The sequence below is a fragment of the Acidobacteriota bacterium genome, from assembly GCA_039028635.1.
Taxonomy (GTDB): domain Bacteria; phylum Acidobacteriota; class Thermoanaerobaculia; order Multivoradales; family JBCCEF01; genus JBCCEF01.
The window spans coordinates 1-56,870 of record JBCCHV010000032.1 but is presented as its reverse complement, the minus strand read 5'-3'; the positions used below and the strand labels follow the sequence as shown (position 1 = coordinate 56,870).

Sequence of the window (56,870 nt, the reverse complement as noted above, 5' to 3'; positions counted from 1 at the left end):
TGCTCGGCTTCGAGGCCCTTGCGGATCTCAGTCGGGCGGCCGTCTCGCGTGCCGTGGAGGTCGCCGTCGACGGCGACCTGGTCAAAGCCCGTTGGGCTCTCGAGGATGCCGAGCGCCTCGACCCGGGGGCGCCCGAGGTGGCCTTCGGGGAAGCTGCGGTCCATCGCCACGACGGTAGCTGGTGGCCCGCCCTGCAGGCTTCGTCGCGCGGTTACCTGCGGCTCCTCAGTCAGCGCCTGGAACGGCGGGTGATGCTGCACGGCGCGCTGTTCTTCGTTCTCTTCGCCCTGCTGTGTGCGGGTTTTCTCTTCCTCGCCCTCCAGATGGCGACCAAGGGAGGCTCTCTCTTCGCCGATGTCGTCAAGCCTCTCGGCCGGGTGCTGCCGGCGGCGCTGGCCTATCCCCTCGCCGCCCTCGCCTTGCTCTGGCCGCTGGCCTTGCCCCAGGGGCTGCTGTGGCTGGCGATCTTCTGGTCGGTGTTGTTGTGGGGCTACGGCTCCGGGAGCGAGCGGACGGTGCTGATCGGCCTCTGGCTTCTGCTCGGCGTGACGCCGCTGCTGCTGGCGGAGCAGCGGGCGCGCCTGGAGGTGGCGCTGGCGCCGCCGGCGCGGGCCCTCGACAGCCTGATCGAGGGCCGCCTCTACGGCGAGATCTTCAGCGATCTCGGCAGCCTGCCGGCGCTGTTCCCGGAGGAAGCCGCGGTGCAGCACTTGATGGCCGACGTGCACCGCAAGCTCGACTATTGGCCGGTGGCACGCAATCTCTACGAGCAGATGGCGGAAGAGGATGCCGGCGCCGTCGACGCCCAGATCAACCTCGGGGTCTACTACTTCCAGCAGAACAAGTTCCCGGATGCGGTGAACCACTTCAAGAAGGCGACGGAGTTGGCGCCGGACAATGTGCTGGCGCACTTCAACCTCAGCAAGGCCTACGCCGAGAGCTACTACTTCAGCGAGCAGAGTGCCGCCTTTCAGCGCGCCCAGGAGCTCGACCGCGGTCTGGTCGGGCAGTGGATTCGCGAGACCGAGAAGGAGCAGGTGCGAACCTCCGAGGCCGGTCTCGATCGCCTTCCCGAGATCCGCCGCCGGCTGCTCGCTTTGCAGCGTGGCGACGACAGCCTGACCGGCCGATTGTCGGCGGCGCGGCGCTGGTTCGGCCCGGCGGTCGCCGGGCTCCTGCTGCTGGCGGCCCTCGCCCTGCACTTGCTGCGGCGTCCCTTCGGCTACGCCAATCCGGCCCTTTCGGACGTCGGCGGCGGGCGCATCGATCGCGCCGTGCGCTTCCTGGTGCCGGGCTTCTTCTCGGCGGAGGTCGGCTATGGAGCTCGCGCCTACCTCACCCTGCTGATTCCCGTGGTCTTGGTGCTCTTGCCGCTGGCGCGCCACTTCAGCTTCGTGGTGCCGGTGGGCGTCGACCCGGGGCCGGAGCTGATGTGGGCCCTGTGCCTGGGCGGGCTCGCCCTGTTCTATGGTCTGCGCCTGGTCGTGGAACTGCGCAACCCTGCTTAGCGAGTGAACTGATGACCGTAGAAGGCACCCTCGACGTCTTCAATCTGCCGGAGATCCTGCAGCTCATCGGGCAGCAGCGCAAGACCGGCATCCTGACGGTCCAGGGGGAGAGCAACATCGTCGCGATCTCCTTCCTGCAGGGCGAGGTGGTGGCCGCCGACGCCCTCGATCGCACCGTCGAGGATGGTCTGCGCGACGTGCTGGTGCGAGAGGGCGTGGCGACCGCCGAGCAGCTCGCCGGGGAGGATGGGGACGGCCGGCCGATGGATCGCTGGGTCGAGGCCGGCCTGGTGAGCCGCGACCAGGTGTTGCGCGGCCTGCGGGGTCAGACCTTCGAAGTCCTCCAGGGCCTGCTCGGCTGGACCCAAGGCGAGTTCAAGTTCTACTCCGGGGACGAGGTGTCCTACGAGGAGGGGATTCGGCCGATCTCGATCGAGGAGCTGCTGGTGCGCTCGATCCAGGACGACGAGCCGGAGGCGGTGCCCGAGTACGGCGGTCGCTATCGGCGTCTCGATCCGCTGCCGGTGGAGATTCGTGACCGGGTTCCCGGGGTGGCGCCGCCGGACGAGGTGCCTGGAGTGCTCTTCCTGGTGCCCGATGAGCGCCTGGTCCTCGACAGCCTGGCCGAGGCACGCTCCGTCGAGCAGGTGGTCGGCGACACGGATCTCGACGAGTACAAGGTGCGGCTCGCCCTCTACCGATTGCTCGAACGCGAGGTGGTCGCGCCCTTCGACGCGCAGCGCGACGAGGAGGTCGAGCAGCTCTTTGACGTGCCGGTGCTGGCGGATATCGAGCCGCCGCCGGATCTCGGCGTCGACGACGAAGACGAATCTCTCCTCGGCGATCTGCCGCTGACCGAGGAGGCCCCGGCTCAGGCCCAGACGCCGGAGCCGGCAGCCGAGGAGCCGGTGGTGGAAGAGGCTCGCCCGGCGGAGCCCGAGAGCGACGACTCGCTGCCGGAGATCGACCTCGATCTCACCCTACAGGGCCAGGCTTCTGCCCCGGTCCCGGCGCCGGCTCTACGCCGCCGAGTGCGGTTTCGGGGTCTCGAAGGCTGGGTCGGGCGGGGGCTCGGCCTGCTGCTCGCGCTGCTCTTCGTCTCGCAGTTGGTTCCCGGCCCGCTGCGCCTGCTGTCGCCCTTCCCGTGGCAAGAGGCGGAGCGCGAGGCGTTGGTCAAGGGCCGGTTGGGGGCGTCCTTCCTCAAGATCGACCGTGCCCTCAAAACCCTCTTCCTGCTCGATGGCTCGTTCCCGCCGAACCTCAATCGGCCGATCGAGGCCAAGTTGCTGGAAGAGCCCGATCTCGACTCCGGCGACGGTCGGCGGGTGCTTTGGCAGACCACCGAGGGGGGCTACGACCTGACCCTCGACAGCGCCGGCGGGGGACCGACGGCGAGCGAAACGGTGATCGAGAACTTCTTTCTCGATCCCGCCTTCGTCGGCCTCGACGACGAGGGCGCGACGGCGCCGCTGGTGCTGCTGGATTAGTCCGCTAGTGCTGCTTGGTTAGCAGGGGTTCGAGGCGCCACCCTCGCCTACGGGGCGGCCCGCCTACGGAGCCCGGCCCGCATGCACGCGTCGTGCGTCTCGCGGCCGGCCAGGCACTCCCATCCTCAGCGGCTTCCGCTACCTCGCGCTTCCGCGTCGGCTGCCGAGTAGCGCCCAAGTTTGTGACGAATCTTCCCTTCGATCGCCCGTTCTCTTCAGGTCGGGAATAAATCTTAGCCAGTAATTGTCAAGTATGGCGAATGGCTTGCTTGACAGCGGATCACTAAGGTCTTAGTCTTGCCAAGCGACCGGCCGATTCGCCGTCACGGGGCTGTGCGAGAGCTTCTCGCGGGCTTCGCTGGGGAGGGCCGCTGAGATTTCTAAGCGAAGGAGTGAAGACGATATGAGCAAGATCATTGGAATCGATCTCGGCACCACCAACAGTGTGGTGGCGGTGATGGAAGGTACGGAAGCGAAGGTGATCCCCAATGCCGAGGGTAACCGGACCACCCCCTCGGTGGTCGCCTTCGCCAAGGACGGCGAGCGCCTGGTCGGCCAGGTGGCGAAGCGCCAGGCGGTGACCAATCCCACCAAGACCATCTTCTCGATCAAGCGCTTCATGGGGCGCCGCTTCGACGAGGTCGCGGAAGAGCTCGAGATGGTGCCCTACGATGTCGCCGGCTCGGACAGCGGCGGCGTGCGGGTGAAGATCGACGACAAGAAGTTCTCGCCGCCGGAGATTTCGGCGATGACCCTGCAGAAGCTCAAGCAGGCGGCCGAGGACTACCTCGGAGAGTCGGTGGAGAAGGCCGTCATCACCGTGCCCGCCTACTTCAACGACTCGCAGCGCCAGGCCACCAAGGACGCCGGCAAGATCGCCGGCCTGCAGGTCGAGCGCCTGGTCAACGAGCCCACCGCCGCCGCCCTGGCCTACGGTCTCGACAAGAAGAAGGATCAGGTGATCGCGGTTTACGACTTTGGCGGCGGTACCTTCGACATCTCGATTCTCGAGGTCGGCGAGGGCGTCGTCGAGGTGAAGTCGACCAACGGTGACACCCACCTCGGTGGTGACAACATCGATCAGCGCATCATCGAGTGGCTGCTCGACGAGTTCAAGAAGGATCAGGGAGTCGATCTGGCCCAGGACGCGATGGCCCTGCAGCGCCTCAAGGAGGCTGCCGAGAAGGCCAAGATCGAGCTCTCGAGCGCCCAGTCGACGGAGATCAATCTGCCCTTCATCACCGCCGACGCTTCGGGTCCGAAGCACCTCACCCTGACCCTCGGCCGCTCCAAGCTGGAGCAGCTCGTGGAGCCGATCATCGGTCGCTCCGAGGGACCCTGCCGCCAGGCCCTGAAGGACGCCGGCCTGAATGCCGATCAGATCGATGAGGTGGTGCTGGTGGGTGGTCAGACGCGCATGCCGGCGATCCAGGAGCTGGTCACCAAGATCTTCGGCAAGGAGCCCAACCGGGGCGTCAACCCGGACGAGGTGGTGGCCATTGGCGCCGCCATCCAGGGCGGCGTGTTGCGCGGCGACGTCACCGACGTGCTGCTCCTCGACGTCACCCCCCTGTCCCTCGGCATCGAGACCCTGGGAGGGGTGTTCACCAAGCTGATCGACCGCAACACGACGATTCCGGCGCGCAAGAGCGAGGTGTTCTCGACCGCCGCCGACAATCAGACTTCGGTCGAGGTGCACGTCCTGCAGGGCGAGCGCGAGATGGCGGCGGGCAACCGCACCCTCGGCCGCTTCCACCTGGTGGGCATTCCTTCGGCGCCGCGTGGCATGCCGCAGATCGAGGTCACCTTCGACATCGACGCCAACGGCATCGTCAACGTCTCGGCGAAGGATCTCGGCACCGGCAAGGAGCAGAAGATCACCATCACCGCCTCGAGTGGTCTCGATGAGGGTGAGATCGATCGCATGGTGCAGGAAGCCGAGTCGCACCATGACGAGGACAAGGAGCGGCGTCAGCAGATCGAGGCCCGCAACCGCCTGGACGGCCTGCATTACTCGACCTCGAAGACCTACGAGGAGAACAAGGAGAAGCTCAGCGCCGAGGACAAGGGCGTGCTCGAGAAAGCTCTCGAGGATGCCAAGAAGGCCCTCGACGGCGAGGACGCGGCGGCCATCGATGCGGCGGCGACGCAGCTCGAGCAGGCCAGTCACAAGCTCGCCGAGGCGATGTACAAGCAGGGCGAGGCGGCGGCCGGCGGCCCGGCTCCGGAGGCGGCGGCCGAGGGCGCCCCGGCGGACAGCGCCGACGACGTCATCGACGCCGAGTACGTCGACGTCGACGAGAAGGCCTGATCAGGATGCGGCCTCCGGTGGGGCGACTCGCCGGAGGCCTTGGCCCCCTCTTCCGGGCGGTCCGTCGGCTGCCTGCTCTCTCACAGCGGCGCGCCCGACGGTCCTCCCGGTGATCTCGAACCGGAGGTAGGTGATGGCTCGCAAGGGAAAAACGTCCTACGTGATGATCAGCGTGGTGGCGGAGCGGTTCGACATCCACCCCCAGACCCTGCGTCTCTACGAGCGCGAGGGTTTGATTTCACCGCACCGCAGCGCCGGCAATACCCGCCTCTACGATGAGCGGTCGCTGTCTCGCCTCGAGACCATTCTGACCCTCACCCGGGAGCTCGGCGTCAACCTCGCCGGCGTCGAAGTGATCCTCAACATGAAGGAACAGATGGAGAGCATGCAGGTCGAGGTCGACCGCCTGCTCGAGCAAGTCAAGCAGGAGACGATCGATCGGCGCGCCGGGATCGACCGGCGACACGCCCTGGTGCGCATCCAGAGCAGCGTGCCGGTGACCATCGAGCGCGACGACGACGACGGCGGTTAGGCCGCCCCCGATTGGGCCCCCCACACGGCGTGTCGGGGCCCTTTCCTCGTGCTACCATCCGCCCATGCCGGCGAGCCCAGGGACGCCCGAACCGTGTGCCTCGTGCGGCGGCCGGGGATGGATTCTCGGAGCCGATGGCGGAGCCGGCAGCGCTCGGCCCTGTGAGTGCCGTGATCGCGATCTGGTGGCGCGTCGCCTCGCCGCCGCGGGCATTCCCCAGCGCTACTCCGCCTGTACCCTCGAAAAATTCAACGTCAACCGCGGAGAGGCGAAGGCATCTCTGCTCAAGGCGCGTTCCCTGTGCCAGCAGTACTGCGATGCCTTCTTCACCGTCGATGGCGTCATGCGGGAGTCCGGCCTGCTGTTCGTCGGGCCCCCGGGGGCCGGCAAGACGCACCTTTCGGTGGCGGTCCTGCGTCACTTGATCCAGCGCTATCGCCTGCGCGGCCGCTTCGTCGACTTCACCTCGCTGATCCACCAGATCCAGTCGAGCTTCGATCCCGGCTCGCCGGACTCGAAGCGCCAGATCCTCGATCCGGTGATCGGCGCCGAGCTCCTGGTGCTCGATGAGCTCGGCGCCCAGAAGCCGACCCCGTGGGTGATGGACACCCTCTACCTGATCATCAACACGCGCTACACGGAGCGGCGGCCGACCCTCTTCACCACCAACTACCGGCTGCAGGAGGTCGCTGCGGCAGAGCCCCGCAAGAACCCCGGCGGGGAGTTCGGCTATCGATCCGCCGGTGCCTCCGACCGTCCCTCGGGACGCGAGCCTGCGGTGGCCTCCCTGTCCGCCCGCTTGACGCCGATGTTGGTCAGCCGTCTGTTCGAGATGGCGCAACCGGTCGAAATGCTCGCGGTGGAGGATTTCCGCCGCGAAGTGAAGCTGCATCAACACCGGTTGGCGCCGTGAGCGCGGCGGCCTTGGCTCGCGGCTGGTCGGTGACCCGGGCGAACCCCGCCCTGGTGGCTTGGACTCTGCTCACCATGGGAGCGGTGTTGATTCTCACCGTCGCCGGCGCCGTCGCGCCGCTGTTGACGGCCCTCGGCTGGGACTTCCAGAGCGATCTCGCGCCGCTGGCGGCGAGCCGCAGCGTCGAGGCGGTGGCCGATGCGGTGATCGTCCTCGAGGACGCCTTCGACCGCTCGGCGGTGGTGACCGGAACGTCGCTGGCGCTGGTCCTGTGGACGGCGGCGCTGGTGCTCTATTGCTTCGCTCAAGCGGGACTGTGGGGCAGCCTTGGCGAGCTCCGGCGGCGGGGCCTCGAGAGCCGTCTGGAGGCCGCCCGGCTGGTGCACTGGGGCAAGCGCCTGTTCGCGCCCTTCTTCTGGTTCGTCAACCTCTATGCGGTGGTCGCCTCGGCTCTGCTCCTGCTGGCGGTGGTGGCCCTGGCGCTGGGGGTTCGCGGCGCTCTGGCGGCCCAGCTCCTGGCGGCCTGCGGAATCTTCGCCGTCGCCATCGCGCTGCTGGTGGTGCACCTCTGGTACGGACCCGGGCGGGCGGCCCTGGCTTGGCCTTCGAACGGGTTGGGCAGCTCCCTGCGGCGGGGCCTCGGGCTCCTCCGCCAGCGCTTTGCGGCGGTGCTTCTGTTGGCGGCGCTGGTGGCCTTGGCGGGCCTGCTGTCGAGCGCCGTCGCCAGTCTGCTCTCGGCCACCCTCGGCAGGCTCGCCTTCGCCGTTCAGCTCGTCCTCGGGCTGCTCCAGGGGGTGGTCACCGCCTTTCTGGCCACCCTCCATGCGGCTGCCCTGGTGAACCTCCTGCGGCCGGCGATGGAGACCGCCCCGTGAAGCGCGTCTGGACCTGGCTAGCGGCGCTGGCGCTGCCCTGGCTGGTGGCCGGCTGCGCCCGCTCCGTGGCCCCCCCGCTGACGCCGGTCGAAACCACACCGAGCAGCGAGCGGCCGGCGGAGGCTCCGCCGGCCGTGGCCGCGCCGACGGCCCTGCCGTTGCCGGAGGCCGCCGCCGAAGCACCGCGGCAGCCGGTGCCGGAGGTGGTGACCCGGTCGCCGCAGGCGCCGATTCGCCTGCGGGTCGGGCTGGCGAGCGATCTCGCCGAGGTCGAGCTTCCATGCTGCGGTCAGGATCTGGTTTTGACCTTCGGGGAAGCTTCCCTGGGGCTCGACGAGAAGGTGGTGGTGCGTCCGGGGCCCGGGGCGGCGACGACCTTCCGACTGCAGGTCGCGGCGCTGCGGGACGAAGCTCAGGGAGCCCAGCTCGCCGCCCGCCTGGAGCGCCTCACCGGGGAGCCGGCCTCGAGTCACATCGATGCCGCGACCGGGCTCTACCAGGTGCGGCTGGGCCGTTTCGAGTCCCGCCAGCGGGCCCTCGCCGCTCGCCAGCGGTGGCGCTCCCTCGACCTCGCCGAAGCCTGGGTGGTGGCCGAGGCGGGGGATGCGGCGCTGGTCCTTGGCCGCGGCGACGAGCAGCGGCGGGTCGAGGGTCGCAGGTTGACCGTCGAGCGCCGGCGCGATGCGTCGACCCTCGCCGCCGCGGAGGACGAGCGCGGCTTGGTCTTCGGAGATCGCCGCTATCGCGGTCGGCTACAGGTATTCCTGAATGAGCGCGGGCGCCTCAACGTGATCAACGAGCTGCCCCTTGAGAGCTATCTGCGCGGGGTGGTGCCGGGGGAAATGGGGCCCAACCTCTATGACCGCATCGAGGCCCTCAAGGCCCAGGCGGTGGCCGCCCGAACCTACACTCTGCGCAACCTCGGCGAGTTCGAGCGCGAGGGCTATGACATCTGCGCCACGCCCCGGTGCCAGGTGTACGGTGGCATGTCCATCGAGCATCCGCTGTCGGACCAGGCCATCACCGATACCGCCCACCAGGTGCTGTTGTTCGACGGCGAGCTGGTGGATGCCCGCTACAGCTCGACCTGCGGTGGCCACACGGAGGACATCGAAGTGGTCTTCCCGCAGGAGAACTATCCCTACTTGCGCGGTGTGCCGTGCCTGGAGGCGGGCAGCATTGCCCTGAGCAATCATCTCCGTCCCGGGGCGCGCTATCCGGAAGCCATCACCCGTCAATTCTTGCCGGCGCCGCCGGGGAATTCCCTGGGAGCGTTCGAAGCCCGCTTGCTGACGGCGGCCCAGCAGGCCGGCCTGACGCCGCCAACGGGGCGCCTGGCGAGCCTGCGGCAGGGCGACCTGCGGCGTTTCCTGCTGGCGTTGCTCGACCTGGTGCTCGATCCGCGGGTCGCGACCTCTTTGCCGGAATGGGTGGAGCAGCCGCCGGCGAGCTGGTCGACGGAGGAGGTGCGGCGGGCTCGGGCGCTCTACGCCAGCGGCCTGTGGCGCGAGGACGACGAGCGCCAGCTCACGCCGTCACAGCTCGAAATGGTTCTCTACTCCTTCGCCCGCACCGTGGGCTTGCTGGTCGAGAAGAAGGCCACTCACCGCGCCCTCGACGACACCGGCTGGCGCATCCGCCTCGAGGGCCGGGAGCAGACCGTCGAGCTGCCACGCGGCCTGGCGGCCTTTCGACCGGTCGAGGATGGGTTGGCCTCCGACTCCCTCTTCCTGATGGCGGGAGACCCGGTGCGCATGGTGTGGTGGCGCGATCGGCTGGTGGCGGTGGTTCAGCCCTTCGTCAGCGAGCGGGACTTCCGTGCTCCCGCCAATCGCTGGCGATCCTGGAGCCGCTTCCGCAGCGACCAGCGCTTGGCCCGGCAGGTGGAGGAGCGCTATCCCGGTCTCGGTTTCACCGGCCTCGAGGTGCTCGAGCGGGGAGTCTCCGGACGGGTCGCCAAGCTGCGCATCCTCGGCCGGGACGATCGCTCGATCGAGGTCGAGGGACTGGCGATCCGCTGGACCCTGGCGCTGCCGGACACCCGCTTCGAGCTGCGTCGCACCCGCTCGCGCCAAGGGGCGCCGGGCTACTTCTTCTCCGGCAGTGGCCTCGGCCACGGGGTTGGCATGTGCCAGACAGGGGCTTTCGCGATGGCGTTGCGCAGCCACGACTACCGCCAGATCCTCGAGCATTACTACAGCGGGGTGACCCTGGCGAGGGCCCGCGGCCGGGCCGTCGCGCCGTTGCGGGTGGACCCGGCGGCGCGATAGCATCCAACGCTCTGAGCCGTTGTTGGATCGCTCCCACTTCTCTCCCCTTCGAGGTGTCATGACAGCCCTTCTCGAGGAATCTCCGTCGATCGATTTCGCCCTCACCGAAGAACAGCGCGCCGTCCGCGATGCGGCCCGCGACTTCGCCCGCAAGGAGCTCGATCCCATCGTCGAGGAGATCGACGAGAGCCAGACTTTTCCGGTCGGCCTGTTCAAGAAGGCCGGTGAGCTCGGTTTCCTCGGGGTGATCTTCCCGGAGGAGCTGGGTGGCGCCGGCATGGGCTACGTCGAGTACGTTCTCGTGATCAACGAGATCGGCCGCGTCGACCCGTCTCTCGGCCTCAGCGTGGCGGCCCACAACTCGCTGTGCACCAATCACATTTACAAGTACGGCAGCGACGACCAGCGTCAGCGCTGGGTCCGACCGCTCGCCGCCGGTGAGAAGATCGGTGCCTGGAGCCTGACCGAGCCCGACGCCGGCTCCGACGCCGCCGGCACCCGCACCCGCGCCGAGAAAGTCGATGGTGGCTGGGTGCTCAACGGCTCGAAGACCTTCACCACCCACGGCACCGTCGGCGACGTCTGTGTGGTCTTCGCGGTGACCGATCCGGCCGCCGGCCGCCATCGCAATGTCTCCGCCTTCGTGGTCGAGAAGGGCATGGATGGCTTCCGCTCCGGAAAGAAGGAAGACAAGCTCGGCTGTCGCGCCTCGGACACCGCCGAGGTGGTGATGGAGAACTGCTTCGTTCCCGAGGATTATCTTCTCGGCGAGGAAGGCTCCGGATTCCAGCAGGCCCTCGGCATCCTCGATGGCGGTCGAATTTCGATCGCGGCTCTCGGATTGGCGGTCTCCCTCGGGGCCTTCGACACGGCTCGCGACTATGCCAAGCAGCGGGAGCAATTCGGGCGGCCGATCAGCCAGTTCCAGGCGGTGCGTTTCCACTTCGCCGAGATGGCGACCCGCATCGCCGCCGCCGAGGCGCTGACCTTCCAGGCGGCCTTGGCGATGGATCGCGGTGAGCGCGTCACCCGGCTGTCTTCGCAGGCCAAGCTCTACACCAGCGAGACGGCGGTGTTCTGCTCCGAGCGTGGGGTCCAGATTCACGGCGGCTATGGCTTCATCAAGGATTACCGGGCCGAGAAGTACTACCGCGACGCCAAGATCTGCACCATCGGCGAGGGCACCAGCGAGATCCAGCGCATGGTGATCGCTCGTCAGCTCCTCAAAGGGGCCTGAGCGGTGGCCGAATCTCCGCGGCCGCGCCGGGTCGAAGAAGACCTGGACCGGCTGGTGGAGCGGATTCTGAAACGGCACACCCGGTCGGTGGCGCGCGCCATCAGCCTGGTGGAGGACGGCGGCGCCACCCAGCGGGAGCTGGTGCGTCGCCTCTACGGCCGCACCGGCCGGGCGCGGGTGGTCGGTTTCACCGGGCCGCCGGGGGCCGGCAAATCAACCCTGGTCAACCGCTTCGCGACCCTCTGTCGGGAACGCGACGAGACCGTCGCCGTGCTCGCCGTCGATCCGTCGAGCCCTTACACCGGCGGTGCCATCTTGGGGGACCGCATTCGCATGCAGTCCCTCTACCTCGATCGCGGCACCTACATCCGGTCGATGGCGACCCGAGGTGCGATGGGCGGGCTGGCCCGCGCCACCCATGACGCCATCGACGTGCTCGACGCGGCGGGCTTCGATTGGGTGCTGGTCGAAACCGTCGGGGTCGGTCAGGACGAGGTCGACATCGTGCGCAGCGTCGACACGGTGGTGGTGATCACCGTGCCGGGGCTGGGCGACGACATCCAGGCGATCAAGGCCGGCATCATGGAGATCGCCGATGTCTTCGTGATCAACAAAGCCGATCGCGAGGGCGCCGACCGCACCGTACGAGACCTCGAAGGCATGCTGGGACTGGCGGAGCACCATCCGGAGTGGCCGCCACCGATCCTCAAGACCATCGCCTCCCGTGGCGAGGGCCTCGAGCCTCTGCTCGAAGAAATCGAGCGACACCGCGGCTGGCTCGACGACACCGGCTTGCTCACCGACCGACGCCGAGCCCGGCTGCGGTTGCGGGTCGAGGCCATCCTGAAAGAGCGCATTCTGCGAGCCGCCGATCAGGCTCGGGGAGTCGCCCAGGAGGTCGATCGATCCCATCGCGAAGGGCACGATCCCTACCAGGTGGCGGAGCGTTTGTTCGCCGGCGCCGTGGCCGGCTCTGCTGGCGGGGAAGGGAGAGAAGGATGATTCAAGGCGTCGACCATATCGGCATCGCAGTGCGCTCGATCGCCGAAGCGCGTGGTTTCTACGAAGCCCTCGGCCTCGCCGTCGAAGAGATCGAAGAGGTTCCTCGAGAAGGGGTTCGGGTGGCGATGATTCCCTGCGGCGAAAGCTGTATCGAGCTGCTGGAGCCGACCCGCGAGGACTCGCCGATCGCGCGATTCCTGGAAACTCGGGGACCGGGAATCCATCATCTCTGCCTGCGCAGCTCCGACATCAACACCGACGAGGGGGCTCTGCGCGAGCAGGGGTATCGGCTACTGCGGCCGGAACCGACCCGCGGTGCCGGAGGTTGCTGGGTGCAGTTCGTCCACCCGAAGAGCGCCGGCGGAGTGTTGGTGGAGCTGTCTCAGAAGTGATCTCGCCGGGCAATGTGGTGTTGGCCCACCTGGTCAACCCGACGGAGAAATTCTGGGGGATCTTGCAGGAGCTCGGCGTCGCCGGCGTCACCCTGCGGGCGATCAACGTCTCGTCCTTCGACGATTTCCTCGCCCAGGCGGCGCGGCGAGAGCCCCCGAGCCTTGGGCTCTCGACGATGTTCATTCCGCTTTTTCGGGTGGAGAGAATTTTCCTCGACGAGCCGATCGGCCAGGTCGAGTCCTACTGTCAGCGCTTCTACCGCCGGGTGGGGATGAGCGTTGAAGACTACTGCCGGGGCGACGACGGCGAAGTTCCTTCCTGAGTCCCCTTCTCAGTTGGGCATCATGCGGCCGATGGCGAGCGCCTCGTCCTCGAAGACTCCCAGCACCCGGTGAAGACGGGTGAGCTGAATGATCGAGCGCACCGTCGGATTGGGGCCGACGAGAGCGATGTCACCACCGACGGCGCGGCAGCGCTTGAGCAGGGTGACAAACAAGAACAGTGCGCTCGAATCGACGAATCTCACCTTTGACAGGTTGAGGATCAGCAGGGGATTGCCGGAGTCCACGAGATCGGTCAGTTCGTTACGCAGGACCGGGGTGGCGCTGGAATCGATGTCTCCGCTCAGGGCGACGACCTCGATCGGCCCCTCGGATCGGGTTTTGAGCATCCGTTGACCTCCTTGTTCGGCACGGCCGTCGAAGGCGGTGCTACCGGTGTAGATAGCAAGACGTTTGCCAGCTCATCCCGCGGGATAGAACCGGCGCTTGGCGCTTCGACGCCGCCATGGTGTGTCGCTTCGACCAGCGATGAGGCACCCGGCCGTTTCGATTCGGAACAGCAACCCTGGATCAGGATGCTCGTAGGTAGGCGTGGCGATGAGAAATCAAAGTAAGAGAACAGCCTTCAATTTAATTTTAGCATGTACGCTCTTCTTTGCCTCTTCCCCTGGGTTCGGCCAGGGACTGCAGGAGCGCTATGCGGCGTCCGTGGAACGCTACGAGGCCGGTGACTTCGAAGGCTTTCTCGCCGCCACCGGAGCCGCCCTCGAGCTGGCGCCGGATCATCTGAGATTGCGCTACAACCTGGCCTGCGGCCAGTCCCTGACCGGCGATGCCGCGGCCGCCGGCAAGACGCTACGCGAGCTGGCCGCCGGAGGAGCTCATTTCGATCTCGATTCCGAGAAGGACTTCGATCCCATCCGGGCGACCCGTTCCTTCCGGCGCGCCCGTCGTGCGATGGCGAAGCTCGAGAAACCGGTCGGTCGGGCGTCGCGGGAAGCCACCTTGAGGGCAGCCGGTGCCCTGCCGGAAGGCATCGCCTACGACGAGACCAGCCGCACGTTGTTCGTGGGAACCGTGCGAGGACGAACTCTGTACCGCATCAGCGATGGCCGGAGCGAGGCTTGGCTGGGGCCGAAAGAGGGCCTGCAGGGAGTTTTCGGCATGGCCGTCGACAGCCCTCGCCGGCGCCTCTGGCTGTGCAGTGCCGCGGTGCCCGAGATGGTCGGCTACGACGCCGACCAGGCCAACCGAGCGGAGCTGCTGGCGGTAGGCCTCGACGATGGCGTGATCGATCGTCGGCTGCTCCTGCCGGAGGCGGCGCGGGATTGCAATGATCTGATCGTGGCCGACGATGGGGGAGTCTTCGTGGCCACCAATCGCGGTGGCATGGTCCTACGGCTGGCTGCGGGTGGAGAGAGCTTCGAGACGCTGCTGTCGGCCGGTACCCTGCGCGCGCCGGGAGGCCTGGCGCTGAGCGCCGATCAGCGTTCCCTGTGGGTCGCCGACTGGTCGCGAGGTCTGTGGCGGATCGAGATCGAGTCCGGGGAGGCTCACCCGATCCTGGGTGAGGACAGATCGATCTTGCGTGGGGTCGATGGTCTGGTGCGCGATGGCGATCGCCTGATCGCCGTCCAGAACGGCTTCCGGCCCCACCGGGTGATCTCCTGGAAGCTGCAAGGCGACCGCATTGTGGACGAGAAGGTGCTGCTGCGCCACCACCCGGACTTCGACGAGCCGACCTTGGCCTTGCGCACCGGTCGGCGCCTCCTGATCATCGCCAACAGCCAGTGGGAGACCTTGGCCACGGGAGGTGAAGGGCGGGATCCGGTGGTGCTGTCGCTCGCTCTCCGCTGAGGGGAACACCGAGCTTCCGAAGGGCGTTCCTCAGGCGCCCGATAGCAGCTTTCGAAGCACCTCGACTCCGCGCTCCACGACCTCTGGTGAAGCCGACGTGAAGCACAGCCGCACGTGATTCGGGAAGGGACCGAAGCTCGGTCCCGGAGCCAGGAACAGGCCGTGGTCGGCGCAGTCTTCGAGAAATCCCAGCAGGCCGCGTTCGTCGAGCTTGGCGCTGACGTCGAAGAACAGGAACGTGCCCCCGGCCGGGGCCGGAAGGTCGAGGGATTCGGCGGCTCTCCGGCCGAGATCCGAGTAGCGTCGGCGGGCCGCCTCGAGCCAACCATCGCCCGCCGGCGAGAGCACCGCCTGGGCGGCGAGCTGACCGGCCGTCGGAGCGCTGTAGAAAGTATGGGTCGACACCTTGCGGACTTCGGCCATGGCTGCTGCCGGTCCTACCAGGTAACCGCAACGATTGCCGGCCATGCCGAAGGCCTTCGAAAAGGAGTAGGCCGAGAAGGTCCGTTCGGAAGCGTAGCGTCGGCAGTAGGCCGGCTCGCCGCTGTACTGCAGGTCCTCGTAGACCTCGTCCGACAGCAGCCACAGGCCGCGGCGCCGAGCCCAGCCGCAGATCTCCTCGAGCAGGGCCGGTGGCAGGAGATGCCCAGAGGGGTTGTTGGGAGTGTTGAGATAGAGCGCGACGGTGCGTCGAGTCACCGCGCCGTCGAGGCGTTGCAGGGTGTCGTCGGCGGCCCCGTTGCGCTCGAACACCGGCACGGCGACGGCGCGTGCCCGGGCAGCCCGCACGATGCCGGCGATCAGGGGCCAATAGGGAGCCAGGATCAGCACTTCGTCGCCGGGTTCGAGAAGCGCGCCGGTTACGGCTCCGAGGGCACCGGTGGCGCCGGTGGTCATCAACACCGAGTCGGCTGAAGTGACGATGCCGGTGCGTTCGGCCACCCGCTGGTGGAGGGTCGCGATCAGCTCCGGAAGGCCATGGGGCGTTGCGTAGCGATGCATGCCCGGATGATCGGCCACCTGGAGGTCTTCCATGCGGGCGCCGATCGCTGGCTCGAGCCAGGTATCGCCGACGTGTAGGGGGTAGACCTCCCCGGGGAAATCGGCGATGCGCGCCGCGAGGGCGGAAAACACCGATCCCGAGATCCCCTGGACCGTCGACGAGAAATCGGGGTATTTCGGCATCCCGCAACGATATCGCCTGCGGCTATGCTCGGGACATGGAAAAGGCCCTGCCGGCCGACTTGCTGGCGCTGTCGAATCTCGGTCCGACCAGTGTTCGTTGGTTGGTCGAGGTCGGGATCGAACGCCCCTCGGATCTCGAGACCCTGGGCGCTGTCGAAGCCTACCGGCGAATCCGCGGTGCCGGCCTCGCCGTCAGTCTCAATCTTCTCTACGCCCTCCACGGCGCTCTCTGGAACGTCTCCTGGATCGACTTGCCGGCCGAGGTCAAGGCGGACCTTCGGCAAGCGGTCCGATCCGCCGACGAGGCCGAGACGTAACTTCTTTGCAACCCAAGGAAGCTTCATGTGGTCTCGACTCGAGCAAGAGCTCAAGGTAGAGGCCGGACCAATGGCGCCGCCGTCGGACGGTCGCGAAAGTCGGGAATTCCGACTCGGAAGGGCAGGATTCCGGCGGGAATCATGACCGATTCTTGGAAAAAGCTGCCCTGTTTTCGCCTCCTACGGCACCATTCTTTACACATGGCTCGATGTGAGGGCCATGAATTACATGAGCGTCTTGTGAGGAGATCGTAATGCGGAGAGGTATGCGTTGGATTTGGAGTGTCGCTCTGGTGCTGAGTCTGTTGGTGGTTCCCATCACCTGGGGAGAGCCGATGGCGGCGCAGGGAACGCCGAAAGTGGGGTGGATCGAGCGAGTTTGGGATTGGGTGGAGAGCTTTGTCGGTGCGGGCCAGAGCAGCCGCACCGAGTCACGATCGACCCCTCCCGATTCGGGGGAGCCCGGAGCGGGAGAGTCGGACAACAACGAGACCGGCCCGATGATCGATCCCTCCGGCCACTCATTCCACTAGCTGGTTGCTGAAGGACTCGTTGGCTATCGGTTCCCGGGCCTGAGAGGGCCCGGCACCGGCGAAGCTGCTACGACGGAAGAGCAGGCCGAGAGCCTTGCTTCTTGGATCGGAGTTCTCCTCGTCGAGGGCTCTGATCCTGGGTTCGCAGCACTTCCGATGGCTTCAGAAAGGCTCGCCCACGTCCTTAATCGACGGTGGCGAGCCTTTTCTTGCTTCCCGAGGCTTTGTCCTGCGGTCAGCGACTCAGGCGCTTTGGCGAGCCTGCTCGATCGCTCCCGCGATCTGCTGGATCTGAGCCAGTGTTTCGGCGCCATGGGCGACCGACTGCCGCAGCATGGCGAGGGCGGTGAGGGCTTCTGGAGCGATGCCCAGACTGCTGAACACCGAGAACATCTCGCGGGCGAGCTCCTGCAAGTCTCCGACCCGACCCTGATGAACGAAAAGCTCCGCCAAGTCGAGGGAAACCAGCGCCGCATCGTGGAGAAACTCCTCCTCGACGAAGCGCTCCCTCACCCGCAGGAGGATGCGCTCGCTGTCTTGGAACTGAGACAGATCGCGGTAGATCTTGGCCTCGGTCCAATCGAGCCTTAGCCGATCCGTTTCGCCGGCGCCGACTCGGTAGATCGGTCGCGCGCGGTCGATCAGGCCGATCGCCTCGTCGAGGGCTCCCGTCCGCGACAGCATGAAAGCGAGGTTGTGAATCCCCGACAGAAGAGCCTTGAGATCGCCGTTCGGACCGATCTGCTCGAGGGCCTTCCAGACCGTCGAAATGGCTTCTTCGTGGCGTTCGAGATCAGTCAGACACATCGAAGCCTTGATCAGGCACTGGGCGGCCGACGGGCTGTCGCCGAGGCGGCGGTAGGCGCGCTCGGCTTCGCGCAGGAGATCGAGGGCTTCCGGCCAGCGGCTCTGGGAGTAGCGCTGAGAGGCCAGGAAGAAAAGGAAATCGGCCTGGAGCTGGGGGTCGCTGGCGGCACGCTCGATAACCAAGGCTGCGGCGCGGAATTCACGATCGGCCCCGTGGGGGTCGCCGGTGATGCGTTTGCCGTTGGCGAGCTCGAGGAGGGCGCGGGCGAGCAGCTCTTCGTCTCCTTTGATGGCTAGCTGACGCGCGATGGCCACCGCCAGCTCGGCCTGGTGGAGGCCTTCGGCGGGGTCCTCGTGGCGCAGGGCGATACTGCGCTCGATCAGCAGGTGGCAGACCGCCCGGCGGCGGTACTTGGAGGAGTTTTGCAACACCATGGCGCGGCGACCGAGGGGCAGCGCCTCGATGTCGGCGAGTAGCGCTTCGGCTTCGAGATGCTCGCGATCGACCAGCTCGATCAGCTCACCGGACTTCTCGACCAAACGGTCGAAGATGCTGTCCAGAGCCTTTTCCGACGGTTTCTCCTGTTGCGAGATGCGGAGAGCTCGCGAGGCCCGTTGCGAACACTCTGGGCAGCCGGCCAGGAGGTGGCGGACCACGGTTTGGCGCTCGTGCTGGTCGCATTGACCTTCCAGCAGATGGTCGAGGGCGGCCGTGGGATGTCGAGGGGCGTTCATGGTGTGCTCCCGGAGGTCATCGATCGGTTTCACCGGTCCGGTCGCGCTCCAGGGTCACCGCGCGCTGCGCCACCTCCTCGACGAAGCGATTCACGGGACCAGCGAAGACTCCCGGTGCCAGCTCCTTGCCCAGTTTCTCGGTGCAGTACATATCGTAGTGAGCGGCGAAGAACTCACCGGGATCCTCGTCGAGAGCTCTCAGGAGGGAGAAGAACTCTTCCAGAGTCAATCCGCTTCGCCCATGGAACACGTCATCGAGCCACTGTGTCGAACGATCGATGGCTTGGCACAGGTCTTCACGAGAAAGTTCGCTGTGCTCGACCTTGATCGCCAGCAGGCCAATGACCTCCATAGCCTCTCGCTGGGCGTTCATAATTGGTGTTTCATCCTATCGGTTCTGTCGCTTGTAAGCAAGTCGTTTTATTCGACAATTGAGTTTTCGTGGCGGCCGTCCGCTGGCGAGCTGGAACCGCCTTCGCGGGTATAAGCTGGGGCTCATGATCGCGCCTCCCAATGCTACCGCTCTGCCCTCCCTTGGGGATATACGAAAAGCCGCCGAAACGATCGCCAGCCGAGCCCACCGGACGCCTCTGTTGACCTCGCGGGCCCTCGACGATTGGCTCGGGGCGCGTTTGTTCTTCAAGGTCGAGTGCTTTCAGAAAGCCGGCGCCTTCAAGTTTCGTGGCGCTTGCAACACGGTCTTCTCCTTGTCCGAAGACGAGGTCGCGCGCGGCGTGTTGACCCACTCTTCCGGCAATCATGGAGCGGCCCTCGCCCTCGCCGCCCGGCTGCGAGGGGCGCGCTCCTGGGTGGTGATGCCGCGCGATGCGCCGCAGGTGAAGCAAGCCGCCATGGCCGCCTACGGGGCCACCCTGGTGCCCTGTGAGCCGACGCCGGCGGCGCGCGAAGCAACCGCCGCCGAGCTGCTCGCCGAGACCGGTGCGACCTTCGTCCATCCCTTCGATGACGTGCGTGTCATCGCTGGCCAAGGCACGGTGGCCCTCGAGATCCTCGACGACGTGGACGATCTCTCGCGGCTGATCGTGCCGGTGGGCGGCGGCGGGTTGCTGAGCGGCACCGCCATCGCCGTGACCGAGACCACATCGGATGTGCGAGTGGAGGCCGCCGAGCCCCTCGCCGTCGACGATGCGGCGCGCTCCTTCACCAGCGGCGAGCGGCAACCGGCGGTGGTCGCGCCGACCCTGGCGGATGGTCTGCGCACCGGCCTGTCGCCGCGCACCTTCCGGGCCCTTCGAGAGCGCGTGAGTGCTGTCATGACGGTCAGTGAAGAGGCGATCGTGAAGGCCATGAGGATGCTCTGGGAGCGCCTCAAGGTGGTGGTCGAGCCCTCCGCCGCGGTGCCCGTCGCCGCTCTCCTCGAGCATCCCCCGCAGCCGGACGAGCGCATCGCCATCGTGCTCACCGGTGGCAATGTCGATCTCGAACGTCTGCCCTGGATCGATCAGACCCTTCCGACGCCATCACCGTAGAATAGAGACGGACGGCGGCCGCCGCCCCGCGGCGCGCCGGCACCGAGTCCAATGCTCTGAGATCAGGCTCGAGGACCCCTGAGCCGAAGACTTCACCGAACCGGGAATCGAATATCTTGAAGAGGAACCTCGTCACTCTCCTCGTTGCCCTCGGGTTGGCAGCCTTCCCCGCCCTGCAGGCGGACGAGCTGCGGCTGACCAGCGACCGCGTGATGATCGAAGTGCTCGATGGCCGTGGTCGCGCCGTCGAGGAGCTGTCCGGCGACGACCTCGAGATTCTCGAGGCCGGCGAGAAGCGCTCCGCCCTCGAGCTGCTGGCGCCCGGCGCCACCGGCCGGGAGCCTTGGCGCATCACCCTTCTCTTCGATGCCGTGCTCACCGGCGACGGCTCGATGGCGCGCTCGGCGCGGGTGCTCGAAGAGCAGGCCGAGGCGCTCGCCGATCTGGGTTGGGTGGAGGTCGTGGTGGCCGACCCGGAGCCGCGGCTGGTGCTGCCGGCGAGCCGCGACGCGGTGGCTCTGTCGAACGCTCTGGGACGGGTCTCGCTGCTCGAAGAAGCTTCCGATGCTCTGACCCGCGAGCGGCGAGAGACGCTCCGCCTACTGGCCGCCATCGGCGATCCCGAGGAGCGCCAAGAGGCTCTGGTCGAGGCGGTGCAGCGGGAGGAAGCGCTGGTGCTGGAACGCCACCGGGTGTGGCTGAGCTGGCTGGCGGCGGCTCCGCCGCGCGGTCCCCAGGCGGTGCTGCTGGTGAACGATGGCTACGACCTCGATCCGGCCGCCGGCCTGGGAGCCCTCGCCGGTCTCGAGCTGGCGCCCGAGCGCTCCCTGCTCGAGCCCTCCCAGGATCTGGCGCGTGCCCTCGCCGCCTATGGCTGGGTCGCCCTGCCGGTGGCGCTGCGCCAGGCGCGGGATAGTCAGGGGTCGCGCTTCGGAGCGGTCTATCGGGGCGACGATCCCGGCGGGGAAGACGTTCCCGTGCTCGGCACCATTCGTCTCCCCGGCCGGCGCAGCGCCGAAGAGCGGGCGGCCGAGGACGAGGTCGATCCGTTCCCTGCGCAGCCCTATGACGGGCTGCGGGCGTTGGCTCAGACCACCGGCGGTGAAGTGCTGGCCGAGACCGCCGCCGTCGGTGATGCGCTGGCACGGCTCGCGACTCGTTGGGAGCTGCGCTTTTCCGGAGCGCGCCATCCGGCCAGCGAAGGCAGTTTGCTCGAGGTGCGGCCTCAAACGACGCGCTGGCAGGTTCGCGGGCCCCGTTGGGTCGGTGGTGCGACGCCGTCGGCGGTGGCCGCGCTGCGCGCTGATCGGCTCCTCGCCGGCGACGATCTACCCTCCGATCTCGAGGTGGTGGCGGTGGTCGAGAAGGATCCCCCCCAGCCGCGGCTCGAGGCTCGGGTGGCGGTCGGGCCAACCTCGAGTCCTTTGCCCCGCGTCACTTTGGTGGCGATCGACGGCGAGGGCAAGCGCCAGGTGATCCATCAGCGAGTCGATGGGGTGCGCGGCGAGGACGCGGCCCAACTGCGTCTTTCGCTGCCCATCGATCTGGCGCCCGGGGTCGATCGCGTCGCGGTGTTGGTGGAAGATCTCGCCAGTGGACGGTGGGGCGGCACCCTCGCCGGCTTGGTGGTGCGCGGCGAGGAGTCGGAGGCCGCCCGCGACGCCTTCTTCGATGCCGATCTCGGACTGCTACCGGCCCCCAAGGCGGTCAATCTCTTGCGTCCCGAAGGCGGGGTCCTGCGGGGCGAGGTGACCTTCGAGACCGTGGTCTCCGATCCCGCCGTTCGTCGCGTCGAGTTCCTGCTCGATGGTCGCACCGTCGGCGAGCGCTCGAGCGCTCCTTATGCGGTTCCCATCGGTCTCGGACGGCTGCCGCTGCGACGCGTCATCGAGGCGCTCGCCTACGAGGCCGCCGGCCAGCTCGTCGGTCGTGACGAGCTGGCCGTCAACGAGGGTGGTCGCGAGCTGACGGTTCGGATCACCGAGCCGGTCGATCCCACCGCCATCGCCCGCTCCTTCGACGTCGCTGCGGAGATCGACGTGCCCGAGGGGCGCCGTCTCGAGCGGGTCGAGCTGTTCTGGAACGATCGGCTGATGGCGACCCTCTTCAGCCCCCCCTTCCGTCACCGCATGCCGGCGATCGAGGGCGATGCCGGCTTCGTACGGGTGGCGGCGCGCCTCGACGACGGCACCATCGCCGAGGACTCGATGGTCCTCGGCCAAGGCAGCAGCGAGCGGGTGGAGGTCAATCTGGTGGAGCTCTACGTGGTGGTGGCGGATCGCGCTGGACGGCCGGTCAAGGGGCTCGAGCGCGATGTCTTCGAAGTCCGCGAAGGGGGGCAGACCATGGCGTTGGCGGGATTCAGCGATGCCAGCGACATGCCGATGACGGTCGGCATGGCGATCGACTCCTCGGCCAGCATGTTCGCCAAGCTGCCCGCCGTTCAGGAGGCGGCGCGGGCTTTCCTCGACGGCCTCGAGGCCGGTCGCGATCGCGCCTTTCTGGTCGAGTTCGACAGCCGGCCTTCGCTCGCCTCGGCCCCCACCGACGACCTCGGGCGGGTCGCCGAGGCGGTCTCCGGCCTGGAGGCCGGAGGCCAGACCTCGCTCTGGGAGTCGATCGTTTTCTCCCTCGTGCAGCTTCAGGGCTCGCGTGGGCGCAAGGCCCTGGTGGTCTACTCGGACGGCGCCGATCAAGACAAGGGCTTCCGCTACCGCACCTGCCTGCGGTTCGCTCGCAAGCTCGGCATTCCGGTCTACGTCATCGTTTCCAACAACGAGGCGGTGCGCACCGAGGGCTTGGGTCTGCGGACCTTCGGCGATCGGCTCGAACGGCTGACCTCGGCGGTCGGGGGCAAGACCTACCTGGTGCGGTCGGGTCAGGATCTCGGCGACGTCTACCGCGAGATCGAACGCGAGCTGTCGAGCCAGTACCTGCTGACCTACTACTCCGACACCCAGGGCCTGCGCGGCTGGCGCGGAGTCGAGGTCGATGTTCAGGGCCGCGGTCTCTCGGCCCGCACCGTCGCCGGCTTCGATCGCTAGACCGGCCTTCCAAGCGAAGCTCTGCCCGCTGCACCCTCCAACGCTCGATTCATCGATGGATCGGGCCCGGTGGGGCTTTCGGTGCTGCGTCTGGAGTCGTCGCCTCCGGCGACCAGTGTCCACCGGAGGCGACAGTCGTCATCCTTTCTGGATATCTACCTGACGCTTTCCTGACGTCCCTTGTCTCAACCATTGGCGGGCCAAGCACCCCTTATTTTAGAGCTGAGACCCTCAAGAGGATCCGCAAAAGGTGAGGAAGATCCTACCCGGGGGTGGAAATTTTCCCTGGCTCGGGGGGAGGCGGGGGTTCGAAGACGTTGCGCAGAACCAGCAGGGAAGCCAGTTCACCTTTTCGGTATAGGAGTTGCAGAAACCCTGAGGTGATGAATTCCTTAGGAGCGAACTATCGCTCAGGATGGAGGAAATATCACCACTCTGCGAAAAGGCTCGACGCCACGGCTCTCGGAGGTCAGGCGAAGCTCCGCGAGGCGTTCGTGCTGAAGGCGCCGCAGGATGCTGGGGCGGGGCGTGAGCTCGCAGGGCTCGCCCCGATCGCCGATGACGGCGGCCGCGTCCTCGACCTCCTGCAGGGCGAGCTGTCGCTCGTCGGCCACCGGGTCGGCGGCGAACTGACTGCGCAGGAACTTTTCCATTTGAGGAATGGTGTTGCTGCGCAGCGGGTAGAGCGGGATTCCCCGGTCCTCGGCTTCTCGCAGGCGCCTCGGCCGGCGCTTCTGTTGCCCCTTGGTGGTCAGCAGAACATCCGCCATCATCGGACTGTCGACGACGTGGACCGGCACGGCGAGCTTGGTGATCGCCTTCTCCAGGCGGCCGCGGTCGATGGCGTAGGGAAACACCCGCACCATGCGCCGTCCGAGGGTTTCCGTGGCCGACGGCTCCTCGACAGCGGCCTCGATGGCGACCTCGCCGTCGCGCCGCGTGCGGCGCTCCGGCAAGGCCGGTCCACCGCGCAGCACTCGGTCGACGACTTCACCGACGTCGTGATGGACGGCGAGCTCGTCACGACCCTGGATTTCGACGACGACATCGAAAGTCGGCGGTCCTTTGCGCTCGAGGACCGACTTCTGCGTGCGTCGTCGCCGGGCTTCCTCGTCCGACAGGGTCACCGTGTGGATACCGCCGACGAGATCGGCGAGGGCCGGGTTGCGAAGCAGGTTGTCGAGGCTGTTGCCGTGGGCCGTGGCGATGAGTTGGACGCCGCGCTCGGCGATGGTGCGGGCGGCCTGGGCTTCGGCGGCGGTGCCGATCTCATCGATCACGATGACCTCGGGCATGTGGTTTTCGACCGCTTCGATCATCACCGTTGCCTGCAGCTCCGGCGACGGCACCTGCATGCGACGGGCTCGACCGATCCCAGGATGTGGGATATCGCCATCACCGCCGATCTCGTTCGATGTGTCGACGATCACGACGCGCTTGCCGCCATCGTCGGCGAGGATGCGAGCCGCCTCACGCAGCAGCGTGGTCTTGCCGACGCCGGGCCGGCCGAGGAGCAGCAAGGACTGCCCCTCCTCGATGACGTCGCGCAGGATGTCGGCGGTGCCGAAGACGGAGCGGCCGACGCGGCAGGTCAGGCCGACGATCTTTCCCTGACGATTGCGCAACGCCGAGATGCGGTGCAGGGTGCGCTCGATGCCGGCGCGATTGTCCCGCCCGAACTCGCCGACGGCGGCGATGGTGGCGTCGATCATCTCCTGGTCGACGGCTTCCTCGACGAGCTCCACAACGCGCTCCGGAAAGCGCGCCGACGGTCGTCGTCCGAGGTCAAGAACCATCTCGATGAGGCTCTCCTGGGACGGCTCCTCGAGCAGCCGCCGCCGCACTGCCGCAGGCAGCACTTCGAGGAGCAGGTCGAGGTCGTCGGTGTGCTTCAAGGGATGCGTCGCCAAGGCTCGGATTGGCCTTCGTCGAGGCCTATCTTATCTTGCGCGGAGAGCCTCCCGGAGGGCTTTCGAAAGGAGGAAAAGTTGTTGTTCGAGCGTCAGATTTTGTAGGAATTGCCGGATCAATGCACTAGTGGCATCGCTGAAACGGGAGCGACTCGAAGACCGCTGTTCGATCCCGTCGATGATTGATCGCAGGCCCTGAGACTCGTACTGGAGGGACTTGCATGGTTGACAACCAAAAGACCTGGAAGACCAAGCGGCGTACCCGGAATACCCGCCGTCGTCAACGGCTGGGCTGGCTTTCCGGGAGCATCGGCGCGACCCTCGTCGCGGCGGTTCTGTTCGTTCCCGGGCAGGAGAGCTTCCACGCCCTCGGGCCGATGAACACCGGTCACGCGGAGGTGCAGTGCTCGGCCTGTCACGTCAAGGCGCCGGGCACCTTTCGCCAGCAGATGCAGGCCAATGCGCGCTTCGCCCTCGGGCTGCGCAGCGAGCCGGCGGACTTCGGTCTTCAGAACGTCAACCACGATGCCTGCATCGACTGCCACCAGCGCGACAACGATCGCCATCCGGTCTTCCGGTTCAATGAGCCGCGCTTTGCCGAAGCCCGCCGCAACCTGCAGCCGGAGACCTGCATCTCCTGTCATCAGGAGCACTCCGGAGTGCGGGTGACGGTGGCCAAGACCTATTGTTCCGAGTGTCATGGAGAGCTCGAGATGAAATCCGATCCGCTCGACGTTTCTCATCAGGTGCTGGTGGCCGAGGCGCGCTGGGAGAGCTGCTTGGGCTGTCACGATTTTCACGGCAACCACGTGCGCGATACCCCGACGGAGATCGCCGCGGCCCTCGCCGAGGCCGAGATCGAGGACTACTTCGAAGGCGGCGACTCGCCCTATTCGGAGCGCAAGGTCTACCGCGCCACCGCCACCGAACGTCCCATCGAGGTCTTGGCTCGAGAGGAAGTTGAAGCTGGCGGAGGGGGCACGGCGGCCGGCGGAGGGGCAGCCCCTTGAAGCCCTTCGCGCTGGTGGTTCTGAGTCTCTTGGTGGTCGCCGTCTATCTCTTCGCCACCGCTCCACCGCCCCTCGCCGAAGAAGGAGCGGTGGTCGGTCGCACCCTTTCGGTGTCCGACGTGTTGCGCATCTGTGCCGCCGAGAACGCCAAGGTGCGCGAGCTGTACACCAAAGAGATCGTCGGTGCCGGGGGGCGGGTCGGCTTCCAGTTCAAAGAGGAGTGGCGCGACGAGGATGTTCAGGCCGGGCCTCTGCCGGCCCTCTTCCTGCGTGCCGCCGCCATGAGCCTGGAGAAGGATCCGGTGCGCCTCGGCCTGTTCTTGGGGTCCGATTTTCCGATCGAGCAGTCGAATCTGTTCGAAGGCGAGCAGCTCGCCAAGTTCCAGCTCATCCGCCAAGATCAGCAGCCGCGGTTCTTCGTGACGCCGGATACCGGTCTGCACACCGCCATGTTCGCCGACCTGGCGATGGCCCAGCCTTGCGTGTCCTGTCACAACGACCACCCCTCCAGCCCGAAAACCGACTGGAAGCTCGGCGATGTGATGGGCGCGACCACCTGGACCTATCCCAAGGCGGAGGTCAGCTTCGACGAGATGATGGACGTCTTGGCGGCCCTGCGACGGTCCTTCCGGGACGCCTATGGTCAGTACATTGCGGAGACCGAGACCTTTGATCGGCGGCCGGAGATCGGTGATCGCTGGCCGCGGGACGGCTACTACCTGCCGAGCGTCGATGTCTTCATGGAGGAGCTCGAGCGGCGGTCGTCGGTCGAGTCCTTGGATCGCCTGCTGTCGGCCTCGATCGCGTCGCCGGAGAGCGCTGGATGAAGCTGCTGCAGCGTGAGCGGATCAAGGCCGCCGTCGGCGTGAGCCTGCTCGCCGCTTACCTCCTGCAGGCGCTGCTCGGGCTCGAGTGGACCTGGCTGGCGGAGCGTCAGGTCGAACAAAACTTCCGGCGCTGGACCGGCGTGGTGCTGTTGATCTACCTGGGCCACCAGTGGCTGCTGTCTCTGAGCCGGGTGATGGGCTGGGCCAAGCTGGCCAAGAAGGGCTACCAGCATCACAAGATCCTCGGACTGGCGGCGCCGGTGGTTTTCTACCTGCACTCGATCCACCTCGGCTACGGCTATCTCCTGCTGCTCAGCACTGTCTATCTGGCCAATATGCTGGTGGGCTATGTGCACCCGATCTCGCTCGGCATCAAGCCGAAGCTCTATGCCTTCCCGTGGATGGTGGCGCATGTCGCTCTGTCGGTGCTGATCACGGTGGTGGTGGCTTACCACATCTGGTTCGTTTTCTATTACGAGTAGCGGGCGGGCTCCGGGGATGCTTTCCGGGGCGACCTCTGAGAAGATGACCGCAGGGTCCATATTCGAGGAGAGATCACCATGAAAGCAGTCGTTCCTGGCGTCCTGACGCTCTTCCTGCTGGCCTGTGCCGACGTCGGGCCGAGCCCGCAGCAGATCTCCGACCACCTCGCCGCCGTCGAGGAGTGGCGGGCGTCGCGCCTCGACAACCTGACGGCCGAATACGGCTGGCTCAGTTTGGTAGGCCTCGAGTGGCTCGAGGAAGGTGTCAATCGCTGCGGCGCCAGCCCTGAGGCGGAGGTCGAGCTGCCGGCTGGCAAGGCGCCGGAGCAGCTCGCCTTGATCCATTTCTCGGAGCAGCTCGCCGAGCTCGAGGTGCTCCCCGAAGGCGCCGGCCTGATCGTCGACGGAGCCCCTTTGGAGGCCGGCCAGCGCCTGGCCCTGGCCTCCGATGCGGAGGGCGAACCGTCGATGATCGAGTGGCAGGCTCTACAGTTTTTCTTGATCGAACGGGGTGGTCGGATCGGCATGCGGGTCAAGGATCGGCAGAGCGCGACGCGCCTCGAGTTCGCCGGCATCGAGCATTTCCCGGTGTCCTATGACTGGCGCTTCGACGCCACCTTCGAACCCTACGATCCGCCCCGAACGGTGCAGGTGCCCAGCATTCTCGGCAACATCGACAACGAGGAGAGCCATGGCGCGGTGGTTTTCGAGCACGACGGCGAGACCCATCGCCTCGACATCATCGGCACCGCCGACGAGAGCCTCTTCCTGGTGATCGGAGATCCCACCAACGGCCACGACACCTACGGCGGGGGCCGTTTCCTCTATGCGCCGGTGCCCGACGCCGACGGCCGCCTCGAGCTCGACTTCAACCGTGCCTACAACCCTCCGTGCGCCTTCACGGCCTTTTCCACCTGCCCGCTGCCGCCGCGCCAGAACAAGCTTCCCTTCGACCTGTTGGCCGGTGAGCGTTACTCGGGCGATGGAGATCACGGCGCATGAAGCGGGTTCTGCTGATCAGCAACTCGACCTGCCACGGCTACGGCTACCTCGATCACTGTGAGGAAGCCCTCGCGGCCCACTTCGCCGGTCGTTCGCCGATTCTCTTCGTGCCCTTCGCCCTCGCCGACCACGAAGCCTACGAGGCCAAAGCCCGTGAGCGCTTTGCCGCCATGGGCCTCGAGCTGCGCTCGCTGCATCGCGCCGAGAATCCGGCCCAGGCGGTCGCCGAGGCGGGCGGTGTGTTCATCGGTGGGGGCAATACCTTTCGGCTGCTCAAGCGCCTGCACGAGCTCGACGTGGTGACCGCCATCCGCGAACGGGTCGCCGACGGTTTGCCCTACGCTGGCACCAGTGCCGGCTCCAACGTCGCCTGCGTCTCGATCCGGACCACCAACGACATGCCGATCGTCGAGCCACCGACCTTCGATGCTCTCGATCTGGTGCCCTTCAACATCAATCCCCATTACCTCGACCCGGACCCCACCTCGACTCACCAGGGCGAGACCCGTGAAGACCGGATTCGGGAGTTCCTGGAAGAGAACGACCGTTGGGTGGTGGGCCTGCGCGAAGGCGCCTGGCTGCGGGTGGCCGGTTCGACCGTCACCCTCGAGGGGATTGTCGGGGCTCGTCTCTTCGGCCGCGGTCAGGAGCCTCGGGAGATCGCCAGCGGCGAGAGTCTCGACTTCCTGCTGAGCTGATCGTCGTGCGCAAGCTCGTCCTCAGCGGCCTGCTCGGCGCCGTTCTGCTCGCCGTGCTCGAGGTCCTGTCCTTCGGCCTCTTCTGGTGGCAGGAGGGCGAGCCCTTTCGATGGTCGAAGGCGAACGCCATGCGCGCCCGCAGTGCCGGGCTGGTGCCGGGAGCACCGGCCCTCGAGGAGCGCATCCAGGCCTTCCCGGACGAGGTGCTGCAGCCCTTCTTGGGTTTCGTGATCGATCCCAACCTCAACCAGAAGAAGACCCGTGGGCCCCTCGAGATCGGACCGGAGGGCTTTTACCGCCGGCGACAGGCGAAGGCGCTGCCGTCCGACGATCCCTTGCGCATCGGGGTGTTCGGGGGCTCCGTCGCCTTCGTCTTCTCGTTCCGCGGTGGCGAGGTCTTGAGCCAGCGATTGCAGTCCTTGGAGGGCTTCGCGGAGAGCGGGGTCGCGGTCGAGAGCTGGGCCTTGGGAGGCTACAAACAGCCGCAGCAGCTGATGACCCTCAACTGGCTCCTGGCCCGCGGCCACGAGCTTGACGTGGTGATCAATCTCGATGGCTTCAACGACATCGCGCTGGCCCAGACCGAGAACCGATTCCGCCAGGTGTCGCCGTTCTATCCCCGCAGTTGGGACGTCCGCGTTGCCGGGGTTCCGGCCGGTGAGGCGGCGGCGCGGGTCGGTCGGGTGGCGTTCGAACGCCAGCGCCGGCAGCTCCGGGCGGAGCGCTTTTCGGCCCGGCCTTGGCGCTGGAGCGCGACCGCCAACCTCCTCTGGCTGGCCCTCGATCGCCGCGCGGCGCAGGCGGTGGCACGGGCCGAGGCGGCGGCGGCGGAGCTTGCCGGGGAGGAGTCGGCGGGCTTTCTCGAGCGGGGGCCGACCTACCGCTACCGCGGGGCCGATCTGGTGGGCGATCTGGTGTCCTTGTGGGAGCGGTCGTCGCGCTTGATGCACGACCTGTGCGCCGCGCGCGGCATTCGCTACTACCACTTCCTGCAGCCCAACCAGTACCCCGAAGGGGCCAAGCCGCTGTCGCGCGAGGAGCGCCAGAAGGCCTATTCCACCGAGCGCCGCTATCGGGCCGTGGTGCAGGCCGGTTATCCGCTGCTGCAGCAGGCCGGCGCGAGGCTGGTGGCCGACGGCGTCGCCTTTCACGATCTGACCATGCTGTTCGCGCAGGTCGAGGAAACCCTCTACATCGACGATTGTTGCCACCTCAATCAGCGCGGCAACGAGCTGATGGCGGCGGCCATCGGTGAGATCTTGGAGGCGGAGCTCGATTCCGCCCCCTGAGGGCTCTTCGGAGAGCCCTACCTCTCTCTCCAGACCGGCTCCGGTGTGATCTTCGGTTCGGGCTTGGTGCCCGGCAGATTCCAGCTCTGCTCCGAGACTCGCAGCAGGACCTTGAGGCGAGCGTCGCCTTCGACCAGGGTCTGGCAGGCCATTCTCGCTTTGCCCAAGAGTTTGCTGGCGGTGAGCTTCTTGTGTTCCGCCGCGGTCATTCGGCAAGGCTCGCCGGCCAAGAACTGCACCAGGCAGGTGGTGCAGCCGCCCCAGCCTCCGCAGCGATAGCTGATGTCGATGCCGGCCTCGGCGAGGGCATTGACCAGCCGGGCTCCCTTCGCGACTTCGATGCTCCCGAATTCCTCGACTTCGATCTTCGGCACGCCGTCGCTCTCCCTGGAGTTGGTCGTCTCGGCCCGAAATTCCACCCCAGGCTCGCAGCCGAGGAACCGGTGGAAAGTCTCGGCGGGCTCAGGCTAACAAAACTGTGCCGAAGGGTTGGTCTTGCGAGCGTGTCAGAGATGTGTTACAAATGTAGCGAATCGATGACGAGCGAAGCGTTCGTCCCCAGGAATTGCCCGATGCCCGAAACGGAGACCCCATTGACCGATCAGCCCCTCCCGGAGCTCGCCAGCTCTGAGCTCGATGCCATGTCCGTGCTGTGGAAGGCCGGGGCTCTCAGCGCTCGGGAAGTCCACGATCAGCTTCGCAGCCGTCACGACTGGGCCTACTCGACGACCCGGACCGTGCTCGAGCGCTTGGTCAAGAAAGGACACCTGGAGAAGAAGAGCTTCCATGGTGTCTGGCTCTACGACCCTCGCATCAGCCGGCCGCAGGGTTTGGCCCGGCGGGTGCGTGACTTCGCCGAGAAGGTTCTCGAGCTCGATGCCGTCGCCGTCGTTCCCTTGTTCGCCCGTGGCGGGTCCCTGTCCGAGGACGAGCTCGCCGAGCTCACCCGGCTGCTGGAGAGAGAGGACTGAGATGGCGACCCTCGATGTGATGCGGGCGGTGGGTCTGCAGACTTTCTACGGAGCTCTCGCCTTCGCCGCCGTCTGGGCCCTGCTCAGGGTCTGGAAGACCGCGCCGCCCCGGCTGCAGGCTGGTCTTTGGGGACTCGTTCTGCTGCGTCTCGTCCTGCCCCTCGACTGGGCGGCTCCCTGGAGCCTGAGGGCCTTGGCGGAGCGCCTGACGGTGCCGCCGGGAGAGGCCCTCGAATGGGTTCTGCCGCTGGCGCCGGTCGCCAGCGAGATCGCGGTTCGGACGTCCCTCGCTGGACCTGCGGAACCCACGGTGGCCTCCGGGGCCCTGTTGGCCGGCCTCGGCTGTGCTCTGTGGGGAGGCGGGATTCTCTTCGGAGGATGGCTGCTGGGACGGCGCCGACGTCTCTTCCGGAGCTATCTGGCGGCAGGGCAGGAAGTCCGCGCCGGCGAGCTCATCGACCAGCTCGCGAGCTGGCGCCGCGAGCTGGGCATTCGGCGGCCGGTGCGTTTGATCGTCGGTCGTCACGGTCAGCCCTTCACCTGGGGCCTGCGGCGCCCCGTGATCTACCTGCCGGCGGCGCTGGTCGCCATCGGAGGGCGGACCGCGGAGGCTGTGCTGGCCCATGAGCTGGTCCATGTCCAGCGCTTCGACGTCCTGCGACTGGGATTTCAAAACGTCGTTCAAATCCTTCACTTCTTCAACCCCCTCGCCTGGCGGGCGGCGGCCTATCTCAACGATGCCCGCGAGCGTGGTGTCGATGCGGCGGTGCTGGCCTGTGGCCGCCTGACGCGGCGCGAGTACGCCGCCAGCTTGCTCGCCGTGCTGGGCCTGCCGGCGGCCCCGAAAACGCTACCGGCGGCGCCGGGCATGGGGGATTCCCATAGGAGACTCACCGTGCGCATGAAGAACATCCTCGAGAATCGACCCACCCGCGCTTCCGGTTGGTGGTTTTGTGCCGCCTTCGGCCTCTTGCTCCTGCCGATGGCCGGCGTTGGCGGCGCTGCAGGATTCGCGGTCCAACCGGTGGTGGCGCCGCCGGCACCGTCGCCCGTCGTGGCCCCTCCGGCACCGTCGCCTGTGGTGGCCCCGGTCGTCGAGCCGTTCGCGGTGGCCGTGCCGAGGCCCAAGGCCGCACCGAGCGCCAAGGCCGCACCCGCCGCGCCGCCCGTGAGCCCACCAGCGGTGCCGGTGCCCGATGGCTCCTTACCTGCGGTACCTGGAGTGGCGGTGGCCCCGGATGCCGTGGTTGCGGCGCCCGGAACCCCCCGCGTCCTCGTGCCGCGCCCGCTGCCGCCATCGGTAGCGCCGTCGGCGGAGGTTTTCGAAGTGGCTCCTCGGCCAGCGGTGGCGCCGCGAGCTGCGCGACCGGCGCCGCCGCCGACTCCGCAATGGGCACCGCCGTCCTCGCAACCGGTGCAGCCACCTCAGCCCGTCCAGCCGGTCCAGCCCGTGCAGCCGGTCCAGCCGGCCCGATCTTTCGATGTCGGCTCCTTCGTTCCCTTTTGGCAGGGTGAAGGAGGCTCGGCGGGGCGCGGCCGGAGAGGTCCGACGGTGGGTGGTCTGAGCTCGGCCCATCCCCTCGGTGGCGGTATCTTGACCAGCACCTTCGGCATGCGTCCCGATCCGCGCGATGGCGACCGCAAACATCACCGCGGGGTTGATCTGCGGGCCGCCCGCGGCACCTCGGTGCGATCTGCCGCCGCCGGCCGCGTGACCGAAGTCGACGTCGCCTTTGGCGAGGACGGAGCCTACGGCCTGACGGTGATCGTCGATCATGGCGAGGGCATCGAGACCCTCTATGCCCATCTCGACACCTCGCTGGTCGTCGTCGGAGACGAGGTGGCGATGGGGCAGGCGGTGGGAACCGTCGGCATGACCGGCCGAACCACCGGGCCGCACCTCCACTTCGAGGTCCATCGCCAGGGCGAGCCGATCGATCCGGCGCTGCTCCTGCCGGAACTGCGAGACGACGACAACTGCTAGCAGGCTGCTGAAAAAGCCGCGTGGCGGCTTCTTCAGCGCCTGCTGTTTATTTCAGGGGGGCTAAAAGGCGCCCCCCTCGAGCCAACGCACATGTCGTTGGCTCTCACCCCTGGCCGGGCGCCCCCGACCTCGGCGCCTTCGGCGCCGCCTCGCCCTTTGGGCTCGGAGACCGTCTGCTGGAGTAGCAGACGGTGCCTACTGTCGGCAGGCCGCCCCGTCCTCGGCCCAATCCAGGGCGGCCCCTTCAAGCCTCTGCCGCCGCCGGGCCCTCTCAGGCCCGGAAGCAGGTTGCCGATGAGTTTTTCAGCAGGCAGCTAGCGGGGCACGGCGGGTATACTCCCCGCCGTGCTGCCTCCGGCCTCCTCTTCACGAGCCGCATTCGCTCCGCCGACGGCAATTCTGAACGGCCCTTTCTGGTGAAGGCCAGTGGCCTCCTCGCGGTGGCGCTGGCGACCGGTCGCGACTACCTCTCGGTGAGCTTGGGCTCCTGGCGCCGGCGTCATCGGCCGACCCAACGCATCGCCCATCAAGACCGCATCATGCGCCGCTGGGGCGCGAGCCTGTGCCGCGCCTTCGGCCTCGAGCTGACGGTGCAGGGCAATCTCCCCGAGCCGCCCTTCTTCCTGGTCACGAATCACCTCAGCTATGTCGACATTCCGCTCCTCGGAAGCCTGGTCGGGGGAACCTTCGTCGCCAAAGCCGACCTCGGGGCCTGGCCGGTGGTGGGGTCCATCTGCCGGGCTTCGGACACGCTGCTGATCGATCGTGGGACCAAACGGGATCTGCTGCGCATCGGTGCTCTCGCCGAAGAGCGCTTGAACCATGGCGGCGGCATCATCCTGTTCGGCGAAGGCACGACCGGGGATGGCTCGGAGCTGCTGCCGTTCAAGGCTTCGCTCCTCGAGGTGGCGGTGAGGGCGGGCTATCCCGTGCACTACGCCACCCTGGCCTACCGCACGCCGCCGGGGGCGCAGCGGGCCCGTGACGCCATCTGCTGGTACGGGGACGAGGAGCTGGCGCCGCACTTCAAGCGCTTTCAGCGGCTGCGTGGCTTCGAGGCTACGGTGACCTTCGGCGACCAGCCCTTGGTGGGTGAGGACCGCAAGCAGCTCGCCGCCGCCTTGCGGCAGGCGATGGCGCGACAGTTCGTGGTCACCGACTAGCAGGTTGCCGAAAACCCATCGGCAACCTGCTTCCGGGCCCGAGAGAGCTGGGCGCCCCCGGTCCGGCGGCGAAGCCGTGAGACGGGCTGCGCTGGTGGGCCGGGCGGTGCAGTAAGATGCCTTCATCTCCATGACCCAGGAAATATCGCTTCCTCTCTGGCTGGTCGTTCTGCTGGTGGTTGCGGCGGCGCTGGCGCTGCTCGACCGGCTGCTGATGCCGAGCGTGCGCTATGTCATCCGGCGGCGGGTCAATCGGGTGCTGGACGAGCTCAACACCCGCCTGCGAATTCAGGTCCAGCCCTTCAAGCTCACCAAGCGGCAGGTGCTGATCGATCGCCTGCGCTTCGATCCCCAGGTGATGGAGACGGTGGAGACCCTGGCCCGCGAGGAGGACATCCCGCGGGCCGCCGCGATGGACCGGGTGCGGCGCTATGCCCGCGAGATCGTTCCGGCCTTCAACGCCTACCTCTACTTTCGATTCGGCTACGGCATCGGCCGCTCGGTGGCGCGCTTTCTCTACCGGGTGCGGGTCGGCTACACGGACGAAGAATCCCTGGCGCAGGTCGATCCGCGCTCGACGGTGGTCTTCATCATGAACCACCGCAGCAACATGGACTACGTCCTGGTCGCCTATCTGGCGGCGGCGAGCACCGCCCTTTCCTATGCCGTCGGTGAATGGGCCCGCATCTGGCCGCTGCAGACGCTGATTCGCTCGATGGGGGCCTACTTCGTGCGCCGGCGCTCGCGCAACGCCCTCTATCGGCGAGTCCTCGAGCGCTATGTCCACATGGCGACCAAATCCGGCGTCACCCAGGCGGTCTATCCCGAGGGTGGGTTGAGCCGCGACGGCGCCTTGTTGCCACCGAAGCTCGGTCTGCTCGACTACATGCTGCGCTCCTTCGATCCGCAGGGCGAGCGGGACGTGGTCTTCGTGCCGGTCGGCCTCAACTACGACCGGGTGCTCGAGGACCGCACCCTGCTGCGCGACCTCGACCCCGAGGCCGAACGGCGCGGCGCCGGCGAGGCCGCCTGGACGACGCTGCGCTTCATCGGGCGCAACTTTCGCCAGATCGTCACCAACCGCTGGTTCCGGTTCGGCTATGCCTGCGTCAACTTCGGCACTCCGGTGTCGGTTCGGCAATGGTTGGCTCGTACAGGGGTCGATCTCCGCGAGCTCTCGAAGGAAGAGCGTTTCGTGCAGGTGGGAGCGCTCGCCGAGGAGCTGATGGCGGCCGTCGGCAAGGTGATCCCGGTGGTGCCGGTGCCGCTGGTGGCAACGGTTCTGGTCGAGAACTACGAGGCCGGCGGCTCACCCCTCTCGAGCCTCGAGCTCAAGGCTCGAGTCTTGGCTCTGCGGGACCACCTGGCGAGCTCCGGGGCCCACGTCTACATTCCACGCCAGGACCAGGACTACGCCGTCGATTTCGGGCTGCGCATGCTCATCCTGCGCCACCTGGTGGCCGAGGAGGAGGGTCTCTACTCCGCCGTCGAGGCCGAGCTACCGGTGCTGCGCTACTACGCCAACTCGATCTCCCATCTCGCCCCCAAGGCGGCCAGCTTGTCCGGATTGCGCACCACGTAGAGGGCGCGGACGCCGTCCGCACCGGCCTCGAGGAGCATGGCGTTGGTCAGCTTTCCTTGCTGATAGATCAGCAGCGCCGGCTGGGCATTGAGCTCCTGGAGCTGGACCGGGCCCCAGGCGGTCTTGATACTGACTCCGATCAGGAAGCGTCCGACCCGCCAGCGGCCCGCCAGTGGCTGTGGCAGGGCCGACACGCGCCCTCCGCCGTCACTGAGCAAGACGACGTCCGGTGCCAGGGTGGCGAGGAGCGCTTCGAGATCGCCCTCGCGGGTGGCGGTGTAGAAGCGGTCGATGAGCTCGGGGGAGGCGGTCGGTACGGGCGGCCGCGGCAAGACCAGGGCGCGCCGTGCCCGGCGTAGGATCTGGCGGCTGGCGTCGAGGCTGCTTCCGATGATGGTGGCGATTTCGCGATGGCGGAAATCGAAGACGTCATGGAGAACCAGCACGACCCGCTGCCGTGGGCTCAGCCTTTCGAGCAGGAGCAGGAAGGCGAAGGAGGCTGACTCGCGAGCCAGGACTTCGCCTTCCGGAAGGGCTTGTGGGCTCGGAACCGGTTCCGGCAGCCAGACACCGACGTACTCTTCCCGCCGCCGCCGCGCCGAGCGCAGCAGATCGAGGCAGAGGCGGCTGACGATGGTGACGAGGTAGGCGCGCGGCTCTTCGAGGTCGTCGGGGCGGGCCGAGGCCAAGCGCAGCCAGGCCTCTTGCAGGACATCTTCGGCGTCCTCGGCGATGCCCAGAAAGCGATAGGCGACGGCGAAAAGGTACGGGCGATGGTGGCCGAAGAGGGCGGCCAGCTCGTCTGAGATCTCGCCGCCGTTGTTGCCCGAGCTCGAGGTCATCGCCCCGAGGCCTCGGAGGTGACGCTGCGAGGGGGGCTGGGATCGGGCCTCAAGGCCTGCTCGAATCCCACCCGCCAGGTCTTGAATTGTGGCTCCCATGACAGCCTGCGTCGAGCCCGTCCATTGGCCGCACCGCGCTGCTCGGTCATGGTGTAGAGACCGAAGCGGCCCGCGAAGAGGCGAGTCAACCAGGCCGGAAGGCGGCGTGGTGGTGGAGCCTGCAGGGCGGCGGCGTAGACGGGCAGCCACTGGTGGAGGGGGGCAGGCTCGTCGTCGACGATATTGAAGACCTCCGGCGAACCGTTCGCGATCGCCCGGACCGTGGCCTCGGCGGCGTCGTCGACATGCACGAAGGAGAAGACTCCGTGACCCCCGGCGGCGATCGGCAGCTTCCGCTGCCGCACCATCTCGGCCATCGAACCGTTGCGATCGTAGGCGGTGCCGGGGCCGTAGAAGTAGCCGTAGCGCAGCACGGTGCCGTCGGCCTCTCGAACCCGGGCTTCGAGCTCCGCGATCGCCTCGACGGAGCGCCGCCAGGGCCAGGGGGCGGCGTGCCAAAGGGGTTCTTCTTCGTTCTTGACGGCACCGCCGATCGGGGCATAGGCGAAGGCGATGCTCTGGGCCACGATGCGCTCGACGCCGGCCCGGTCCGCAGCGGCCAAAAGGTTGGCGGTGCCCTCACGACGGATGCGATCGTTGGCGGCGAGCTGATCCTCGATGCGCCGCGGATCGATCGCCGCCGGCAGGGCGGTGAGCTGGTGGACGAGGGCTTGCGGCCGGCTGGCCAGCAGGATTTCCTCGAGCCGACGCCGATCGTAGACGTCGCCACTGACGACATCCACGCCGCGCCCTCGTAGCTCGTCCGCCCGCTCCGGGTGCCGGCTGAGGATGGTGATCTGGTGGCCTTGGGCGAGCAGTCGGGGAACCAACGCTCGACCGATCACGCCGGTTCCTCCGGCGATGAATATCTTCATCTCGCGTCTCCTTTTCGTCAGGTGTCGCGGCGAAGGCTTCCGCCGCTGGCCGGGAGACGGGAGAGGAGAAAGAAACGTGACATCGGGATGGCTTCGAGCGGTCGCTCAGCGCACCGCGTGGCGCAGCAACAGAACGCCGAGGACGAGGAGCAGCAGACCGCAGGCGGTGAGCACGCGGCCGTAGAGGGGACCTTTGAGATAAGGGCGCCCACGGGCCGCCAGCCAGGCGAGCAGCATCTTGGCGCCCACCAGCAGGGGGAAGAAACCGAGCAGGAAGGCGCTGCCGTCGACCGGCGAGCGGCGCCACGCCTGGATCAGGGCCGGGCCGCCGATGCTGACCCAGAAGAGCCAGGGATGAGGGCTCAGGCCGTTGACCAGCACGGCCCGCAGGAGATCCCGCGGTGCCTTGGTGGCCGCCGTCGCCTGCTCGATGGAGCTGCGCCGGCGGGCGGTGCGCAGGGTGTCGAAGGCGAGATAGAACACCACGCCGGCGCCGGCGATGGTGATGACGGTGAGGAACGACGGCGGCAGGGAACGCAGGAAAAGCACCGACAGCAGAATGATCGGAGCGTCCGTCACCAGAGGGGCCAAGGAAACCCTCAGGCCTGCCCCCAGGCCGCGCTCCAGGGTACTGGTGATCACCAGGGTGAACAGCGGCCCCGGGCTGAATCCGGAAGCGAAACCGAAGCTGAGGCCGAGGAGGAGAGCCTCCATCTCACGGCCTCTTCGGCGGGATTGCCAACCCGGCGGCTCGAATGCTCATCGCGCGGTGGCTCGCAGGTGAAGGGTCAAGACGCGATCACCGAGAGGCCGGGCTTCGAGCTTGGCGAGCCGTTGCTCGAAGGGCTGGTCGTTCGGGATCGCCTGCAGGCGGTAGCCGAGCTCTTGCAGGCGCTCCGCGCAGCTCCTCGGGGAAGCCTCCAGGCCGCGTCCCCGGTGGAGCTCGCACAGCACCGTCGGACGATGCTTCTCGAGACTGCGGCAGCCGCCTTCGAGCACCTCCAGCTCGGCGCCTTCGACGTCGATCTTGATCAGGTCGAGGCGCTCCGGCGCCGACGGTCCCGCCATCCAATCGTCGAGCCGGAGGGTGGCGACGGAGACGCCGCCGCGGGGCGACAGGCGGGCCATGGTCGGATTGGCGGGCACCAGCAACCGGTTCTCGCCGCTACCGGCGGTGAGGGCCGCCTGTACCTGCTCGACGTGCTTTACGCGATTGAGCCGCAGGGTGCGGGTGAGGGCCGCGGCGGTCTCGGGGGCCGGCTCGAAGGCCACCACCCGGCCGGTTTCGCCGACCCGCGCCGCCATCGCGAGGGTGAAGTAGCCGTAGGCGGCGCCGATGTCGAGGGCGCAATCGCCGGCCGCGAGGTCTGCCGCCACGGCGGCCAGGAGTGGTGCCTCGTAGAGGCCCTGGCGATAACCGCGCCAGCGGCGCAGCGGTGCCACGATGGTGACTCCTCGGGCCGGGCCGCGGCGAATCTTGGTGCGGCGGTCACCGAGCCGGTCGGCCAGTCGCCAGAGAGCCCCCTTGGCCGCCGGCGGTAGCCATTGGGACCAGCGCCTCAGGGCGAGCGTCGCAAAAGCTCCCGGGCGGCGATGGCGCGCTCCTTGGCCCGCGCCGCCTCGTCGTCGACCACCGTCAGGTGCCCCATCTTGCGGCCGACCCGGGCCTCGGCCTTGCCGTAGAGTTGGAGCTTGACGCCGGGCTCGGCGAGCAGGACGTCCCAGTTCGGCTCGCCGTGCTGCCACAGGTCGCCGAGGAGGTTGACCATCGCCACCGGGCGCGGGATGTGGACTTCACCGAGGGCGAGGCCACAGGCGGCGCGGAGCTGTTGCTCGAACTGGCTGGTGGTGCAGCCTTCGATGGTCCAGTGGCCGGAGTTGTGAGGCCGCGGTGCCAGCTCGTTGACCAGCAGCCGATCGTCGCTGGTGCGAAACAGCTCGACACACAGCACTCCCACCAGGTCGAGCTGCTCAGCGACGCCGTGGGCGATGGCGCGAGCTTCACTGGCGACCGGCGGCGGCACCGGTGCGGGGGCCAGCGAGAGATCCAGGATGTGCCGGACGTGGTCGTTGGCCACTGGGCCGTAGTCCACTATCGAGCCATCGACTGCCCGGGCCACCACCACCGAGAGCTCGCCGACGAAGTCGACGAAGGCTTCGAGAACCGCCTCGTCGGTGGCGAGACCCCGCCAGGCGGCCTCCGGATCGTCACCGGCGGCGAGCTTGACCTGACCCTTGCCGTCGTAACCGAAACCGGCCGTCTTGAGCACCGCCGGCGTGCCGATCTCTGCCAGGGCGGTGTCCAGCTCGGCGGCCGAGGTGACCTCCCGGTAGGGCGGTAGAGGAAATCCGTGGCGCGCCAGGAAGGCCTTCTCGCGGCGTCGATTCTGGGTGATGTGGAGGATCTCGCCGGCCGGCCTCACGGGCCCTTCCTCGGCGGCGACGGCGGTGGCGTCGGCGGCGACGTTCTCGAACTCGAAGGTCACCACGTCCACCCGCCGGGCGAACTCGCGAACCGCCTCGAGGTCGTCGTAGGCGGCGACCACTTCGCGGTCGGCGACCTGACCGGTGGGCGTGTCACTCTGCGGCGACAGGGTGTGGATGCGATACCCCATGGCCCGGGCCGACAGGGCCAACATGCGACCGAGCTGACCGCTGCCGAGGACGCCGACGGTCGCGCCGGGCAGGATCGGATTCACGGCAGCTCCGCTGCCAGCACCGTCGCCGTTTGCGCGGCCCGGAAGTCGCGCAGGGCCTGGCGCAACGGCGGACGGGAGTTGGAGAGGATGGCGACCGCCAGCAGGGCGGCGTTGATCGCGCCGGCCTTGCCGATGGCGAGGCTGCCCACCGGAATGCCGGCCGGCATCTGGGCGATGGAGAGCAGCGAGTCCATGCCGCTCAGGGCCTTGCTCTGTACCGGCACGCCGAGTACCGGCACCGCCGTCTGGGCGGCGACCATGCCGGGCAGGTGGGCGGCGCCGCCGGCACCGGCGATGATCACTTCCAGACCACGCTCCTCGGCGGCAGCCGCGAAGGCCGCCATCTTCTGCGGCGTGCGGTGGGCCGAGACCACCTGGTGCACGGCCGGCACGGAAAAGCGATCGAGGGTTTCGACGGCGTGGCGCATGGTCTCCCAGTCGGAGGTGCTGCCCATGATCACGGCGACGAGAGGTTTGGCATCGGCGGTCATCGCGCGAGGCTCCTGGCGGCGCAGGCCGCAGTCGGGTTGGTGGGGATCGGCAGGGTTCTGGGATTCGGCACCATCGGAACGCCTTCAGCTCAGGGCGACGGCACGGTCGCCATCGTGGGACAGCGAGTCGATGAGCTCTGCGATGTGCTCGCGGCCGCGGGTCTCGAGGGTCAGCAGCACCTCGACATGGCCGACGGAGATGTCGGCGAACTCCCGCGAGTGGGCGATCTCGAGGACGTTGGCGCCGTGCTCGGCGACGCTGGCGGTGACTTCCGCTAGCAGGCCCGGGCGATCGATGCCGGTCACCTTGAGGCGCACCAGGCGTCCGTCGGCGACCAGGCCACGGTCGATGATGCGCGCCAAGATGTTGATGTCGATGTTGCCACCGCACAACACCACCACCGTGTGGTCACTCGGTCGGGTGGCGATCTTGCCGGCCAGCAGGGCCGCCATGCCGGCGGCGCCGGCCCCCTCGGTGAGGGTCTTCTGGCGCTCCAGCAGCTGCATCACGGCGGAGGCGATCTGCGGTTCGTCGACGGTGACGATGTCGTCGACCAGATCTTCGATGAGCGGGAAGGTGAGATCGCCGATCCGTTTGACGGCGATGCCGTCGGCGATGGTCTCGGTGCTGGTGACGGTGACGATCTCACCGGCGCGTCGGGAAGTCAGGGCCGAGGGCGCGGCGGTGGCCTCGACGCCGATCACTTTGACCTTCGGACGCAGCGCCTTGATCGCCAGTGCGATGCCCGAGATCAGGCCGCCACCGCCGATTGGCACCACCACCCGGTCGATGCGCTCGAGCTGCTGGTCGAGCTCCAGGCCGAGGGTGCCCTGGCCGGCGATCACCGCTTCGTCGTTGAAGGCCGGCACCAGGATGCGGCCTTCCGCCTCGCGCCGCCGCAGCGCTTCGTCGACGGCGTCGTCGAAGGTGGCGCCGTGGAGTACCACCCGGGCGCCGTACTGACGGGTGTTGCTGACCTTGATCAGGGGGGTGGCCTCGGGCATCACGACCAGGGTGTCGATGCCGAGGCGCTGGGCGTGTAGGGCGAGGGCCTGGGCGTGGTTGCCGGCGCTGGCGGTGATCACGCCGCGCGCGCGGTCCTCGGGGCTCATGGTGAGCAGCCGATTGAGGGCGCCCCGTTCCTTGAAGGAGCCGGTGCGGTGTAGGTTTTCGAGCTTGAGGAAGATGCGTCCCGGAATCGCCGGCGCGTAGCCGAGGGCTTCGCGGCAGGGGGTGGCCGGCAGCTCCGGTGCAATGCGGTCGTGGGCGGCACGGATGTCGGCGAGGGTCGGCACGTCGGGCTCACTCGGCGGTTGGTCGGGGGTGGTTTGCGTCAGCGGTGGAATCGTATCGGAATCCTGCGGGCGCGTCTCGTCGCTCGTGGTAGCTTTGGAAGAAGCTGCTCCCAGGGCTTCGATTCCACAGCATTTCGGTCATCTTTCCACAAGCCATAGGGCGCTTTTTGCGGAGGTTTTCCACAGGTCTTGGACTCTCCCTCGAAGCCGTTTGCCCTGCTCCAGGACGGAGCCGAGAATCGCTGGTTGACTTTCGTCGAGCCGGTCGATGTGCTCGCCGCCCACCGTGTGGTCGACGTCGTTCCGACCCTCGAGGCCGTGGCGCGGCGAGTCGAGGCAGAAGGGTTGTGGGCGGCCGGCTTCGTGGCCTACGAGGCGGCTCCGGCCTTCGACTCTGCCCTGGCGGCCCACGATCCCTCCGGGATGCGCCATCCGGTGCTTTGGTTCGGGCTCTTCGCCAAGGTCGAACGGCGTTTCTCCGAGGAGCCGTTCCAGGCCGCTGCGGCATGCCAGGTCGGCCCCTGGGAGGAATCCGTCGATCGGGTCGCCTTCGGACGCAAGATCGGGATCCTCAAGCGCGCCATCGGGCGCGGCGAGACCTACCAGGTCAACTACACCTATCGTCTTCGGGCCGCCTTCGAAGGCGATTCGCGGGGCCTTTTCAACGCCTTGATTCGGGCCCAGCGCTGTCGCTACGGCGGCTACCTCGAAGGACCCGGGTTCCAGGTCTGCTCGGCCTCCCCGGAGCTCTTCTTCGAGCGTGACGGGGACCGCATCACCACTCGGCCGATGAAGGGCACGGCGCCCCGTGGTCGCACCCTCGACGAGGATCTCGAGCGTCGTGGCTCCTTGGCCGACTCGCCGAAGGAGCGGGCCGAGAACGTCATGATCGTCGACATGATGCGCAACGATCTCGGCCGCATCGCCGAGCCCGGCAGCGTCGCCGTGTCGCGACTGTTCGACGTCGAGCGCTACCCGACGGTGTTGCAGATGACCTCGACGGTGCAGGCGCGCAGCTCGGTGGGCGTGGTCGAGCTGTTTCGAGCGCTCTTCCCGTGTGCCTCCATCACCGGCGCTCCGAAGGCCCGTACCAGCCAGATCATCGCTCGCCTCGAGGACGAGCCGCGGGGCGTCTACACCGGGGCCGTCGGCTTCATCGCGCCGGATCGTCGGGCGCGCTTCTCGGTGGCGATCCGGACGGCGGTGGTCCAGCCGGCCCGAAGTGAAGTGGTGTTCGGCGTCGGCGGCGGCATCGTGTGGGATTCACGGGCTGCGGCGGAGTACCGCGAGACCAAGGTCAAGGCCAAGGTGCTGAGCCGCGCCCTGCGCTATCCGGAGCCGACCTTCGAGCTCTTCGAGACGATGCGCTGGACTGCCACCGACGGCTGCTATCTGCTCGAGCGGCACCTCGAACGGCTGGCGCGCTCGGCCGAGTACTTCGACTTCGCCTGTGATCTGCCGCTGATCCGCTCGCTGCTGACCGCCTTCGAGGCCTCTGGACCGCGTCGCCTGCGCCTGCGCTTGAGCCGTCGCGGCAAGGTTCGGCTGGAGGTCGAGGCCATGCCCTCTGCAGCACCGGAGAAGGTCGTCTTGGCGCAGCGACCGGTGGATTCCCAGGACCCCTTTCTGTTCCACAAGACGACCCGCCGGCGGGTCTATGACGAAGCCCTGGCGGCAGTCCCTGAGGGCTGCGACGACGTCTTGTTGTGGAACGAACGCCGCGAGCTCACCGAGTCTTGCCGGGCCAATGTGGCGCTCGAGCGGGATGGTCGCTGGATCACGCCGCCGGTGACCTGCGGCCTGCTCGGCGGCACCCTGCGGGCCGAGTTGCTGGCGCGCGGCGAGCTGTTCGAGGGAGTGATCACGACGCAAGAGCTAGCGGCGGCGCCCCGGCTGCGCTTGTTGAGCGCGCTGCGCGGGCTACGGCAGATCGAGCTAGTGGGCGACTCGCCGCCCGGCGATTGACCGCAGGGGCCCGGCGCAAGTCAGCGGTCCGCAAGATCGCGCCCGGTCGGGAGTTCCAGAGGCGCCGGTGGGTGAAGCCGGTGGAAAGGAGTCCCGATGGTGCTGCGAGGATTGCTGGTGCTGGGGGCGATCTCTCTGCCGCTGGTAGCGCAGGGGTACGCCGAGGTGGGGGATCGCGAGGCAGTGACGAGGTCGGACGAGCTCCTGCTGGTCGACGAGCCGATGGTGCAGATCCCGGTGCGCGTGACCTATCCGTCGAAGGCGGCGACCGGCAAGCTGCCGGTGATCCTCTTCTCCCACGGCGCCGGCGGCTCGAAGGAGAACGAGAAGCCGATCGTGACGGCTTGGGCCGCGGCCGGCTACGTGGTCATCGAACCGGATCATGACGATCGCGACCAACTGCGGCGAGCCGCCTTGGAAGGAAGCCCGGGCGCCGAGGGTGCCACCGAGCCTGGACCGCGTCGCCGGGGTGGCCGCGGTGGGGCGGTTGCCAGTCCCCGGGCGGGATCCCGAAGCGGCGCCTTGGGAGCGGGCCAGAGCCGTCCTCGATCGCGGCGCGGCGGCAGCCGGGGCGGGGAGCTGCGACAGAGGATGCGGCAGATGTTGCAGGACCCGGAGACCTGGCGTCGGCGGGTCGCCGATCTGCAGGACATCTTGGATCACCTGGATCGGGTCGAGGCCCAGATCCCGGCCCTCGCCGGGCGCCTCGATCGCGAACGGATCGGGGTCGGCGGCCACTCCTTCGGTGCCTTCACCAGCCAGTTGATGGCGGGAGCTCGGTCCTTCGCCCTCGACGGCTCCGTCGCCGACCCGCGGCCGCGAGCCTTCGTTCTACTGTCCCCCCAGGGCCGCGGGCAGCAGGGGCTGGCGGATTCCTCCTGGGACGACTGTCGGCGACCGATGCTGGCGGTCAGCGGCAGTGAGGACGGCGGCTTCACCGGCCAGAGCGGAGAGGACAAGCTTGACCCCTATCGCTTCGGTCCCCCAGAGGACAAGCTCGGTTTGATGATCGACGGTGCCGCCCACGCCTCCTTCACCGGCCGCCTGACGCAGGACTCCGCGGCGCAGCGCCGGCAGCGCGACGTCGACGACGAGCGTCGTCTCTTCGAGTGGATCGTCTCGGCGACGGTGGCCTTCTGGGACGCCTACCTCAAGGAGGAGCCGAAGGCCCAGCGGTATCTGGCCTCGGACGCCCTCGCCGAGGCCAGCGGCGGACGGGCCGATCTGCGTCGCCGGGAGGTGGAGAACTCGACCGCAGGAGCTGCGTACCCTTCACCATGAGGCACGGGAGAAGGGCTCTGCTGTCGGCCGTCGCGATGGGCCTTCTGCTGCAGGTCTCGGCAAGCGCCGACGAAGGTCGAGCCGTGGCCGGTGAGCTGGTCGATGGTCTGGTCTGCGCCAGCGATGCCGAGCAAACCTATGCCGTCTACCTACCCACCGGCTATGTGGCGGATCGTCCGTGGCCGGTGATGGTGGTGCTCGACGCGCGCGGCCGGGGAGCCTCGACGGCGGAGCGCTTCCGCGCCGGAGCAGAGCGCTTCGGCTACATCGTGGCGAGCTCCAACGGCTCGCGCAGCGATGACGGTTGGGAGCCGATCGAAGCCGCCGTCGATGCGCTGCTCGACGATCTGCCGCGGCGCTTTGCGATCGATCCTCGTCGCTACTACGTGGCGGGATTCTCGGGAACCTCCCGTGGCGCCACGGCGGTGGCCTACGCGCTGCCGGGGCAGGTCGCCGGAGTTCTCGGGGCGAGCGGTGCCTTTCCCCGCAAGCTGCCGCCGGAGAGCGATCTCTCCTTCGTCCACTTCGGCACCGCCGGCAGCGAAGACTTCAACTACTGGGAGATGGAGCGTCTCGACGAGCGCCTGCGGGCCCTCGGCAAGGCCCACCGCTTCGAGCGTTTCGCCGGCGGGCACGACTGGCCGCCGGCGGCGATCGTCGAGGCAGCCTTCGGCTGGTTCGAGGTCCAGGCGATGCGGTCCGGCCTGCGTCCCCGGGACGATGCCTTGGTCGAGCAGCTCCGGCGGCAGGCCCTCGAGCAGGTGGCAGGGCTCGAGGCGCAGGGCGATCGGCTTGCCGCCTTCCGTCGCCTGCGTTCCCTGCACGAAGACCTCGCTGGCCTGGTGGATGCCGAAGGCGCCGATCAGACCGCGCTCGAGCGGCGCCTGATCGCTCTCGCCAAGCACCCGGAGGTGCGGGAAGGGCTCGCCGAGATGCAGCGAGTGGCCGCCTGGGAGGAAACTCGCCGGCGCGAGGTCGAGTCCCTGTTCGGCAATCTCGGGCGACCGGCGACGGCGGCCGAACGCACGCAACGCGAGCGCCAGATCCACCGGCTGCAGAAGGCCGCCGCAGATCGCCGCCGGCAACAGCGGGCCGACGCCGCCCGCCGAACCCTGGAGCTGATCTGGGTTCGAACCTCTTTCTACTATTACCGGGACTTCATTGCGCGCCAGAACTTCGGTGGCGCGGCGGCCAGTCTCTCCTTGGCCCTGGAGGTGAGACCGCAGGACGTTCGCACCCTCTACAACCTGGCCTGTGCGCTGGCGCGCCAGGGGCGCCGCGGTCCGGCCTTCGATGCCCTCGAGCGGGCGATCGCGGCGGGCTACCGAGACGCCGCCCACCTGGCTCGGGATCCGGACCTCGCCAGCCTGCGCGGCGAGGAGCGCTATCGGCGACTGCTAGGGCGCCTGTCGGCTCCGGACGAAGCCGTTTCTGCAAAACAAAAAAGTCCCCCTCCATGAGGGAGGGGGAAGGGGAAGGGAAACGGGCGGTACCGTCCGTCTCGGAGCCGCCCGTTCGGTGAGACTCGCTTCCGCCCCTAGCGGGTGCGGCGGATGGTGATGCGGGCCGACGGGTTGAGCCAGGTGAACTCCGAAGGCTCGAGGTCGCCGATGCCGGTGATGCCGTTGTTGATGTAGACGTAGCCCTCGGCGTCGGCGGTGTCGCGCACGCCGCCGGAGCCGCACGGCGGACCCGGGATGAAGGCGCACAGCTCGTTGTTGGCCTCGGTGCCGGCATCATAGGCGGGGACCGAGTAGACGCCGCGCATGCGACGCTCCGGGATCTCCACCGAGTTGAGGCCGAAGAAAGCGTCGTTGGTCTGAATCAGCATGCCGACGGCGCTGATGCGGTCATAGGGGAAACGGGCGTTGATCAGCACCGTGACGGTCTGGCCGGGGAGCACCGGGCCGCCAGCGACGGCGGTCTCGAAGACCTGCGGCAGCGTGTCGAGGACGCCGCGCAGGGGCGCCGGGTCACCATCCTCGGCGAGGATGCCGAGCTCCGGCAGGGCCGGCGAGCCGGACTGGAAGACGGCGACATCCCTGCTGTGGCTCACCACCAGCGGCGGGCTGAAGATCTGGCCCTTGGTGAGGTTGGTGATGGTGACGCGGAACTCGGTGTTGTTCTGCGCGAAGGCCGGCAGGCTGAACAGGGCGGCGATGACCGCGATGACGGCGATACGGGTCCAGGTATTGGCTTTCATGACTCTCCCCATCGGGTGTGTGTTGTGGTTGCTTCAAGTTGGCGGATCGAGAACCCGTCTCCCGCCTTCGAGAGCTACTCTGACGACCCCCATTCACGGGGCCTTCACGCAAATCTCACGCTTTGATCACGAATGCTCATATCGCGATGAAAAGCCCCGAACAGCGCCGGCAAGGCCATGCTCTGATCCTTCAGATTCGCCGGGTCCGGGTCGTTGCGGGAGAGCCCCTCGCTTTTCAGAGCAGCACCGGGATCGGAGCAAGAATCGGTGCCCGTAAATGGGCATCGCATCGGTCCGAGGTTGGAGAAAGGTCGCACGGCTTGTAAGAGTGCGCTGCACTCTTTCGGGGGGACCGTGAGCCCAGAGATACCGCGGCAAGACGAGGCGGCAGCTCTGTCGCCGCGACGGGAGAAGAGGCCCAAGAACCGCGTTTCTTGGGCCGGAGCGGGACGCGCAGTCAGGGGCGCGAAGCCCCTCTCGAAACAGATTGCTAGCAGCGCTGGAAGGGGGCGCGAAGCGGAATTTCTCAGCAGTCTGCTAGCAGGTCGTTGAAAAACTCCTCGGGGACCAGCACGAGACCCCGAGCCTCAAGGGCGAGGCGGCGCCCTGCGGGCGCCGAGGACGGGGGTGTGGGCGCGCGACATGCGCGCGCGGCCGAGGGGGGCGCCTTTAGCCCCCCTGAGACAACAGCAGGCGCTGAATAAGCCGCCACGCGGCTTTTTCAGCAGCCTGCTAGCTGGCGGCGGGGAGCTCGAAGCGGAAGGTCGACCCGCGGCCGGTCTGGCTCTCGACGCCGATCGGACCGCCATGGAGGTCGAGAATACGCTTCGCGATGGCGAGGCCGAGGCCGGTGCCGTCGCGCGAGCCGGTGCGGTTGTTGCTGCCGCGGTAGAACTGGTCGAAGATCTTCGGCAGGTCGTCCTGCGGAATGCCCTGGCCGGTGTCGGCGACGCGCACCGCGATGCGCCCCTCGCCTTCATCGAGGGCGACGTGGATCTTGCCGCCGGCGGGGGTGTAGCGCAGGGCGTTGTGGAGCAGGTTCTCGAGCACTCGCTCGATCAGCCGCAGGTCGCCGTCGACGAAGGGCAAGTCCCAGGGCAGCTCGGAGGTGATCTCGATCTGGCCCTTGGCGGCCTCGATCTGAACCTTCTGCACCACGTCCTGGACCAGCTCCGGCAGCGAGAAGGGTTCGCGCTCGAGGCGCGTCTCGCCGGCTTCCAGCCGCGACAGCTCGAAGAGCTCGTCGACCAGCCGTGCCAGACGCTCGCTCTGGTCGAGGGCGATCTGCAGATACTCGCGGCGCGCGCTGGCGCTCAGCGACGCCTCCTTGAGGAGCAGCGTCTCGAGATAGCCACGCATCGAGGCCAGCGGGGTGCGCAGATCATGGGAGACGCCGACCACCAGCTCGCGACGGGTACGGTCGGCGGTTTCGAGGTCCTTCATCTGGCGCGCGATCAGCTCCGCCATCTGGTGGAAGGTGCTGTCGAGGCGGTCGACCTCGTCGCCGCCGCTCTCGGTGAAGGCGGCCTTGGTCTTGAGCTCCTGATCGGCGAAGCGCCGCATGCGGCAGTCGAGGCGCCGCAGGCGCCGGGTGAGGAGGCGGAACACCAGCAGGCCGGCGGCGACGGTCGCCAGCAGGGCACCGAAGGCGCCCCACAGACCGAGGCGCAGGATGTAGCTGTCGCGCATCATGTCGGCCACCGAGTCGTAGCGCTGGCCGCCGAGGACGACGTAGAGGAAGCCCAGCCGGCTGCCCTGGTCGTCGAGCACCGGCGCGACCGAGAAGACCTTGCGGCGATCCATGCTGCGGGGATCGTCGCCGAGGATCGGCAGCGGCTCGTCGCCGGTCATCAGGGTCTGCACCGGCCGCAGGTCGACGCGCGGCTTGAGCACTTGCCCATGGGGGGCGTCGAAGGCCAGGATCTCGCCCTGGGGATCGAGCAGGTAGACCTCGATGCGGGGGTTGATCACCATCAGCATGTGGAAGATGTGCTTCAGGCCCGCTTCGCGCAACTGACCGTCTTCGACCAGCTCCGAGTCGGCGATCAGGTGGGCCGCCAGGTCGCGGTTGAGGCGCTGCGAGACCTCGTTGAGATAGAGGCTCACGGCGGTGGCGGAGGCAGCCGCACCGGCGGTGCCGGCGAGCACCAGGAGCACCAGAAAGACGGCGGCCAGCTTGCCGTAGAGGGTGCGGATCATGCGCCCCCCTCGGCCGGGTCGACGAAGCGGTAGCCGACGCCCCAGACGGTCTGCACGTAGTGGGGACGCGCCGGATCCTCTTCGATTTTCGACCGCAGGCGATTGATGTGCGAGTTGACGGTGTGCTCGTAACCGTCGTGGCCGTATCCCCAAACCTTGTCGAGGAGCTCGCCGCGGGTGTAGACCCGGCCCGGATGACGGGCGAAGTGCAGTAGCAGGTCGAACTCGCGGGCCGTCAGGTGGACGGCGCGGCTGTCGATGGTGACCCGCCGGCTGCTCGGCTCGATCACCAGGTCTTCGATCGCCAAGCGGTCGTCTTCCTCTTCGATGGCCGGCTGGCCGACGGCGTCGAGGCGGCGAAAGATCGCCTTGACCCGCGCGATCAGCTCGCGAATGCTGAACGGCTTGGTGAGGTAGTCGTCGGCCCCCATCTCGAGGCCCAGCACCCGATCGACCTCGCCGGAGCGGGCGGTGAGCATCAGGATGGGGGTGTAGGCGCCGCCGGCGGAGCGCACCCGGCGGCAGATCTCGAGACCGTCGACGCCGGGAAGCATCAGGTCGAGGATCATCAGGTCGTGCTCGGCCTTGAGGGCTTCCGCCAAGCCGGTCGTGCCGTCGGCGGCGAGGGTGACCTCGCAGCCGAGATCCTTCAGGTGGAGCTCGGCGAGGCGGGCTATTTCGGGCTCGTCTTCGATGACGAGAATGCGTTTGTCCATCATGGTCGAAAAACTCCCTTCGACCACGAGTCTAGCGGCCGACTCTCACGAAACGATCACGGGCGGTACCGTCAACTCTCACGAAACGGTCCAGAAATCGCCTCCGATCGCGCCCCTCGGTCGGAGCGTGGCGCAGGCCCCGGGAGGGCCCGCTCGAGACCCTGCAGCAGGGCCCTCAGCGACGCTTGGCGCTGATCTTGACCACCTCCGGGGTCCAGGTCTTGCCGCCGTCCGTGGACCAGTCCATCTTCCACCGGAAGGTGTCCTTCTTCATGTCGTAGAAGGTCACCCGCATGTCGCCCTCCTGGCCGCTCGGCGTGGTGCTCTTGCCGGTCATGATGAATTGACCGTCTTCGAAGCGAGACGGGTAGGTCTTCCACTCGAGACCGTTGGTCGGCAGCCAGCGCGCCTCGAAGGTCTTGGATTCGGGGTTGTAGTGGCGGATGTTGATTCCGGCCATCGGGCTGCCGTCCGGCAGGGTGGCACGCCATTCGTCCATCAAGGCATGGCCATCGAGGATGTACCAGAACTTCCAGGTGGCCTTTCTGGGCGCGTAGCTGCCATCCTGCTGGAGCTGCTCGAGGGTACAGTCCCAGTCGCCGACCAGGGGTGCGAACTGGCCCATCGGGGCGGGTGCCCGTGGGTACTCCTCGGCGAAATCGCCGGCCCAGGCGGTGCCGGTGACGAGACTCAGGGCGAGGGCGGCGGCCCCCAGGGTCTTCCACTTCATGATCGCCTCCTTTCGGATTCGTTGCTCTCCTGTACGCTGGTGGCGGCCGAAGGGTTGGAAAAGAGCGGAGGAGAAATGGACCAGCGGCGCGAGATCACGGACGGTCTGCAGGAAGTGATGGCGGGCGAGCCCTGGTACGGGCCGTCCCTCGAAACGCTGCTCGCCAGCCTCGACGCCGACACCGCCTGGTGCTCGCCGGCGATGGGTCGGCACCGCATCGTCGACCTGGTGCTCCACCTCGATGCCTGGCAGCGGCTGGTGCTGGCGCGCTTGGACAGCCCACGCCACCTCGAGATGGCTCCGGAGGTCAACTGGCCGGAGGCCGGAGAAGCGTCAGAGGAGATCTGGCAACGGTACCGCCGACGTCTCGAGGAGGGCCACCTCCGGCTGCTGACGAGAATCTCGTCGCTCTCACCGGAGGAGCAAGCGGCCACCGTTCCGGGATTGCCCTGGTCGGTCCACGAGATGCTCCGCGGCCTGATTCAGCACCACGTCTACCACGCCGGCCAGATCGCCCAGCTCGCCTCGCGGCCGAGGGACTGAGGCGGCCGAGCCTGGTCCGCCGAGCCCGGCCCGCGGAGCGGTGCATCGGCCCGAGCCCGGCGTTCTGTGGAAAATCTCCTCAGAGGGTGCGCATGATGAACTGAGCTCCAAAGAAGATGGCGATCACTTCGAAGGCCAGGGCGCAGGTCTTCCAGCTAGCGGTGAACCCCCGTGTGCCGGGTGGGCGGTCCTTGCCCATGCCGAGGAGCTCGCCTGGGCCCTTTGGGAAGTGAGGGTCTTCGGAGCCTCGCCGGACGGCACGGGCATGCATCAAGGCAGCGCCGATCGCTCCGAGGGCGTTGAGCAATGCTCCCGCGAGGGAAAAAAGAGGGCTGGAGATCAGAGGTGTGCTCATGGTGGTTTCTCGCAAGCTCGATCGAGGTTCCCCTTGTACTGCAGCAACCCGTTGCTGGGGAACGACTTTCTTGCACGAGCTTCGATTTCTAGCGAGATTGATTCTAGCTCCGGTCAGCAATCACTCCAACTCTTCAACGTCTGTCGAGAGTTGGCTGTGAGGGGTGGGGCAGGTCAGACCAGCCCTCCATGAAACAGCCAGCCTGCCTCAAGGCGGGCTCAAGAGATCGATTTCCTTGAGCTTCTCGAGCTCGATGCTCAGGCGGTCGGCTTCTCGGCGGTGTTCATCGAGGCGCCCGCGCAGGCTGCTGAGACGGCCTTCGAGCTGTTCGACGGTGTCGTCGAGGCGCTGGTTTTTCTCGAGCTCTTCGCTCAGCCTGGCCTCGTGCTCGGCGAGCTCTACCAGGAGATCCTGGATCTCGGCGTGGAGGCGGTGGATGCGGTCGCGGCGCTCGAACAGGCTGCGACGCAGGCGCTCGATGCGCTTGCGCCCGGCGAGGAGCTGACGCGCCTGCCGGCCGTAGGGCGAGTCGGAGACGGCGGCGAGCTCTTCGAGGAGGGCGAGGCTTTTCTCGGGAGCGTAGCGGGGCCCGGCGGGGAGCTCGTAGATCAGGGCCAGCCGGAAGGCGGCGCGCTCGCGGGCGATGCCGTCCGTCGTGTCTACCAAGATGGCCTCGTAGGCGGCCGCGGCGGCGCCGAGGCGGCCGTCGTCGAAGAGCTGGTCCGGAGTTGGCGGCAGACTGCAGGCGGCCGACAGCAGGAGGAGGGCCGTGGCCAGGATTCCGGGCCTCATGCGAACCGCCCTCCGGCGGCCGGGCGCAAAGTCGTGACGGAAGCCTCTTCGCGCACCGGGTGGAGGAGGACGTGGAAGACGCTGCCGCCGTCGGTGCCGTCGGCGACCCAGATCGCTCCGCGGTGGGCTTCCACCACCTCGCGGCAGATGGCGAGGCCGAGACCAACGCCGGTTCCCGAGCCGGAGCGCCGGTTGGCCTGGTGGAACTTTTCGAAGATCTTCTCTTTCTGGTGATCGCCGACCCCTGGCCCCTGGTCGATCACCCGCACCAGGATCATGGTGTCGTCGGAGGGCCAGCCGTGGCTGCGGGTCCAGCCTGCGGGTAGTCCGGTCGGGGCCTCGGCGACGAGGTCGGCGTGGACCTCGACGCGGCTGCCGCGGGCGGAGAACTTGAGGGCATTTTCGAGCAGGTTCTCGAACACCTGGTAGAGGCGATCGCCATCGCAGCGGGCGACCAGCGTCGGCTCTGCGACCTGCAGCCGGAGCTCGATTTCGCGCTCGCGGGCCTGGGCGTCGAACTGGTCGATGGCGAGGCGCAGCAGGTCGGTGAGGTCGCGCGGCTTGAGGTCGTACTGCACGGCGCCGGTCTCGAGGGTCGAGAGATCGAGCAGCTTGACGATCATGCCGGACAGGCGGCGGCCGCTCTGCAGGTTGAGCTCGACCAGGCGCCGCTGGCGCTCGGAGAGGGGACCGGGCAGGCCGTCGAGGAGTAGTTGATTGGTCTCCTGCATCGCCACCAGGGGTGTCTTGAGCTCGTGGGAGACCCGCGACAGGAACTCCTTCTTGAGCTGGTCGAGCTCGCTGAGGGTTTCCACCATGCGGTTGAAGTCCGCCGCCAGCACCGAGAACTCGTCGTCTTCGCCCGGCGTCAGGCGCACCGAGAGTTTGCCGCCGCGCACCGCCCGGGTGCCCTCCGTGAGGCGCTTCAGGGGCTCGTTGATGGAGCGCACCGTGAGCAGCAGAACCAGAATCGAGAGGGCGAAGGCGATGCCCAGGACGGTCCACGACAGACGCTCCGCCCGCACGCTCTCCAGCAGGAAGGCGCGCGACTCTTCGTTGATGGCATATTGGGTCGCATCGCGCACCGCGATGGCCTTGTTCTTGATCTCGTCGAGCTCCTCGAGGAGCGGCTTGACGGCTTCCGCCTGCGCTTCCGGCTCGAGGCTCAAGAGGCCTTCCGGCTGGCCGAGCTCGCCGGCGAGGGGAAACTCCGCCCACAGGCGACGGAAGCGCTCGACCTCTTCCTTCACTTCCGTCGACGGCAGCACCAGGTCGCCGAGGCCGGCGAGATCGCTCTCGAAGCTTTCGGCGGTGGCCTTGATCTTCTCCGCATAGCGCGGGTCTTTGACCACCGGCAGCTTCCTGAGGAACTCCTCGATTTGCTCGAGCAGCCGCGAGCCCTCGACCGACACGATGGCGACCCGGAAGTAGTCCGAAGACACCCGGTCGGTGGCGCCGGCGACCTGGCGCGCGAAGGACACCTGGTAAACCAGGGCGGCACCGAGCAGCAGCACCACCAGCCCGGAGCCGGTGGCGACCTTGCTCGCCACCCTCATGGGCGACGTTCCCCGAAGGCGCGCAGCTTGTTGCGAATGGTCTTGACGTCGACCCCCAGCCGGCGCGCCGTCTCGGCCTTGTTGTTGCCGCAGCGCTTGAGGGTCTCGGTGATCAGGATCTCCTCCGCTTCGGCGAAGGTCACCTCCCGCGGCAGCACGATCTCCTCGCCGCGGTCGGCGGAGGGATCTTGGATGTGGGGCGGCAGGTGGTGGGGCTCGATCAGGCCTTCGCGGGCCAGGATGACGGCTCGCTCGACGACGTTGCGCAGCTCGCGGACGTTGCCCGGCCAGCTATAGCCGTCGAGCAGCTCGCCGGCGGTTTCGTCGAAGCCACCGACGTCGATGCGGTACTTGGCGTTGAGGCGCTGCACGAAGCTGTGGGCGAGCAGGGGAATGTCTTCCCGCCGCTGGCGCAGCGGTGGCGGGCAAAGGGTGAAGACGTTGAGGCGGTAGTAGAGGTCCTGGCGCAGCAGGCCGTCGCGCACCGCCTGCTCCGGCTCGCGGTTGGTGGCGGCGAGCAGGCGGACGTCGAAGGCGAACTCGCGGCTCGCCGCCAGCCGGCGCACTCGACCGTCCTCGAGGACTCGCAGGAGCTTGGGCTGGAGGTTGATCGGCATCTCGGCGATCTCGTCGAGGAACAGGGTTCCCTGATGGGCCATCTCGAAACAGCCGGGCCGCGCCGCGATGGCGCCGGTGAAGGCGCCCTTTTCGTGGCCGAAGAGCTCGCTTTCGGTGAGCCCCTCCGGGATGGCGGCACTGTTGAGGGCCACGAACGGCCCTTGCCGGCGAGGACTGAGATCGTGCAAGGTGCGGGCCACCAGCTCCTTGCCGGTGCCGCTCTCGCCGGTGATGATCGCCGACGCGTCGCTGGCGGCGAGCACCTTGATGAGCTCGAAGAGATCTTTCATCGCCTTGCTGACGCCGATCATGGCGCCCAGGCCGGTCGCTCCCTCGAGGCGGCGGGCGACGTTGTCGACGCTGCGCCGGCCGGCGACGTCGGACTCCGCCGCCGCCAGAGTCGAGCGCAGCTTGCGGTAGTCCAGGGGCTTGGTGAGGAAGTCGCGGGCGCCGAGCTTCATCGCTTCGACGGCGACGTCGACGGTGCCGTAGGCGGTGATCAGGATCACCGGCCGGTGGCGGTTGCCGGCCTTCAGAGACTCGAGCAGCTCGATGCCGGTGAGGTCCGGCAGCACGACATCGGAGATCACCACCGCCGGGTCGAGGCGCTCCGCCAGGCGGCGGGCTTCGTCGCCGTCCTCGGCCAGGGAGACGTCGAAGCCCCACTCGCCGAGGCGCATCTCGAGCACTTCGCGCATCGCCGCGTCGTCGTCCACCACCAACACTTTGGTTCCGTCGTCTCGAGCCATCGATCAGCCGTCCTCTCGTGGATCCCGAACCGGCCTTCGCCGAATAGGCGCCCATTGTAATGGCCCTATTTCCGCCGCGGCGCCACCCTCGGCCGGTCCCTGGCCGGCGGCGAACCGGGAATCGGGGAATCTTTCCCCGCCACCGAAGGCCCGCCGGAGGTGGTGTCGTCGCCAGGGCGGATCGATGCTTTTCCCTTTGGCTATGGGCCTTCTCGAGGATTCCCGGATGGGTGGCACGGCCATTGCTATTTGAGGGAGTGTCCGCCCAACGCTTCGAACGAAACGGCCGGTGGACGAGCATGAACCGACTGCCAAGGAGGTACACCATGCGGAATAGGACTCTTTCGATGTTGATGACCTGCGGCCTCGCCCTCGCCACCGTGCTGGTGGTACCGGCCGTGACCGCCGAAGACGGCGAAACGCCGAAGACTGATGAAGCCACTTGCAAGGCTTCCTTCGAGCCGGGAGCCGTCGAGACCAAGGGTGAAGATGTCGCGATCGCCGTCGCGCTGTCGGAGCCGGTCGGTGCCGTCGAGGAGATCGAGATCGATCCCGAGAGCGGCCTGACGATCTCGGCGATGGACGCCGAGGATGGCTTGACCCTGCGCCTGGAGGCCGACACCACGGCCGCCAAGTCGGGCACCTGGTCGGTCTGGGTCATCGGAGAGACGGGGACCTGCGCTGGTCAACTGACCATCGCCGGCACCGGCCTCGCATCGCTATAAAATACGGCTCTCGCGGTGAAGCGCTGCGGTTCGCACTGTCCAGCTGTTCGGCCAAGTCTGCTTCACAGAGCGAGGTGAGTCACCCGAGAGCCTTCATTTCCCTCCTCCCTCCCTCGGCCCCCTCTCCGTCTCGCTTGCGAGGCGGGGAGGGGGCTCCTTCCTTCAGGGGGTCTGTTCCAGACCCCCTCGAGCCAACGCACATGTCGTTGGCTCTCACCCCCAAGAACGAGCCTTCGGCTCGCTCGCCCTCCTCTCGGAGGGCTCGGTCGATTTTTGACCGCTTTCGCTCCGCTGAGCTCTGTCGTATGTTGATCTTTGGGGTCTGTTCCAGACCCCCTCGAGCCAACGCACATGTCGTTGGCTCTCACCCCCAAGAACGAGCCTTCGGCTCGCTCGCCCTCCTCTCGGAGGGCTCGGTCGATTTTTGACCGCTTTCGCTCC

Annotated in this window: 52 protein-coding genes (1 of these 52 running past the window's edge); 31 read left to right on the top strand and 21 right to left on the bottom strand. The window is 67.7% G+C overall.

The features are described 5' to 3' along the window. The 11 genes from AAF604_14265 to AAF604_14215 form a co-directional block, all read left to right on the top strand. Positions 1–1,508, top strand: the 3' portion of a protein-coding gene (locus AAF604_14265) for a tetratricopeptide repeat protein (GenBank protein MEM7050828.1). 271 nt of this gene lie to the left of the window's left edge; only the last 1,508 of its 1,779 coding nucleotides appear in the window; its start codon lies off the left edge, out of view; its stop codon occupies positions 1,506–1,508. Between the two features lie 11 nt (positions 1,509–1,519). Then, positions 1,520–2,995 carry a DUF4388 domain-containing protein gene (locus AAF604_14260; GenBank protein ID MEM7050827.1) on the top strand — a complete coding sequence of 492 codons (1,476 nt, stop codon included), beginning with the start codon at positions 1,520–1,522 and terminating at the stop codon, positions 2,993–2,995. 403 nt (positions 2,996–3,398) lie between these two features. Continuing rightward, complete coding sequence (dnaK, locus tag AAF604_14255; GenBank protein MEM7050826.1) at positions 3,399–5,306, top strand: molecular chaperone DnaK; 1,908 nt, start codon at positions 3,399–3,401, stop codon at positions 5,304–5,306. A gap of 133 nt (positions 5,307–5,439) precedes the next feature. Next, positions 5,440–5,838: a helix-turn-helix transcriptional regulator gene (locus AAF604_14250; protein ID MEM7050825.1), complete on the top strand. Its 399-nt coding sequence runs from the start codon at positions 5,440–5,442 to the stop codon at positions 5,836–5,838. 184 nt (positions 5,839–6,022) lie between these two features. Further along, positions 6,023–6,751 (top strand): ATP-binding protein, encoded by a 729-nt coding sequence (locus AAF604_14245; protein ID MEM7050824.1) that lies wholly within the window; start codon positions 6,023–6,025, stop codon positions 6,749–6,751. Further along, the gene (locus tag AAF604_14240; GenBank protein MEM7050823.1) at positions 6,748–7,626 is read left to right on the top strand and encodes a hypothetical protein; all 879 of its coding nucleotides are present in this window, start codon (positions 6,748–6,750) and stop codon (positions 7,624–7,626) included. The genes AAF604_14245 and AAF604_14240 overlap by 4 nt, the downstream gene beginning before the upstream one ends. Then, positions 7,623–9,896, top strand: coding sequence for a SpoIID/LytB domain-containing protein (locus AAF604_14235; protein ID MEM7050822.1), 2,274 nt, complete (start codon positions 7,623–7,625; stop codon positions 9,894–9,896). The genes AAF604_14240 and AAF604_14235 overlap by 4 nt, the downstream gene beginning before the upstream one ends. 58 nt (positions 9,897–9,954) lie before the next feature. Then, entirely contained in the window at positions 9,955–11,133 is a 1,179-nt protein-coding gene (locus AAF604_14230; protein MEM7050821.1) for an acyl-CoA dehydrogenase family protein, read from the top strand. A 3-nt stretch (positions 11,134–11,136) separates the two neighbouring features. Beyond that, complete coding sequence (gene meaB / locus AAF604_14225) at positions 11,137–12,135, top strand: methylmalonyl Co-A mutase-associated GTPase MeaB (GenBank protein MEM7050820.1); 999 nt, start codon at positions 11,137–11,139, stop codon at positions 12,133–12,135. After that, positions 12,132–12,527 carry a methylmalonyl-CoA epimerase gene (mce, locus tag AAF604_14220; GenBank protein MEM7050819.1) on the top strand — a complete coding sequence of 132 codons (396 nt, stop codon included), beginning with the start codon at positions 12,132–12,134 and terminating at the stop codon, positions 12,525–12,527. The genes meaB and mce overlap by 4 nt, the downstream gene beginning before the upstream one ends. Beyond that, the gene (locus AAF604_14215) at positions 12,524–12,850 is read left to right on the top strand and encodes a hypothetical protein (GenBank protein ID MEM7050818.1); all 327 of its coding nucleotides are present in this window, start codon (positions 12,524–12,526) and stop codon (positions 12,848–12,850) included. Before mce ends, AAF604_14215 begins: the two co-directional genes overlap by 4 nt. A gap of 9 nt (positions 12,851–12,859) precedes the next feature. On the opposite strand, the gene AAF604_14210 is transcribed toward AAF604_14215, so the two are convergent. Next, the gene (locus tag AAF604_14210) at positions 12,860–13,198 is read right to left on the bottom strand and encodes an STAS domain-containing protein (GenBank protein ID MEM7050817.1); all 339 of its coding nucleotides are present in this window, start codon (positions 13,196–13,198) and stop codon (positions 12,860–12,862) included. Between the two features lie 319 nt (positions 13,199–13,517). Here AAF604_14210 and AAF604_14205 point away from each other — a divergent pair, with 319 nt between their 5' ends. Continuing rightward, the gene (locus AAF604_14205; protein MEM7050816.1) at positions 13,518–14,666 is read left to right on the top strand and encodes a hypothetical protein; all 1,149 of its coding nucleotides are present in this window, start codon (positions 13,518–13,520) and stop codon (positions 14,664–14,666) included. A gap of 30 nt (positions 14,667–14,696) precedes the next feature. On the opposite strand, the gene AAF604_14200 is transcribed toward AAF604_14205, so the two are convergent. Then, positions 14,697–15,851, bottom strand: a complete 1,155-nt coding sequence (locus tag AAF604_14200) for a pyridoxal phosphate-dependent aminotransferase (GenBank protein MEM7050815.1) — start codon at positions 15,849–15,851, stop codon at positions 14,697–14,699. Positions 15,852–15,898: 47 nt separating this feature from the next. On the opposite strand from AAF604_14200, the gene AAF604_14195 reads away from it, so the two are divergent. Beyond that, positions 15,899–16,168 (top strand): TfoX/Sxy family protein, encoded by a 270-nt coding sequence (locus tag AAF604_14195; GenBank protein ID MEM7050814.1) that lies wholly within the window; start codon positions 15,899–15,901, stop codon positions 16,166–16,168. Between the two features lie 266 nt (positions 16,169–16,434). Then, positions 16,435–16,701 carry a hypothetical protein gene (locus AAF604_14190; GenBank protein ID MEM7050813.1) on the top strand — a complete coding sequence of 89 codons (267 nt, stop codon included), beginning with the start codon at positions 16,435–16,437 and terminating at the stop codon, positions 16,699–16,701. Between the two features lie 243 nt (positions 16,702–16,944). On the opposite strand, the gene AAF604_14185 is transcribed toward AAF604_14190, so the two are convergent. Both AAF604_14185 and AAF604_14180 read right to left on the bottom strand, forming a co-directional pair. Next, positions 16,945–18,243 (bottom strand): tetratricopeptide repeat protein, encoded by a 1,299-nt coding sequence (locus tag AAF604_14185; protein ID MEM7050812.1) that lies wholly within the window; start codon positions 18,241–18,243, stop codon positions 16,945–16,947. A 16-nt stretch (positions 18,244–18,259) separates the two neighbouring features. Beyond that, positions 18,260–18,616: a hypothetical protein gene (locus AAF604_14180; GenBank protein MEM7050811.1), complete on the bottom strand. Its 357-nt coding sequence runs from the start codon at positions 18,614–18,616 to the stop codon at positions 18,260–18,262. A gap of 124 nt (positions 18,617–18,740) precedes the next feature. Here AAF604_14180 and AAF604_14175 point away from each other — a divergent pair, with 124 nt between their 5' ends. Further along, a complete protein-coding gene (locus AAF604_14175; protein ID MEM7050810.1) occupies positions 18,741–19,733 on the top strand; it encodes a pyridoxal-phosphate dependent enzyme in 993 nt (330 codons plus the stop codon). 116 nt (positions 19,734–19,849) lie between these two features. Next, the gene (locus AAF604_14170; GenBank protein ID MEM7050809.1) at positions 19,850–22,777 is read left to right on the top strand and encodes a VWA domain-containing protein; all 2,928 of its coding nucleotides are present in this window, start codon (positions 19,850–19,852) and stop codon (positions 22,775–22,777) included. A gap of 410 nt (positions 22,778–23,187) precedes the next feature. On the opposite strand, the gene AAF604_14165 is transcribed toward AAF604_14170, so the two are convergent. Next, entirely contained in the window at positions 23,188–24,672 is a 1,485-nt protein-coding gene (locus AAF604_14165; protein ID MEM7050808.1) for a R3H domain-containing nucleic acid-binding protein, read from the bottom strand. 236 nt (positions 24,673–24,908) lie between these two features. Here AAF604_14165 and AAF604_14160 point away from each other — a divergent pair, with 236 nt between their 5' ends. The 6 genes from AAF604_14160 (at position 24,909) to AAF604_14135 (ending at position 29,995) form a co-directional block, all read left to right on the top strand. Continuing rightward, positions 24,909–25,697: a cytochrome c3 family protein gene (locus tag AAF604_14160; protein MEM7050807.1), complete on the top strand. Its 789-nt coding sequence runs from the start codon at positions 24,909–24,911 to the stop codon at positions 25,695–25,697. Beyond that, a complete protein-coding gene (locus AAF604_14155; GenBank protein ID MEM7050806.1) occupies positions 25,694–26,524 on the top strand; it encodes a DUF3365 domain-containing protein in 831 nt (276 codons plus the stop codon). The genes AAF604_14160 and AAF604_14155 overlap by 4 nt, the downstream gene beginning before the upstream one ends. Continuing rightward, a complete protein-coding gene (locus tag AAF604_14150; GenBank protein MEM7050805.1) occupies positions 26,521–27,006 on the top strand; it encodes a hypothetical protein in 486 nt (161 codons plus the stop codon). Before AAF604_14155 ends, AAF604_14150 begins: the two co-directional genes overlap by 4 nt. A 78-nt stretch (positions 27,007–27,084) precedes the next feature. Further along, positions 27,085–28,008: a DUF1684 domain-containing protein gene (locus AAF604_14145; GenBank protein ID MEM7050804.1), complete on the top strand. Its 924-nt coding sequence runs from the start codon at positions 27,085–27,087 to the stop codon at positions 28,006–28,008. Continuing rightward, on the top strand, positions 28,005–28,706 hold the full coding sequence (pepE, locus tag AAF604_14140) for a dipeptidase PepE (GenBank protein ID MEM7050803.1): 702 nt from the start codon (positions 28,005–28,007) through the stop codon (positions 28,704–28,706). Before AAF604_14145 ends, pepE begins: the two co-directional genes overlap by 4 nt. Positions 28,707–28,711: 5 nt before the next feature. Beyond that, positions 28,712–29,995, top strand: a complete 1,284-nt coding sequence (locus AAF604_14135; protein MEM7050802.1) for a hypothetical protein — start codon at positions 28,712–28,714, stop codon at positions 29,993–29,995. A 17-nt stretch (positions 29,996–30,012) separates the two neighbouring features. Here the strand turns inward: AAF604_14135 and AAF604_14130 are convergent, their stop codons facing one another. Continuing rightward, the gene (locus AAF604_14130) at positions 30,013–30,369 is read right to left on the bottom strand and encodes a 2Fe-2S iron-sulfur cluster-binding protein (protein MEM7050801.1); all 357 of its coding nucleotides are present in this window, start codon (positions 30,367–30,369) and stop codon (positions 30,013–30,015) included. 219 nt (positions 30,370–30,588) lie between these two features. Between AAF604_14130 and AAF604_14125 the strand changes: the two genes are divergently transcribed. From AAF604_14125 to AAF604_14110, 4 genes are all read left to right on the top strand, one after another. After that, complete coding sequence (locus tag AAF604_14125; GenBank protein ID MEM7050800.1) at positions 30,589–30,966, top strand: BlaI/MecI/CopY family transcriptional regulator; 378 nt, start codon at positions 30,589–30,591, stop codon at positions 30,964–30,966. Position 30,967: 1 nt separating this feature from the next. Continuing rightward, on the top strand, positions 30,968–32,950 hold the full coding sequence (locus AAF604_14120) for a M23/M56 family metallopeptidase (protein MEM7050799.1): 1,983 nt from the start codon (positions 30,968–30,970) through the stop codon (positions 32,948–32,950). A 416-nt stretch (positions 32,951–33,366) separates the two neighbouring features. Further along, entirely contained in the window at positions 33,367–34,113 is a 747-nt protein-coding gene (locus AAF604_14115) for a lysophospholipid acyltransferase family protein (GenBank protein ID MEM7050798.1), read from the top strand. A 130-nt stretch (positions 34,114–34,243) separates the two neighbouring features. Further along, the gene (locus AAF604_14110; GenBank protein MEM7050797.1) at positions 34,244–35,695 is read left to right on the top strand and encodes a 1-acyl-sn-glycerol-3-phosphate acyltransferase; all 1,452 of its coding nucleotides are present in this window, start codon (positions 34,244–34,246) and stop codon (positions 35,693–35,695) included. On the opposite strand, the gene sigJ is transcribed toward AAF604_14110, so the two are convergent. The 7 genes from sigJ to ilvA form a co-directional block, all read right to left on the bottom strand. Further along, positions 35,629–36,537 carry an RNA polymerase sigma factor SigJ gene (gene sigJ, locus AAF604_14105; protein MEM7050796.1) on the bottom strand — a complete coding sequence of 303 codons (909 nt, stop codon included), beginning with the start codon at positions 36,535–36,537 and terminating at the stop codon, positions 35,629–35,631. The two genes, AAF604_14110 and sigJ, sit on opposite strands and share 67 nt — an antisense overlap. After that, positions 36,534–37,511, bottom strand: a complete 978-nt coding sequence (locus AAF604_14100) for an NAD(P)-dependent oxidoreductase (protein ID MEM7050795.1) — start codon at positions 37,509–37,511, stop codon at positions 36,534–36,536. The genes sigJ and AAF604_14100 overlap by 4 nt, the downstream gene beginning before the upstream one ends. A gap of 105 nt (positions 37,512–37,616) precedes the next feature. Beyond that, a complete protein-coding gene (locus AAF604_14095) occupies positions 37,617–38,225 on the bottom strand; it encodes a LysE family transporter (GenBank protein ID MEM7050794.1) in 609 nt (202 codons plus the stop codon). Between the two features lie 45 nt (positions 38,226–38,270). After that, positions 38,271–38,954 (bottom strand): FkbM family methyltransferase, encoded by a 684-nt coding sequence (locus AAF604_14090; protein MEM7050793.1) that lies wholly within the window; start codon positions 38,952–38,954, stop codon positions 38,271–38,273. A gap of 116 nt (positions 38,955–39,070) precedes the next feature. Continuing rightward, positions 39,071–40,210: a 5-(carboxyamino)imidazole ribonucleotide synthase gene (locus tag AAF604_14085; GenBank protein ID MEM7050792.1), complete on the bottom strand. Its 1,140-nt coding sequence runs from the start codon at positions 40,208–40,210 to the stop codon at positions 39,071–39,073. After that, a complete protein-coding gene (gene purE, locus AAF604_14080) occupies positions 40,207–40,701 on the bottom strand; it encodes a 5-(carboxyamino)imidazole ribonucleotide mutase (protein MEM7050791.1) in 495 nt (164 codons plus the stop codon). The genes AAF604_14085 and purE overlap by 4 nt, the downstream gene beginning before the upstream one ends. 84 nt (positions 40,702–40,785) lie before the next feature. Beyond that, the gene (gene ilvA, locus AAF604_14075; GenBank protein ID MEM7050790.1) at positions 40,786–41,997 is read right to left on the bottom strand and encodes a threonine ammonia-lyase; all 1,212 of its coding nucleotides are present in this window, start codon (positions 41,995–41,997) and stop codon (positions 40,786–40,788) included. Positions 41,998–42,186: 189 nt separating this feature from the next. Between ilvA and pabB the strand changes: the two genes are divergently transcribed. From pabB to AAF604_14060, 3 genes are all read left to right on the top strand, one after another. Further along, positions 42,187–43,962: an aminodeoxychorismate synthase component I gene (pabB, locus tag AAF604_14070; GenBank protein MEM7050789.1), complete on the top strand. Its 1,776-nt coding sequence runs from the start codon at positions 42,187–42,189 to the stop codon at positions 43,960–43,962. Between the two features lie 96 nt (positions 43,963–44,058). After that, a complete protein-coding gene (locus AAF604_14065; protein MEM7050788.1) occupies positions 44,059–45,243 on the top strand; it encodes a hypothetical protein in 1,185 nt (394 codons plus the stop codon). Positions 45,244–45,278: 35 nt separating this feature from the next. Next, positions 45,279–46,703, top strand: coding sequence for a hypothetical protein (locus AAF604_14060; protein MEM7050787.1), 1,425 nt, complete (start codon positions 45,279–45,281; stop codon positions 46,701–46,703). Positions 46,704–46,780: 77 nt separating this feature from the next. On the opposite strand, the gene AAF604_14055 is transcribed toward AAF604_14060, so the two are convergent. The 4 genes from AAF604_14055 to AAF604_14040 form a co-directional block, all read right to left on the bottom strand. Then, complete coding sequence (locus tag AAF604_14055) at positions 46,781–47,446, bottom strand: spondin domain-containing protein (protein ID MEM7050786.1); 666 nt, start codon at positions 47,444–47,446, stop codon at positions 46,781–46,783. Between the two features lie 732 nt (positions 47,447–48,178). Next, on the bottom strand, positions 48,179–49,645 hold the full coding sequence (locus tag AAF604_14050; GenBank protein ID MEM7050785.1) for an ATP-binding protein: 1,467 nt from the start codon (positions 49,643–49,645) through the stop codon (positions 48,179–48,181). Beyond that, positions 49,642–50,361, bottom strand: a complete 720-nt coding sequence (locus AAF604_14045; GenBank protein MEM7050784.1) for a response regulator transcription factor — start codon at positions 50,359–50,361, stop codon at positions 49,642–49,644. Before AAF604_14045 ends, AAF604_14050 begins: the two co-directional genes overlap by 4 nt. 175 nt (positions 50,362–50,536) lie before the next feature. Further along, positions 50,537–51,091, bottom strand: a complete 555-nt coding sequence (locus AAF604_14040) for a DUF1579 family protein (protein MEM7050783.1) — start codon at positions 51,089–51,091, stop codon at positions 50,537–50,539. 75 nt (positions 51,092–51,166) lie between these two features. Here AAF604_14040 and AAF604_14035 point away from each other — a divergent pair, with 75 nt between their 5' ends. Then, complete coding sequence (locus tag AAF604_14035; protein MEM7050782.1) at positions 51,167–51,634, top strand: DinB family protein; 468 nt, start codon at positions 51,167–51,169, stop codon at positions 51,632–51,634. Between the two features lie 79 nt (positions 51,635–51,713). On the opposite strand, the gene AAF604_14030 is transcribed toward AAF604_14035, so the two are convergent. The 4 genes from AAF604_14030 to AAF604_14015 all read right to left on the bottom strand — a co-directional run bounded on the left by AAF604_14030 (position 51,714) and on the right by AAF604_14015 (position 55,704). After that, entirely contained in the window at positions 51,714–51,989 is a 276-nt protein-coding gene (locus AAF604_14030) for a hypothetical protein (protein ID MEM7050781.1), read from the bottom strand. 207 nt (positions 51,990–52,196) lie between these two features. Beyond that, entirely contained in the window at positions 52,197–52,781 is a 585-nt protein-coding gene (locus AAF604_14025) for a hypothetical protein (GenBank protein ID MEM7050780.1), read from the bottom strand. Beyond that, positions 52,778–54,337: an ATP-binding protein gene (locus tag AAF604_14020; protein ID MEM7050779.1), complete on the bottom strand. Its 1,560-nt coding sequence runs from the start codon at positions 54,335–54,337 to the stop codon at positions 52,778–52,780. The genes AAF604_14025 and AAF604_14020 overlap by 4 nt, the downstream gene beginning before the upstream one ends. Further along, positions 54,334–55,704 carry a sigma-54 dependent transcriptional regulator gene (locus tag AAF604_14015; GenBank protein MEM7050778.1) on the bottom strand — a complete coding sequence of 457 codons (1,371 nt, stop codon included), beginning with the start codon at positions 55,702–55,704 and terminating at the stop codon, positions 54,334–54,336. The genes AAF604_14020 and AAF604_14015 overlap by 4 nt, the downstream gene beginning before the upstream one ends. 326 nt (positions 55,705–56,030) lie before the next feature. Here AAF604_14015 and AAF604_14010 point away from each other — a divergent pair, with 326 nt between their 5' ends. Beyond that, a complete protein-coding gene (locus AAF604_14010; protein ID MEM7050777.1) occupies positions 56,031–56,429 on the top strand; it encodes a hypothetical protein in 399 nt (132 codons plus the stop codon). The last annotated feature ends 441 nt before the right edge of the window (positions 56,430–56,870 follow it).

Coding starts and splice junctions, on each gene's coding strand:
- AAF604_14260 (MEM7050827.1), top strand. CDS start 1,520: ATGACCGTAGAAGGCACCCTCGACGTCTTCAATCTGCCGGAGATCCTG.
- dnaK (MEM7050826.1), top strand. CDS start 3,399: ATGAGCAAGATCATTGGAATCGATCTCGGCACCACCAACAGTGTGGTG.
- AAF604_14250 (MEM7050825.1), top strand. CDS start 5,440: ATGGCTCGCAAGGGAAAAACGTCCTACGTGATGATCAGCGTGGTGGCG.
- AAF604_14230 (MEM7050821.1), top strand. CDS start 9,955: ATGACAGCCCTTCTCGAGGAATCTCCGTCGATCGATTTCGCCCTCACC.
- mce (MEM7050819.1), top strand. CDS start 12,132: ATGATTCAAGGCGTCGACCATATCGGCATCGCAGTGCGCTCGATCGCC.
- AAF604_14210 (MEM7050817.1), bottom strand. CDS start 13,198: ATGCTCAAAACCCGATCCGAGGGGCCGATCGAGGTCGTCGCCCTGAGC.
- AAF604_14200 (MEM7050815.1), bottom strand. CDS start 15,851: ATGCCGAAATACCCCGATTTCTCGTCGACGGTCCAGGGGATCTCGGGA.
- AAF604_14190 (MEM7050813.1), top strand. CDS start 16,435: ATGCGTTGGATTTGGAGTGTCGCTCTGGTGCTGAGTCTGTTGGTGGTT.
- AAF604_14185 (MEM7050812.1), bottom strand. CDS start 18,243: ATGAACGCCCCTCGACATCCCACGGCCGCCCTCGACCATCTGCTGGAA.
- AAF604_14180 (MEM7050811.1), bottom strand. CDS start 18,616: ATGAACGCCCAGCGAGAGGCTATGGAGGTCATTGGCCTGCTGGCGATC.
- AAF604_14175 (MEM7050810.1), top strand. CDS start 18,741: ATGATCGCGCCTCCCAATGCTACCGCTCTGCCCTCCCTTGGGGATATA.
- AAF604_14160 (MEM7050807.1), top strand. CDS start 24,909: ATGGTTGACAACCAAAAGACCTGGAAGACCAAGCGGCGTACCCGGAAT.
- AAF604_14150 (MEM7050805.1), top strand. CDS start 26,521: ATGAAGCTGCTGCAGCGTGAGCGGATCAAGGCCGCCGTCGGCGTGAGC.
- AAF604_14145 (MEM7050804.1), top strand. CDS start 27,085: ATGAAAGCAGTCGTTCCTGGCGTCCTGACGCTCTTCCTGCTGGCCTGT.
- pepE (MEM7050803.1), top strand. CDS start 28,005: ATGAAGCGGGTTCTGCTGATCAGCAACTCGACCTGCCACGGCTACGGC.
- AAF604_14120 (MEM7050799.1), top strand. CDS start 30,968: ATGGCGACCCTCGATGTGATGCGGGCGGTGGGTCTGCAGACTTTCTAC.
- AAF604_14110 (MEM7050797.1), top strand. CDS start 34,244: ATGACCCAGGAAATATCGCTTCCTCTCTGGCTGGTCGTTCTGCTGGTG.
- sigJ (MEM7050796.1), bottom strand. CDS start 36,537: ATGACCTCGAGCTCGGGCAACAACGGCGGCGAGATCTCAGACGAGCTG.
- AAF604_14100 (MEM7050795.1), bottom strand. CDS start 37,511: ATGAAGATATTCATCGCCGGAGGAACCGGCGTGATCGGTCGAGCGTTG.
- AAF604_14095 (MEM7050794.1), bottom strand. CDS start 38,225: ATGGAGGCTCTCCTCCTCGGCCTCAGCTTCGGTTTCGCTTCCGGATTC.
- purE (MEM7050791.1), bottom strand. CDS start 40,701: ATGACCGCCGATGCCAAACCTCTCGTCGCCGTGATCATGGGCAGCACC.
- AAF604_14065 (MEM7050788.1), top strand. CDS start 44,059: ATGGTGCTGCGAGGATTGCTGGTGCTGGGGGCGATCTCTCTGCCGCTG.
- AAF604_14060 (MEM7050787.1), top strand. CDS start 45,279: ATGGGCCTTCTGCTGCAGGTCTCGGCAAGCGCCGACGAAGGTCGAGCC.
- AAF604_14055 (MEM7050786.1), bottom strand. CDS start 47,446: ATGAAAGCCAATACCTGGACCCGTATCGCCGTCATCGCGGTCATCGCC.
- AAF604_14050 (MEM7050785.1), bottom strand. CDS start 49,645: ATGATCCGCACCCTCTACGGCAAGCTGGCCGCCGTCTTTCTGGTGCTC.
- AAF604_14045 (MEM7050784.1), bottom strand. CDS start 50,361: ATGGACAAACGCATTCTCGTCATCGAAGACGAGCCCGAAATAGCCCGC.
- AAF604_14040 (MEM7050783.1), bottom strand. CDS start 51,091: ATGAAGTGGAAGACCCTGGGGGCCGCCGCCCTCGCCCTGAGTCTCGTC.
- AAF604_14035 (MEM7050782.1), top strand. CDS start 51,167: ATGGACCAGCGGCGCGAGATCACGGACGGTCTGCAGGAAGTGATGGCG.
- AAF604_14030 (MEM7050781.1), bottom strand. CDS start 51,989: ATGAGCACACCTCTGATCTCCAGCCCTCTTTTTTCCCTCGCGGGAGCA.
- AAF604_14025 (MEM7050780.1), bottom strand. CDS start 52,781: ATGAGGCCCGGAATCCTGGCCACGGCCCTCCTCCTGCTGTCGGCCGCC.
- AAF604_14020 (MEM7050779.1), bottom strand. CDS start 54,337: ATGAGGGTGGCGAGCAAGGTCGCCACCGGCTCCGGGCTGGTGGTGCTG.
- AAF604_14015 (MEM7050778.1), bottom strand. CDS start 55,704: ATGGCTCGAGACGACGGAACCAAAGTGTTGGTGGTGGACGACGACGCG.
- AAF604_14010 (MEM7050777.1), top strand. CDS start 56,031: ATGCGGAATAGGACTCTTTCGATGTTGATGACCTGCGGCCTCGCCCTC.